We start from the raw sequence: 43717 nt of genomic DNA, 5'->3' as shown, positions 1-43717 counted from the left end.
TGAGCGCGTTGCGCTATTTTGCGGCGAAGGGAGACACCCAGCGCCTCCAGGCGGAAATCGCACGCCTTCGCGCGCTTTATCCCAACTGGACGCCGCCTGCTGATCCTCTCGCCGTCCCCGAAAACGGCGATCCGAAACTCGATGCCATGTGGCAGCTTTATACGGATGGCCGCTATGCAGAGGTGAGGAAGGCCATTGCCGATCGCCAGCAGGCCGAGCCAGACTGGCAGCCGCCGGACAATCTGATGGGCATGCTTTCCCTCGCCGAGGCGCGTCAACGTCTCGTCAATGCCTCCGACCTCAAGCAATATGCCACGGTGGTGGACACGGCGGCGGGCAATCCTGGCCTCTTGACCTGCGGCGAGGTCGACGTCCTGTGGCGGGTGGCGGAGGCTTTCGCCAATACGGACCGGATGGGACGCGCGCGCGACGCCTATCTGTACATTCTCAATAATTGCACTGCCGCAAACGATAGGCTCGCCACGGTGCAGAAGGCATCGGCGCTCCTGCCGGCCAAGATGATGGACGAATTGCTGGCCAAAGAGAAACCCGGCGCGGATGGTCAGCTCGAGTTCGAACCCGTCAAGAACGATCTCGCCCGCCAGTTTGTGGCCAAAGCCGGAGAAAAGCCGAAAGATGGCGAGGAGCCGGTTGTGACCGTTCCCTCAGCCTATGTGTTGCGGCTTGAAAGGCTCGCAGAGACCGACAAACTTTCGAGCGATGCCCTCCTGCTGGGCTGGTATTACATTCGCCAGAAAAACATGACCGAGGCGGAAAAGTGGTTCCGCAAGGCGCGGGAAGAGGAAGACAGCGCATCGGCATCCCAGGGATTGGCGCTCGCCCTGATTGATCGCAACGAGCCGCGCGAGGCAGAAGATGTCATGTATAAGTGGCGGGGCGCTTCCGACGATGCGCGTGCCACCTATCTTGCCGCAACGGCCAATCTTCTTGCGCTGCAGCCACCGGTCGCATTGCCGCCTGATGTATTGCAACGCATCGCTGCCGAAACGGTAGCCCGTAAGGATGCGGCCACCGCCCAGCAGTTCGGGTGGTATTCGCTGGCTTTTCGGCAGACCCCGCTCGCCCTGCAATGGTTTAGTACAGCCCTTGGCTGGAAGCCGGACGATGAACCATCTGCCTATGGAATAGCAGTCAGCTATCACGATCTGCGTAATCTCGCCGGTCTACGCGGGATCCAGCAGCAGTGGGGCGGTCGCTCGCAACGCATTGCCGATGTCGGAACCGCGCGCATGGTGGACCAGACCGGCCAGCCGGTTGCGCCCATAACCGCGGCGGCCCAGGCGACAACGCCGGTCCCCGCATATGCACCCCAGAGCGAGACGGCGGTGACCTATGCCCCTGCTGTCACACAGCAGCCGGAACCGGTCCGCAAGCAGGCACGCAGGCCCGCGCAAGCACAAAGGGACACGAGCGCGGCCTCACGACCACGGTCCTGTACGGCTTATCCTGACCCGCAGCGTCTGCCGCCGCAGCAGGCCCTCGATCTCGGCTGGTGCCTGATGGAAACGAACCGGCCGGCGGAGGCACTGAAAGCCTTTGAATCAGCAATTGAGAGCGGTCATTCGACGGTGAAAAGCGACGCGGCGTACGGCCAGAGCCTTGCTTATCTGCGCATGGGTCTCACGGATCACGCGGCCGTCTCGGCGACGAAGTCCAGCTTGGACCGCCCTCGCGCGACCGAGTTGCAGGTCTCCATCCTTGCGGATCGCGCGGTTTCCGCCTTCCAGTCGAAACGCTATGCCGAGACGCTGCTCCTGCTCGACCAGCGGGCACGGCTTGCGGATGAGCGCACGGATCTGATGGTGCTGCGTGGTTATTCCTATCTTGCGATGAAGCGATATGGTGAGGCCGCCCAGATTTTCGAGAGCCTGACCGCGATCGGTAACAAGGATGGTATCAGGGGGCTCGCCGCGGTCCGTGCTGCCCGGCCGAGCAACGGCCCCCAGGGCGGCTGATCGCTATTTCGCTTTTGTAAGGTTGCGGATCAGGCGCATGAAGATGCGTGCACCGATGCCGATCAACGCGTCTGGAAAATCGTAATCCGGATTGTGCAGGTTGGGGTAGTCTCTGCCTGCACCCAGGAAGAACATGGCGGAGGAGGAAACGGCACGAAATCGGCCGAAGTCCTCCGAGGCCCGCATCGGCAGGCCTTCGGAACCGTGGGCGATATTCTCGTCGTCCAGCGCTCGACGGATATGGTCGACCGCATCAGAAGCATTTTCGCAATGCAGGAAAACATCGTCATAAGCCATCTCAAGCGTTAGCTTTTGATCGCTTGCAATCTGTCTCGCGAGTGATTCCACTGCCTCGCACAGCTTTTCCATCCGGTCGTCCGTCAGCGTTCGCAGGGTCGCCCAGATTTCAGCGTCCGCCGGCGAAATACCGAAAGCAGCTTCTCCCATGACCGCGTGGGTGATGGTGACCATCGAAAAATCAGGCTCGGGCGGAAAGCCTGAACCGAGTTGAGCCAAGGCTGGCATCAACTGCGAGATTGCCCGCATTGGCGAGATGCCGTGCTCGGGTGAAGAGGCATGAGCGGTTTTACCGGAGAGCCGAATCTTGATGCCACGCGATGCGCAATTGACCGGCCCTGCCGTCACGCTGACAAAGCCAAGTGCGAGGCCGGGCAGATTGTGCAGTGAAAAGGAAAAATCGGGCTTGATCTGTTCGAAGCGAGGATCGGCAAGGACGGCCGCTGCGCCCGCGCCGTTCTCTTCTGCGGGCTGGTAGAGAAGGATCACCCGGCCGGTCGCCGGCCGCTCGCGGGAAAGACCCAACGCCAATGCCGTCAGAATGGTAGAATGTCCGTCATGACCGCAAAGATGGCCTTTGCCATCGGTAACCGATCGGTGATCCGCCTCACTTTTCTCGTGAATGGGCAAAGCGTCGAGTTCGGAACGGATGAGGATTGCCGGGCCGGCTTTGCCGCTATCATAGATGGCCGCGACGCCGTGGCCGCCGAAATCGGTCAAGAGATGGTCGGGTTGCGCGTGCTCAAGGAAAGCACAAATGCGCCGTGCGGTTTCTTTCTCCTCGCCGGAAACTTCCGGGTGACGATGAAGATCATGACGAAGCTCGATTAGTTCGAGCATCTCCTTGTTGGTCAGAAACATTTGACGTCCTCGCAAGCTTTCGGGCGGGTTATCCCGCCGCAACTTACAGGGCGTCATCGCCAATGCAAAACCTTTGGCGGGTGCGACCACTTACCCCCTTGTCTTTCGGGCTGGCGGAGATTTTGCGAAATCGGAAACCTGCGCGGATTGAGCGTGGGGGGCTCGCATGGGATGAGCTCATGGCCGATCCAGAGATTGCCGCAGTGCGACAGAAAAGACCTTGCCAGCCGCTTGCAGCCCTTTAACATGCGATGCTGAATGTGTCCGGCTCAACGGATCGCATGGCACAGGAGTTCTCACATGGCTGTTCCCTTCATGCTTCTCACCGGCGCGAGCCGCGGGATCGGGCATGCCACCGTCAAGCTTTTTCAGGAAAAAGGCTGGAGGATCCTCACCGTATCGCGGCAGCCTTTTTCCGAGGAATGCCGCTGGCCCTCTGCCAGGGAAAGCCATATTCAGGCTGATCTCGAGGATTTGTCGCGTATCGATGAGCTGGCGGACGAGGTGCGCTCGCGCCTGCCCGAGGGCAAGCTTGCAGCTCTTGTCAACAATGCCGGGATTTCGCCCAAGGGTGAAGGCGGCAGTCGGCTAGGGGTGGCGGATACAACGGCGGAAATCTGGACGCGGGTCATGAACGTCAACCTCGTTTCGACGGCGCTTCTTGCGCGCGCCCTTCTGCCGGAACTGGAAGCGGCAAAGGGCTCAATCGTCAATGTCACTTCCATCGTCGGCTCGCGGGTTCATCCCTTCGCCGGCGTTGCTTATGCCGCCTCCAAGGCTGGGCTGGCGGCGCTCACGCGCGAACTGGCTCATGAATTCGGCCCGCGTGGCGTGCGCGCCAACGCCATAGCGCCAGGCGAGATCAATACGGCCATTCTTTCCCCCGGCACCGCCGAACTGGTGGATGCGCAGGTGCCGCTGGGGCGTCTCGGGACGACGGCCGAGGTGGCGCAAACCATCTATTTCCTCTGCTCGGATCAATCGAGCTATATCAACGGCGCAGAAATCCACATCAATGGCGGACAGCACGTCTGACGCCTTGGACATCAACCGAAACGGAGCCCTCATCGATGACCATCCTGCCGAATTCCGTCGAGGCACGCGATATCGCCTATCAGATGCACCCGAACGTCAATCTGCGCAAATTCGAAAAGACCGGCGGTCTGGTGATCGAAAGCGGCGAAGGCATCTACGTGACCGACAGCAGCGGCAAGCGTTACATCGAGGCGATGGCGGGGTTGTGGTCCGTGGCGCTCGGTTTCGGCGAGCAGCGTCTGGTGGACGCCGCAACGAAGCAGATGCAGAAGCTGCCCTATTACCACACCTTCTCCTACAAGACCCACGGCCCGTCCGTCGATCTGGCGGAACTGCTGATCGAGCTTGCGCCTGTGCCCATGTCGAAGGTGCATTTCACCTCCTCCGGCTCGGAGGCCAACGACCTTGTCGCCAAAATGGTCTGGTATCGCTCGAATGCGCTTGGCAAAAAGGACAAGAAAAAGATCATCGGCCGCATCAAGGGCTATCATGGGGTAACTATCGCGTCGGCCTCTATCACCGGCCTGCCGCGCAATCATGAGAGCTTCGACCTGCCGCTGGACCGCATGCTCCATACGGCCTGCCCCTCCTATGTCCACTTTGGAAAGGACGGGGAAAGCGAGGCAGATTTCACCGCGCGTATTCTTGGGGAACTGGAAGACCTGATCCTCCGCGAAGGTCCCGAGACCATCGCCGCCTTCTGGGGTGAGCCTGTCATGGGCGCGGGTGGCGTTCTCTTGCCGCCCGATGGATATTGGGAAGGCGTGCAGGCGATCCTGAAAAGGTACGACATCCTGCTGGTGGTTGACGAGGTCATCTGTGGTTTTGGCCGTACCGGCAAGATGTTTGCCTGCGAGACCTACGACATCAAACCCGACGTGCTTGTCGTCTCAAAGCAGATTTCGTCATCCTATATGCCGCTCTCGGCCATCATCATGAACGATGATTTCTATCAGCCGATCGCCGATGAATCAGACCGGATCGGCTCTTTCGGCCACGGTTACACCGCCTCCGGCCATCCGGTCGCGACCGCGGTGGGTCTTGAGAACCTGAAGATCATTCAGGAGCGCGATCTGGTCGGCAATGTCGCGCGCCTGGAAGGAAAGTTTCTCGATCATCTGAAAGCTCTTGCCGATCATCCGCTCATCCATTCCTCTCGGGGCATAGGCCTTATCGGTGCGCTGGAAGTGAAGCCGTGGGAGGGCATGAAGCCGGGCGACACAACGCTTGCGCTGGCCGCCGCTATCGAAAGCGAAGGCGTCATTACCCGGCCTATTGGCGAATCCATCTGCTTCTGCCCGCCGCTGATCATCACGGCCGAGCAGCTGGATGAGCTGTTTTCCGGGGTGAGGCGCGGTCTTGATAAGGCATTGCAGGCCCGGGGCTGATACTTACCGTATAGTGTCGGTCGCTTCATTAGGGCCGACACTAGCCGCGGTACGCGACAAGAACCGCGCCGCAGGCGATCAGCACCACGCCGAGCCAATTCGGCAGCGAGAGCTTTTCGCCCAGAAACAGCACTGCAAAAACCGCGACGAAGACGACGCTCAGCTTATCTATGGGCGCGACGCGGGCGGCATCGCCGATTTTCAGCGCCCGGAAATAGCATATCCAGGATGCGCCCGTCGCCAAGCCTGACAGGACAAGGAAAATCCAGGTTTTGCCGGAGATCGTGGAGGGCTGTTGCCAGTTGCCGGTGACGTAGACCATCAAGCCGGCGGCAGCGAGTATGACCATGGTGCGGATAAACGTGGCGAAATCAGAATTGACATTCTCGATGCCAATTTTGGCGAAAATGGCAGTGAGGGCCGCGAACGCCGCTGATAACAAGGCCCAGAATTGCCATGCCAGAAAAATGTTTCTCATAAGCGCTACTCTCGTCAAAACGGTTTTATGCCGATGTGGCCAATCTCACTGTGTGTCCGATAAAACCATTTTTAGGTCGTTGCGCAAACGACAAAGGCCGACGCATCGAGGCGATGCGTCGGCCTTCATGCAATGCCTGCCCGGACGAGCCGGCACAGGCAGGACCTTGGGAGGTCGTATTACTCTGCCGGCTGCACAGAAGCCGGGAGCTGATCCACATCGGCTATGCCGGTGAATTCTTCCTTGCCGCTCAGAACGCGGGCAAGCTGGTCCTGATCCAGTTCGCCTTCCCAGCGGGCGACGACGATGGTGGCGACCGCATTGCCGACGAAGTTGGTCAGCGCGCGGCACTCGGACATGAAGCGGTCGATGCCGAGGATCAGCGCCATGCCGGCAACCGGAACGGAAGGCACGACGGAGAGCGTTGCCGCAAGCGTGATGAAGCCCGCACCGGTGATGCCGGCCGCACCCTTGGAAGAAAGCATGGCGACCAGAAGCAGCAGGATCTGTTCACCGAAGGAGAGATGAATGCCGGTTGCCTGCGCGATGAAGAGGGCTGCCAGCGTCATGTAGATGTTGGTGCCGTCAAGGTTGAAAGAGTAACCGGTGGGGATGACGAGACCGACGACGGAGCGCTTGCAGCCGGCCTTTTCCATCTTGCTCATCAGGCCGGGCAGGGCAGCCTCGGAAGACGAGGTACCGAGAACCAGCAGCAGTTCTTCCTTGATATAGCGGATGAGCGCAACGATGGAGAACCCGTTGTAACGGCAGACAGCGCCGAGGACCACGAACACGAACAGGAAAGACGTGACGTAGAAGGTGCCGATCAGCATCGCAAGGTTGGTGACGGACGAGATGCCGTATTTACCGATGGTGAAGGCCATCGCGCCGAAAGCGCCGATGGGGGCGGCCTTCATCAGGATCGCAACCAGCTTGAAGATCGGATACATCAGGGCATGCATGAAATCGGTGACGGGCTTACCCTTCTCGCCGACGACGCCGAGCGCGATGCCGAAGAGCACCGAGAAGAACAGCACCTGCAGGATATCGCCGCTGGCGAAAGCACCCACGATGGTCGTCGGTATGATGTTCATCAGGAAGCCGGTAATCGTCTGCTCATGGGCCTTGTCGGCGTAGGTCGCGACGGCCTTGGCGTCCAGCGTGGCCGGATCGATGTTCATGCCGGCGCCGGGCTGCACGGTGTTGGCGACGATGAGGCCAACGATGAGCGCAAGGGTGGAGAAGACCAGAAAGTAGATCATGGCCTTGCCGGCCACACGTCCGACCTTCTTCATGTCGTTCATGCCGGCAATACCGGTTGCGACGGTGAGGAAGATCACCGGTGCGATGATCATCTTGACGAGGCGGATGAAGCCGTCGCCGAGCGGCTTCAGCTCTTCACCGAAGGCCGGATAGAAATGGCCGAGCGCGATACCGGCGATGATGGCCACGAGAACCTGGAAATACAGATGCTTGTAAAATGGCAATTTGGCGTGGCCCGCGGCCACGGCTGTCGTATCGATCATGTTTTTTCCTCCTCGGCCTCACCCTGCCTTGATTGGCCTCCCGGGATCGCCGTGTCGTTGACGGCTTCGCGCCGATTGAGGAGTCATGTGCAATACGCATGCCAGACTTGATTATTTGCCGCAACTGACTGATTTAAAAAGTAGTTTTTATTCAGGCTTTAGGAGTGCTTGACCGTTTGTGCGGAATTCCGGACAAAAATGCTTGCGGCCTGTGTGTGAATCCGCACAATAAGGCGATGACCGAGAACCGCACCCTGAATTCCCGCGCCAGGCGGCAGGCACAGTGGCTGGCGCTGGCCGGCCTCTGGTTGCTCGTCGGTCTCGGTGTGCTGCTTGTCGCCGATGATATCGCCCGCAATCAGGCCCTTCGCAAGGCGGGTTCCGAAGCGGCGACCGATGCGGAGCTGAAGATCGCGCTTTTGAATGTTGCACTGGAGCGGCCGCGCGCCATTCCGCTGGTCTTATCGGGTGATCCTGATATTGCTGCGGCACTTGATGGCGGTGGTCCGCCCGCACTCGATCGGCTGAATAAAAAGCTGGAGGGGCTGATCGAAGGCACGCAAGCATCGGTCATCTATGTCACCGGACCGACGGGCTTGACCATAGCCTCGAGCAACTGGCGGGAGGCGGATAGTTTCGTCGGCTCAAACTATGCCTTCCGCGAGTACTTCCGGCAGGCAATGAAGGATGGCATTTCCGAACATTACGCGCTCGGAAATGTCAGCCGCCGGCCCGGGCTCTATATTTCCCGCCGCATCGATGCTGCGGATGGTCGCGCGCTTGGTGTCGTCATCGCCAAGGTCGAGTTCAATCGGCTTGAAACGGACTGGAACATCGGCGGCAAGCCGGTCTATGTCGTTGACAGGAACGGCGTCGTGCTGATGACCAGCGTGCCGGAATGGCGGTTCAGGACCGTGTCGCCAATCGATGAGGCGCGGCGAAAAATCATCTCCGATAGCCTTCAATTCGGCAATGAGACGCTCTCCACCCTTCCTTTTCGGGCGGCGCGACGCTCTGGCGAGGCAATTCCTCTCATCCACGTTGATGCGCCCGTGAAAGAGCGCGGCGATTACCTGCGCCTGGAAGTTCCCGTTCCAACGACGTCGTGGACGCTGCATTATCTTCAGCCAGTCGCACCGGCGCTCAATGCGTCCATACGGGAGGGCAGGGTGGTGGCGCTGGCGACGTTGATGCCGCTCGTGGCGATCTCCGCTTTGTGGCTATGGCGCAGGCATAAGGCGCTAAGGGAAAAGGAAGAGGAGCAACGAGCCCGTCTGGAACTCGAAATGAAGGTGCAGGAGCGGACCCGCGATCTGACGAAGACACGCGACCACTTGCAGGCGGAAATCGCCCTTCACCAGAAAACCACCGGCGAGCTGCGCAATGTGCAGCATGAGCTGGTGCAGGCCAACCGCCTTTCCATCCTCGGACAGGTGGCAGCGGGTGTGGCGCATGAGATCAACCAGCCGGTCGCCACGATCCGCGCCTTTGCCGACAATGCCCGGACCCTGCTTAAGCGTGATCGTCTCGCGGAGGTTACCGAAAACCTTGAGGATATTGCCGCCCTGACCGAGCGTATTGGCACCATAACCACCGATCTGAAAATCCTTGCGCGCAAGGGGCGTACTGCTGCCGAGCCCGTGAGTGTCAGGTCAGTCATCGAAGGCGCTGTCGTGCTGTTGCGCAGCCGCTTTTCCGGTCAGATGGATGCTCTTGATATCGTGTCGCCGGATCAGGATTTGATGGTTTTGGGCAGCCGCATCCGGCTTGAACAGATCCTGATCAACCTGTTGCAGAACGCACTCGAAGCCACGGAAACAATTGAAAAATCGAGAGTTGAGGTGCGTGTACGTGAGGAAGGCGAGATGATCGTGATTTCCGTCAGCGACAATGGCACCGGCATTCCCGACGCCATCCGCGCCCAGCTGTTTTCCCCCTTCAATACATCCAAGGAAGGCGGCCTTGGCCTTGGTCTCGTCATCTCGAACGATATTGCGTCGGATTACGGCGGGCGGATTGAGGTGGCAAGCAGCGAGGCAGGCACCTGTTTTTCCGTATTTCTGAAGCGAGCATGACATGACGACGACTGGAACCATATTCCTGGTTGATGATGACTCCCAGCTGCGAAAAGCCATGGTACAGACGTTGGAGCTGGACGGACTGTCCGTCACGTCTTTTCCCCGTGCCGAGCAGGCGCTCGCGGCGTTGAACGACGATTTCGATGGCGTCATCATATCGGACGTGCGGATGCCGGGCATGACGGGGCTCGAGTTCTTCGATCATGTCCGCAAGATTGATGCGGATCTGCCCGTCATCCTCATCACCGGCCATGGGGACGTGCCAATGGCCGTCGATGCGCTTCATAACGGCGCTTACGACTTCATTGCAAAGCCCTTTCCCGCCGAACGTATGGTTGAAAGCGCACGCAGGGCTCTGGAAAAGCGCCGTCTCGTGCTGGAGAACCGAGCGCTTCGCCGGGCGGCGGGGCAGGCTGAGGACGACCTTCCGCTGATTGGCCAGACGCCGGCCATGGAACGCCTGCGCACGACGCTGCGCCACATTGCCGATACGGATGTGGATGTGCTGGTGGCGGGCGAAACGGGCAGCGGCAAGGAAGTGGTCGCGACGGCGCTTCACCGGTGGAGCAAGAAGCGCGCTAAGGGAAATTTCGTGGCGCTGAATTGTGGCGCATTGCCGGAAACGGTTATCGAAAGCGAGCTTTTTGGCCACGAGGCGGGCGCTTTTACCGGCGCTCAGAAAAAGCGGGTCGGGCGTATCGAACATTCGAGCGGCGGAACGCTCTTTCTGGACGAGATTGAAAGCATGCCGCTCGCCGTGCAGGTGAAGATGCTGCGCGTGCTTGAAATGCGGGAAGTTTCGCCGCTGGGGTCGAATGACGAACGGCCGGTTGATATTCGTGTCGTGGCAGCCGCGAAGGTCGATCTTGGCGATCCTGCTGAGCGGGGCACCTTCCGTGAAGACCTCTATTACCGTTTGAACGTCGTCACGCTTTCGATCCCGCCACTGCGCGAACGAAAGCCGGATATCCCTTTGCTCTTCTCGCATTTTGTTGCCAAAGCTGCGAACCGCTTCAACATGCCGGTGCCGCAGATCGGCGCTGCTATCTCGCGTCACCTGAATGACCATGATTGGCCGGGCAATGTGCGCGAACTCGGCCACTTTGCCGAAAGGGTGGTGCTGGGGCTGGAGACGGGTCCAGTCGGAGCTCCTGCATCACAAGCTGCTCTGCCTTCCTCCGGCACCCTGCCGGAGCGCATGGACGAGATCGAAGCGCGGATCATTCGTGAAACGCTGGAACAGGCCAATGGCGACGTGGCGGAAACCATCGCGACGCTCGGCATCGCCCGAAAGACCTTCTACGACAAGCTGCAACGTCACGGCATCAACCGCGGCGATTATGTGAGGAGCGGTGCAGTGTAGGCAGTATGCTGTGCTCATGAAAAAGCCGCGGAGGTTTCCGCCCGCGGCTTTAAAAAAGAAGACACTGAAGGCGTCGAAATGTCTTTGATCAGCCCGCTACGCAGAAATGACGCTGACCGTCATTGCCGACATAGGTGCCGGAGCGGGAATTGAAGCTGCGATACCGCTGCGAGCAGTAGTCGTACCAGGCATTTGTCCACGGCTCGATGGTACGGTACGTGCGGCGCGGCTGGTAGTAACCGGGATTGGTGTCGTAGACCGGCTGCGCACGGTAAACCGGTGCCGGGCGATAGACCGGAGCGGGGCGGTAAACCGGCTGCGGTTGCGGCCGGTAATAACGATAATCCGGCTCTTCATAGACATAGCTCGGCTCGTAGCGACGCGGCGGGTCGATATAGACGCGTTCGTCATCGACGGGTGCGGGGCGGGACAATGCGGAACCGACGGCGACACCAGCGGCAAGGCCGAGCACGCCGCCGAGAAGGGCAGCATCGCGGCGATCATGGCGGTCCCAGTCTCCGGCGGAAGCGCTGCTCAGGGGAACGATCGTGGCGGCGGCGACGGCAATTGTCAGAATTGTTTTAGCTGCAAAGGACGACATGGTTTGTTCTTCCATCCAAGTGGCAGGACGCTGCCAGTTGCTAATTCGATGGTTAAGGAATTACAGGCTGGCTGCTGAACGGATGCTGAATGAATTGTGGCGGAGCGGCGGCGCTCCGCAATTCCTGTTTGCGCGCGCCGAACTTCGCGCTAGAACTCAAGGTGCAACAGGACGCAGAGATGAGCCTTTCCCACATATCATTCAATCCGGACAGTTCGCATGAGGATCGCGCGCAGGCCATCCGCGACACGCTTCGGGACGCCATTGTCGACCGGCGCCTGTCTCCCGGAACGAAGTTGTCGGAAGCCGAGGTTGGAACGCTCTTCGATGTCAGCCGCACGGTCGTGCGCGCAGCGCTTCAGATGCTGGCTTACGAAGGGCTGGTGAAGACGGAGCGTAATCGCGGCGCCTTCGTTTCCAATCCCACCCCAGATGAGGCGCGGCAGGTTTTTGCCTCGCGCCGGCTGATCGAGCCCGGCGTCGTGGACGCGGCAATCGAAAAGATCACACCTGCGGCGGCGAAGCGTCTGAGGGAACACCTTGTCGAGGAAAGCCGCCATCAGCATGAGCGCGGGCCAAGCGCAAGGCGTGCGGAAATCAAGGCATCCGGTGATTTTCATCTGATGCTCGCCTCGCTTGCCGGCAACGCCATCCTCGAAAAATTCATGGATGAGTTGGTCGCCCGTTCGTCGCTGGTCATCGCGCTTTACGGTCGGTCTGGTGTTTCGAGCTGCGGCCATAATGACCACGCCGACCTACTGGATGCGCTGGAGGCGAAGGATGCGGCAAAAGCCCGTGCGCTGATGCTGCGGCACCTCGACCACATCGAAGCCGATCTCGACCTTCGCATGAAGGAAGGGCTGGCGCTCAGGGACGCATTGGCTCTTTGATCGCTGTCCAGCCCGCCTTGCCGGCGGGATGGGGCTTTTGCATTGCGCTCAGGCAGCGTAACGGCTGATGGCAAGGTCGTGGGTGTCGATTGCCGGCTTTTCACCACTGATGAGGTCAGCCAGAACACGGCCCGAGCCACAGGACATTGTCCAGCCGAGCGTGCCGTGACCGGTATTGAGATAAAGATTACTGTAGCGGGTGGCGCCGATGACCGGCGTACCGTCGGGTGTCATCGGGCGCAGGCCGCACCAGAACTTCGCCTGGCTCTGATCACCCGCACCGCCGAACAGGTCTTCGACGGAATGGGCCAGCGTTTCCTGGCGTGCTGCCGGCAAATCCTTGCTGAAACCCGCGATTTCCGCCATGCCGCCGGCGCGGATCCGAGAGCCGAGACGGGTAATCGCGACCTTGAACGTTTCGTCCATGACCGTCGAGACGGGAGCCCGCGCTTCATTGACGATCGGAACAGTGATGGAATAGCCCTTCACCGGATAGACCGGCAAAGTGATGCCGAGCTGCTTCACGAACTGCGGAGAGTAGCTGCCGAGTGCCGCGACGAAGATATCGGCCTCCATCAGGCCGCGTGTGGTCTCTACGGCCTTGATGCGGCCGCCTTCAACGATCGGCCGCATGATGCCAGTGTCGTAAAGGAAGGTGACGCCCGCTTCTTCGGCCATGCGGGCAAGTTCCGTCGTGAACATGAAGCAATCGCCTGTCTCGTCGCCGGGCAGTCGCAGGCCGCCGACGATCTTCTCCTTGGCGGGTGCGAGGCCGGGCTCTATGGCGGCGCAGCCATCGCGGTCGAGAATCTCGAACGGCACGCCGCCCGCCGTCAGTACGTCTACATCCTTGCCGATGGCATCAAACTGCTTCTGGGTGCGGAATACTTCGAGGGTCCCTTGCATGCGCTGGTCATAGTCGATGCCAGTTTCTTCGCGAAGCGCCATCAGGCAATCACGGCTATATTCGGCAACGCGCACCATGCGGCTCTTGTTGATGGCATAACGCGCCGAGGTGCAGTTGCGCAGCATCTGGCTCATCCAGCGCCAGGCGGCGGGATCCGCCGTCGGCCGGATGATGAGCGGCGCGTGTTTCATGAACAGCCACTTCATGGCCTTAACCGGAATGCCAGGCGCCGCCCATGGTGAGGAATAACCGGGCGACACTTCGCCCGCATTGGCGAAACTGGTTTCCAGCGCCGCAGCCGGCTGGCGGTCGATCACCGTTACCTTGTGTCCGGCTTTGGCCAGGTACCAGGCAGAGGTCACGCCGACAACGCCGGCTCCGAGGATAGTGACGTTCATGATCGTCTCACTTGTCAAAGGCTGATATGGAATCGGTTGTTGGGCTCATGCCCGGCTGAATGTAGCTGCGGCGGTAACGGCGACCGAGGCCGGTCAGAATTTCATAGGCAATCGTGCCCGCATCCTCGGCGATGTCTTCCAGTGTCTGATCAGGCCCGATCATCTGCACGAGGCTGCCCTGCGTCAATGTTCCCTCGGGCAGGGCGGATATATCGAGAATGATGCTGTCCATGGAAACGCGCCCGGCAATTGGCAGGCGCACGCCATTGTACCACGCGGCGCCGCGATTGCTGAGCGAACGCGGCAAGCCATCGGCATAACCGGCAGCGATGGTCGCAAGCCGTGTCGGACCGCTCGCCGTAAAAGATCCGCCGTAACCGACCAGCGAGCCGGCGGGAACAGTACGGGTCTGGATGACGGCGAGATCGAGACGGACGACCGGCTTCATCGGGTTGGGGCCGGCAGCGGAAGGCGCACCGCCATAAAGCGCGATGCCGGGGCGCAGCAAAGCATTATGATAGTCATTGCCGAGAAAAATGCCGCCCGAATTGGAAAAACACACCAGTGTATCAGGAAAGGCGGTGGCGGCCTTGCGCATCACGGCGAGCTGCGCGGCATTCGAAGCATGATCCGGCTCGTCGGCACAGGCGAGATGGCTCATGACGAAGGCTGTATCAATTCCATCAAGTAGCTGCGGCTTGGCCGAGAGGATTTCTAGCTCTTCGGGGGAGAGCCCAAGGCGGCACATGCCGGTATCGATCTGCACGGCGGCGCTGAGCGTCTTACCGAGCTTTCTGGCATGGTCCGACCATTGGGCGATCTGTTCCAGCGAATTCAAAATCGGGGTGATGGCCATGGCGGCGCAGCAGGTTTCGTTGCCGGGCTGCAAACCATTGAGGACGAAAATCCGTGCTTCGGCCGAAAGCCGGAGCCTGAGGGCCAGCGCCTCGTTGATATGGGCGACGAAGAAATCGCGGCAACCCGCCTCGAACAAGGTCTGCGAGACGATATCCGCGCCGAGGCCATAGGCGTCGGCCTTCACGACGGCGGCCGTCCGCGATGCCGGTGCCATCGCCGCAAGGGTCAGATAGTTATCGCGCAATGCGCCCAGATCGATGGTTAGATGGCCGCTTGCACCACCGACGGCCTGCTGGCGGCTGATCTGCATGTCCATGGTCGTTCACCCTCGTTTTTATCCTCTGAAGGTATTGCAACGATTATCGAATTTCTTGGCGATTGTTCGAAGAAAATGCGATAAAGTATGAAATCACGCACTTTCCGTTGATCAATTGGAATTTTCTATGTCGTCCCTCGATGCGACCGACCGCCACATCATCCGCCTGCTTCGGCTGAATGCCCGCATCAGCAACGCAAAGCTTGCCGCCGAGGTCGGGCTTTCGCCGTCGGCGTGTTTACGCCGCGTCGATATTCTCGAGCGGGAAGGAATTATTCGCGGCTATACCGCCCTGACCAGCGGTCTTGCCGGCGGCGAGGTGATTTCGGTTATCGTGCAGATCACGCTCGACCGTCAGACGGAGGATTTCCTCAACCGTTTCGAGAATGCGGTACGACGTTATCCGGAAATCCGCGAATGTTATCTGATGACCGGCGGTTCGGATTATTTCCTGCGTTGCGAGGCGGAAAGCGCGGGGGATTTCGAGCGGATTCACAAGGAGATCCTGTCGAAACTGCCGGGGGTTTCGCGCATTCATTCGAGTTTTGCGATCCGGAATGTGCTGGCGACGCCGAAGGCGCGGTGATCAGGCGGAGTGTGCGGCTCCCCCCCCCTCCGTCCTGCCAGACATCTCCCCCTCAAGGGGGAGATCGACAAGCGGCTTGCTCACGGTGTCAATACCCCACAGTCAACGAATCGATGTCACCCCCACCACCGATAAAAATGATGCACCGGCCCCCGCCCATGTCCAACGGCAAGCCCCCTGCCGGCATGGAGCGCGCCGTTCAGATAATCCTTCGCAAGCCCGACCGCCTCCCGCAATTCATGTCCCATCGCAAGATGCGCCGTAATCGCCGCTGCCAGCGTACAGCCGGTGCCGTGGTCGTTTTTCGTGTCCACCCTTGGTGCAGAAAGCGCCCGCATGGTACCATCCGCGAACAGATAATCCGTGCTCTCAGGTCCATCGCCATGCCCGCCCTTAATAAGCACCGCCGTCGCGCCGGTTTTCAGGATCAGCTCGGCCTGGCGGGTAATCTCCTGCTCCGTTTTCGCAATCGGGGTTCCCGCCAGCAGCGCCGCTTCGGGTAGGTTCGGTGTGACGATCGTAGCGAGCGGTAAAAGCTCGCGCTGCAACGTCTCGATGGCATCTTCCTGCAGCAGCCGGTCGCCCGAAGTTGCCACCATGACGGGATCAAGCACCACCGGCTGTGACTGCTGCCGAAGCCGTTCAGCAATGGCCGCGATGGTTTCGATCCGCGAGACCATGCCGATTTTTACAGCGTTGACGTCGAGATCGGAAAAAACAGCATCCATCTGCGCGACGATGGTGACGACGGAGATATCCTCAACAGCCGTCACACCGCGTGTATTCTGGGCGGTAATGGCCGTGATGACACTTGCGGCGTAGGCGCCCAAGGCGGAGAAGGTCTTGATGTCGGCCTGGATGCCCGCGCCGCCGCCGCTATCGGAACCGGCGATGGTCAATGCGATGGATGTCATGGCTGTCTCGCTTTCAGCGCGGCGTCAATTGTTGAACGGAAGTCGCGCGCTGCACTCGCAATATCGGCCGCGCGAAAAATGGCGGAAATGACTGCAACACCGTCCGCCCCCGCGTCAACGACGGCCGGTACACGCGCAAGATCGATGCCGGCGATCGCACCGACAGGCATTTCAGGCCGCGACTCCCTCAAAAACGCGCGCAGCGTCGAAAAACCATCGACGCCCACCGGCTTGTCCGGATTGACTTTGGAGACTGTTTCAAACACGCCACCAATGCACGCGTAATCGACTGGCATGGAAGCCGCCCGTTCGGCGTCCGCGCGGTTCTTGACGGTAAGGCCAATGATCGCCTTTTCCCCCAGGATGCGTCGTGCAGTCTGCGCATCCATATCGTCTGCACCGAGATGAACCCCATCCGCGCCGGAGGCGAGCGCGACATCCACCCGATCGTTGATGACCAGAGGCACACCTGTACCGGCAATCGCCGCCTGAATGGCGCGGGCATTGTCGATCATGTCCCGGGTCGAACCATGCTTGTCGCGATATTGCAAAATCGTTGCCCCGTTGAGTGCTGCCGCCAGAGCAAGCTCCGGCAAAGGCGCAACATCGCCGAGGCTTGCGTCGACCAGCGCGTTTAGACGGTAATCAACCTTGTTCATTCTCTATCCTCGCGTGGTTGATGATGGCGTCACCGGAAATCTCGGAAAGCGCATCCAGAAAAGCCGGTTCGAAAGTGCCCGGGCCGCGCGCCTGTTTGGCGGCGAGTTCGGCGCAGACGCCTGTCACGGCAAGGGCAGAAGCCGCCGCCGCCAGCGCGTCTTTCTCCACCGCCATGAAGGCGGCGATGACACCGCCCGAGAGGCAACCCGTACCGGTGACCTTTGCCATCCAGGGGTGGCCGTTAACGATCCTCACGCTGCGCGTTGCATCGCCAAGATGATCCACAGGACCGGTCTCGATCCTGACGACGTTGGGGACGTCGCCGATCAGGGTCATTTCGGCGTGATTACCGCGTACAACGGTAGGGGAAAGCGCAATGAGTTCGCGCGCGAACGCCAGCCGCGAGGGCGAATAGTCGACATGCACGGGGTCGACGATCCACGGCTTGCCAGATGCATTTGCGATTTCGATCGCGATGCGAATGACCTTACGTCGCTCCGAATCCAGCGTGCCGAGGTTGACGGTCAACGCATCCGCCCTGGCAACGAAGCTTTCGATTTCCTCGAGTGAGGTCGTCATGGAGGGAATGCCGCCGACGACGGTGATGCCGTCGGCGGTGAATTTTTGCACCACGGTATTCATCAGGCAATGGACGCGTGGGCGCGTTTGCCGCACGCGGTCCAGAATTTCGGCGGCCTTTGCCGCTGTCGGGAAATCGCCGCTCATGGCTGTTGCAACTCCACGGCAATATCCTCCGCTGCGGGGGCCTGCTTGATCAGCTGCATCTGCTGCATGAAGGCGCCGAAACGGGTGTATCGGGTGCGGTCGAGTGCTGCCGGGCGCTTCGCAAAACGCGGCAGCGTGTCGAAAAAGGCCTGCTTGTTCAGCGCGTCATCAAGGTTCGGATAGGCCTTGATGAAGAGTTGCCAGGCCTCCTGCGGATGGTTGGTAATGTAGATCGCGGCCTGTTCGACAGCAGAAAGAAAACGCGGCAGGCGGCTGTCTTTGGTGAGGTCGCGATGAGTGACGAAGATCAGCTCGTCATAGGCAGGCACCCCGTTTTCTTCGGGAAAGAAAGATCGTCCTTCATGGCCCTCTAGCTTCATCTGAGTCAGTTCGAAATTGCGGAAACCGCCAAGCGTGGCGTCCACCTTGCCGGCGATCAGCGATGGCGAGAGTGAGAAATTGACATTGACGAGTTCGACATCGTCCTTCGTCAGCCCGTCTTTCTCCAGCATGCGCTTCAGCATCGCATCCTCGAACCCGGAAACGGAAAAACCGACCTTTTTGCCTTTCAGGTCCTTCAGGCTCTTGATCGGCCCATCGGCGAGAACCGTAACGGTGTTGAGCGGTGTTTCCACCAGCGTGCCGAAACGGACGAGCGGCAGGCCGGCTTCGTGGTCGAGATAAAGGTTCGGCTGGTAATGTACGCCGATATCGGCCTGTTTCGCCGAGACGAGGCGCGGCACTGCGGAGGGATCGGCTGGCGGCACCAGTTCCACTTCCAGCCCGGCCTCGGTGAACAGGCCGCGCTCCCTGGCTATCACCATCGGGGCATGATCAGGGTTAACGAACCATTCAAGCAACACAGTCAGCTTCTCGGCGGCCTCAGATTGCATGGGCGCAAGCACGCTTGCCGCGGCGATGGCGATGGAAAGAAGCGTTCGTTTCATGGTGCCGACAGTCTCCGGAAATATCTGAATGGAATGGTGTGTTCTGTTTCCTTGGCCCAGGGGGCCAGATTGGCTGTCGCCCGGTCGACGATCAGCCTGAGCAGCACGGCCATGACGGCCAGAATGAGCATGGCGGCGAACATGGTATCTGTCTGCATACGGGCATTGGACTGGATCATGACGAAACCAAGTCCCGCCGATGCGCCCACCCATTCGCCGATGACGGCGCCGAGCGGGGCGAGTGGTGCGGCGACCCTCAAGCCCGAAATCAGCGAGGGCACTGCCAGTGGCACGCGCAGCCGTGTGAGGATCTGCCAATGGCTCGCCTGTGTCAGCGAGGCGGCGTCGAGGATGGCGCGGTCCGTGCGGTTGAGGCCATCGGTGAAAGCCGAAGCGACGGGGAAGAAGATGATAACCGCGGTCATCACGACTTTCGAGGCCATGCCGAAGCCGAACCAAAGGACAAGGATGGGAGCGAGCACGAAGACCGGAAAGGCCTGTAAGACCAGAACCATGGGCCAGACAAGCCGCCCAAAGCGCGGGGTGGCCGCAATCGTGAAGGCAACGAGAATACCAGCGGCAACGCCTGCCGCGAGACCGAGCGCCATTTCGCCTGATGTCACCATGGCCTGGCCGAACAGGAAACCGGGCTGTCGCCAAAAGGCGGCGGCGACATCGGCGGGCGGTGGCAGAATATAACGCGGCGGCGCAAGCAGCCATGTTCCCGCCTGCCAGAGAAGCAGCAGAAGACCGACACCATTCAGCGCATGGGTGGCACGCATGAGCCGGTCCTCAGACGCAAACGCACCACGTGCGAAGGGAGGAAGTGTTCAGCGTCATCGTCGTCTCCAGATGTGACGATCACATAGATCAAGCATAGCGGAGAAGAGAATGGGCAGCCCCTTGAAGGCGCGACAGTTCCGTTCCTACGCCGGCATGACCCGGATCAGGTTCAAGGGTCCGGCTCGTCGCCATCTCAGCACCGTCAGGTGCTCCCCTCGGAAGAGCTTGTTTTGTAAGACATGATCTAAAAATGTCAACGGCTCCGCCGACAGATCATGGGTCTTCTATATATTACTTAAATATAGTTATTAGTAATATCGGATTTATTGGTAATTAGTTATATAGATAAACTATATCGCAACGACACTGAAATAAACCTCATCCGAATTCTGATAATTCGGAGCTGATCTTGAAAAACATCTGGCGGGACAAGTCTGGAAACTTTGCGATTCTGAGTGCTCTGCTGATCATACCGATCATCGGATCCGCCGGCGTTGCGCTGGATGTCGTTCGAGCCATGAGCGTGAAATCCGATCTTCAGATGGCAGCGGATTCTGCGGCTCTGGCCGTGGTTGCGGAAAGTTCAGCCAGTGCCGAGGCTGCACGGCGAATGGCCAGCAACGGCGTCGTTTCGGTTGGAAAGGAAGAGGCTGAAGCTTTTTTTCACAGCAATCAGCGGGGGAACCCGGAATATCGCCTATTGGAGCTCGATATACAGGTGAAGAAGAATAACACCGTGATCGAATCGTCATTGAGTTTTAAGGCTTCGCTTAATACAACGCTCTCCAGAGTCCTGGGAAAGGATTTCCTGACTGTCTCCGGCAACGCAACTGCCAAATATGAGACGGAAACCTATACCGACTTCTATCTGCTGCTCGACAACTCGCCTTCCATGGGCGTCGGCGCAACGCCCGCCGATGTGGCAACGATGAAAGCCGCCCTCGGTTGTCAGTTCGCCTGCCATGTCACGTTGGCGGACGGATCTTCCGATCCCAACAGCAGCTATTTCCGGCTCAAAAACAAGGATCCGCAGGCGAAGGGATACATCAACGCGACGACGCGCATCGACGTGGTTGCAAAGGCGACTGCGAGTTTGATGGACACAGCTCAGGACACGCGCAAAAAACCTGATCAGTATCGCATTGCTGTCTACACTTTCGGAAAGACAGCAGAGGATGCCTTTTTTAACAAGGACCTTCCGGAGATTGTCTCGCGTACCTCGGATTTGCAGGCGGCCAAAAAAAAGATCAGAGGAATTGAGTTGATGTCAGTTCCAGGCCACAATTATAAAAGCGACCAGCATACGAATTTCGACCGTGCACTGACGAGGATAATACCGAAGATGGGAACGTCGGGAAATGGCGCGAGTTCCGCTACACCTGAAAAAATCCTTTTCTTCGTGTCGGATGGCGTGGCCGATGCTGCAAAAGCCGCATGTACCAAGAAAAAGATTTGGAATGGACGCTGCCAGGAACCCATAGACACCAAGCTGTGCGACAACCTCAAAAAACAAGGCTTCCGTATTGCCGTGCTTTACACAACGTATCTGCCGCTTCCTGGTAATCAGCACTACGATAATTGGATCGCACCATTCGAAACGGAGATCGGCCCACGCATGCAAGCCTGCGCCTCCCCTGGCCTGTTTTTCGAAGTCAGCCCCTCGCAGGGTATCAGCGAGGCCATGTCGGCGCTTTTTAAGAAGGCGATCAGCTCGCCACGCCTGACCGGGTGATGACCAGCATAGCGGAAGGCTTATCGGATCGACATTTAGTTATTTAGGAAATTAGATTTATCGAAAATTAGTTATCCTTCGAAACTGCCTTTCAACGGTCTTTTTCTAAGTTCTGTCTCCAAACGCTTTGGGGGCAAACTTGAAAAATATCTGGCAGGACAGATCGGGTAATTTCGGAATTCTAACTGCTTTGCTTTTGGTGCCGCTCATCGGTACTGCTGGCGTTGCGCTGGATGTAACGCACAGCATGACCGTAAAATCCGACCTGCAGAGGGCGGCGGATGCGGCGGCTCTGGCGGTGGTCTCCGATAGCTCGTCAAGCGTTCACAAGGCAAAGGAGATGTCCGCAGATGGCGTCATTACGCTTGGCGGCGACGAAGGCGCCGCATTTTTCAGAAGCAATGAGCGAGCCAATCCCGACTATTCGCTTTTGTCTCTCGATATAGAGGTGACAAAAAACGGCAATGCGATTGTGTCTTCCGTCAACTTCAGGGCCTCTGTCGATACCACGCTTTCCAAGATACTGGGAAAAGATCTCTTCACGGTTTCTGGCTCTGCCACCGCCAAATATGAAACGGAAACCTACAGCGATTTTTACGTGCTTCTGGACAACACGCCGTCCATGGGTGTGGGCGCGACCCCGACCGATGTCGCCACCATGGTCGCAAATACGAGCGATAAATGCGCTTTCGCCTGTCACATCGTGAAGGACGGTGTGGTGGATACCAACAGCTATTACTACAAGGCAAAACGTCTCGGCGTGACCACGCGCATCAATGTGGTCGCAAAGGCGACAGCGAGCCTTATGGATACGGCGAAGTCCATGCGCAAAAGCAGCAATCAATATCGTATGGCGGTCTATTCCTTTGGAGAAAAAGCCGAAGATACGAAGCTACTTGAAGTCGTGCCACTGACATCGGATCTGGCGACGGCGAAGAAGAAAGCCGCCGAAGTTGACCTGATGTCTATCCCCAAGCAGGGATTCAACAACGACCAGCAGACGGATTTCGACCGGGCGCTGACCCAGATCGGGGACAAGATCGGTAACTCCGGCACAGGCGCGAGTTCGGCGAGTCCGGAGAAGATCGTCTTCTTCGTGACCGATGGCGTCGGCGATAGTTACAAGCCCTCGACCTGCACCAAAAAAACGACGGGCGGTCGCTGTCAGGAACCGATCGACCTCAAATATTGCACGAAGCTGAAAGAAAAGGGTTTTCGCATCGCCGTGCTCTACACCACCTATCTCCCGCTGCCGACCAACGACTGGTATAATAGCTGGATTAAGCCGTTTCAGTCGGAAATCGGCACACGCATGCAGCAATGCGCTTCGCCTGGCCTGTTCTTCGAGGTCAGCCCGTCGCAGGGTATCAGCGACGCGATGACCGCGCTTTTCAAGAAGGCCATCACGTCACCCCGCCTGACGGGGTGACGCAAGGGGCAAAGCCTTTTTTAGTCGATGGTGCGAAGCCGTTCGAATAGCTGACGGTGATTGCTATCGGCGCGATAAAATACCGCGGGCTCGCCGAGTGGCGCTTCGACGGATATCTCCCGTCCGCCCAGATAATGCGCGCCGCTCCAGAGATGAACCCATTCGCCGTCACCCGGAAGGTAGAGCGAGCGTTGCGTTTCGCCCGCCTTCCAGACCGGTGCGACCAGCATGTCCTCGCCATAGAGATAGCAGTCCTGAATGGCATAGGTCTGCAACTCGTTCTCGTAATGCAGGAAAAGCGGCCGCTGCACCGGCAGGCCCGTCTTTGCCGCTTCGGCGGAAAGCGATTTCAGATAGGGAGCGAGCGCGACATAGATCGCGCTCATGCGGGCGAAATGGGAAAGAACCGCTTCATCCTGATCGATCTGCAGGTTGTCGCGCGGTCTGTTGCCCTCGTGGGTGCGCATAACCGGGGTGAAGGCGGCCATCTCCGTCCAGCGCATGATGAGTTCCGCCGTCCGCACATTGCCGAAAAGGCTGGTGTAGCCGCCAATATCGGAGTGGTGGTAGGCGTTGCCCATGAGCCCGGATGAGAGCGCGCCGCAGATGACGGTGACAAGGCCGTCGTGACGGGAGAAATCGACCGACTGGTCGCCGCCCCAGATGAGGGGGCAATGGGCCTGCACGCCGGTGAAGCCCGCGCGCATGAAGAACAGGGCTTCGCCGGTCTTGCCGCGGCTTTCCACGGCTTTCGCATTGACCTCGGCCCAGAGCGTGGGCCAGGCATTGTGCATCAGCTTGGCGTCGACGCCGTTCGCAAGCTTGATATCGATCGGCAGATATTCGCCGAAATCGGCCATCCAGCCCGAGAGGCCAAAATCCAGCATATTCTTGCCGATGATCGCCTCTGCAAACCAGTCAGCGGCAGCCGGGTTGGTGAAGTCGACCACGCCGCAATCGAACTCGCCAAAATCCACCAGCGCCGTTTTGCCCTCGGCGTCGGTGGCGAAATAACCGGCCGCTTCAGCGACAGGAAAGAGCGGGCCGTCGACGCAAAGATAGGGGTTCACATAGCCGAGGAACCGGACGCCCTGATCCGCAAGCTCGGCGATTTTCTGGCGCAGATGCGGGTAACGGGTTTCGTTTGCCTGCCAGTCCCAGAACAACCGCGCGCCGAAGGATGTCTGGCGAAGTCCCACCCAGTCCTCGCACCAGAGGCCTGAAACCTTCGTTCCGGCAGCGCGGATTTTTTCCAGTCTGGCGAAAGAGTTGACGCCATCCTTTAAACCGATGATCGCGCCATTATAGACCCAATCAGGTAATTCGGGTTGCCGCCCGAACCGCAGCGACAGGGCTGAAACAATGTCTGTAAACCGGTCACCGGCGAAAAGCTCGATTTTTTCGGGGATGGCCCAAATCTCGATCTCGTGGAAATCGCCATTGCGGAAATCGAAAACGGAATAGGCGCTCGTTTCTACGTGCAGGGCATATTTGCGCGAAGAGAGGTAGGTGGGCTGCGGATAGTTGGTGTTGTAATAATCGCCGCCGGCCCTGCCGCTGACGTCGGATTTGAAGGTGATTTCGGTCGTCTTGTCCCGGCCGACGCCCGGTTCTGAGGTCCAGAGCGGGAAACGGCGGCCGCGCATGTCGAAATAGGACATCTGTTCGCCTCCGCCCCAGACGTGCTCATCCGATTCAGCAACGACACGCAGCCAGAGGCGGTTGATAGTGTCGTCCAGCGCTGTCATGCGAATTGCATGACCGTCCAGTGTCAGGCGCAGGCGTGGCACCTGACCCTTCTCAGATGAGAGCGTTACTGCGCCGTCGCTGACTTCGGCATACCGCAGGGCAGTCCTTTCGATGACGTAGTCTTCGATATCGAAATTTCCGCGGTACATCTCCATTCGCTCCTTGCCCAAACCGGCAAAGAAGGCGGGCTTATCGGGCGAATGGGACAGGATGGCGCGGTTGCCGATTGAGAGCGTAAATCCATCGTGGGTCTTTTCGAAATGCATGACTTAACCTTTTAGCCCTTGAGACCGCCGGCGGTGAGGCCAGAGACAACCCGTTCCTGGAAGATGACGATGAGGATCGCGACCGGCACAATGCCGACCACCAACGCTGCCGAAATGACCGGCCAGGGGAAAGCGAACTCCCCCTGATAAAGCTGGATGCCAACGGGCAGTGTGCGCAGCGCAGGGTTGGAATTGAAGGAGAGCGCCAGCAGGAACTCGTCCCAGGCATTCACGAAAGCAAGGATGCCTGCGGTGAAGACACCCGGCGCGCAGAGCGGCACGACGACCTTGAACAGCGCGCCGATGCGGGTGCAGCCATCGATCATGGCAGCGTTTTCGAGATCGCGCGGAATACTTTCGAAGAAGGAAACCAGCATCAGCGTGCACACCGGCAGTGAAAGCACCGTGTAGGGTAGGATCAGCGCCGTCCAGCTGTTGAGCAGATTGAGCGCCCGCATGATTTCGAACAGCGGCACAAGCAGCGTCACCAGCGGAAAGGTGGAAACGGCGATGATGAGCGACAGGATAAGCGCCCGGTATTTAAGGTTCAGCCGAGCCAACGCGTAAGCCGCCAACACCGAAATCAGGATGGTCAGTGCCGTGGAAAGCAGCGCCACGATGAAGCTGTTGAACAGGAAGAGGTGCAGCGGCTGATCCGAAAAGGCCTGCATGTAGTTGGCGAGCGTCGGCGCGTGCGGAAACCAGGTGATCGGCTTGACAGTCAGCTCCGCCTCGGTTTTCAGCGAGGTGAAGAGGATCCAGATAGCCGGGAAAAGGCCGTTTATCAGAAGAATGGAGGCCGCGATGAACCGCAGCGGCTTGCCAGAGAAGAAGGAGGACAGACCGGAAGAGGTGGCAACGGTGCTCATGGGATCAGTCCTTCGTCCTGATGATACGGAGGTAAACGGCCGTGACGCACATGGAAAGCGCAAACATCATGACCGCCAGCGCTGAACCGTAACCGAGATCGAGGAAGGAGACGGTGTTCTGGTGGATATACATGGCAAGCGTCGTGGTGGATGTGCCGGGGCCGCCGCCGGTCATCATGTAGGGAATATCAAATGTCTGTAGCGCCGTGATCGTGCGGAAGATGAGGGCGACGATAATAGATGGCTTCAGAAGCGGCAGGGTGATTTCGCAGAACTGCCTGATCTTGCCGGCGCCATCCACATCCGCTGCCTCGTAAAGCGAGCGCGGGATGGTCTGCAACCCCGCGAGGATCATGAGCGCCATGAAGGAGGAGGTCTTCCAGATAATCGTCAGACAGATGGCGGCAAAGGCCCAGTTCGGTGAGTTGAACCAGATGATGCCTTCAAAGCCCAGCTGGTTCAGCACGTCGTTGACCACACCATATTCATAATGGAAGAACCACGCGAAGATGAGACCTGCAAAGGAGAGCGGCAGCGCCCAGGGGATGAGAAGCGAAAGCCGCATTGGCCACTGCATGGAGAAAGGCAGGTTGGCGAGCAATGCGAGGCCAAGGCCCATGAATAGTGCGCCGGGCACGGTGATCAGCGTTATTAGCACCGTATTCCAGGTCGTTTCCCAGAAAATCGGATCGTCGAACATCGCCGTGTAATTTTCAAAGCCGATGAATTCCGCCGGCAGGCCAGAGGTCAGCGATAGGCTGAAGAAGCTCGTATAGACGAGCCGCGCCACCGGGTAAACGATGATGAGCGAAAGCAGGATCGCCGCCGGCGCGAGCAGCAGTACGGCCAGCGACCGGTCGCCGAGATCGAGCCACCGCGTCCAGCCCGGCAATTTCTGCTCATCCACCCTGACCATCGTTCTTTCCGGCATTGTCACGTCTGCCACTCCCGCAACTGGATTCACGTCATCGTCTCCCGATCGGGCCGGTTCATGTCCGGCCCGTTTATCGCGCCGTTCAGGCGGCTTTATTCCTGTCAGTCGAAACGGCCGGAAAGGGCATGGCGCGCATGCCGCCTTCCGGCCTCAAAGCTTAGCGCAGAACGCGCCGCAGACGGCTTTCCATCTGCTTTGCACCATCTTCCGGTGTCATCACGCCGGCAAGCACCCCGTTGACGGTGGTGCGGATTGTTTCGCTGACCTCGTTATAACGCGGGGTAACCGGACGGGCCTTTGCCGTTTCGACGACGGGCAGGGCGTCCGCGAACCACGGGATCGTCTTGGTCACGTCCGCATCCTTGTAGAGCGCGGCATAGGTGGGCAGAAGTGCTGCGTTGATCGCCATGAACTTCGACACATCCTGACTGGAGAGATATTCCACCAGCTTCTTGGCTTCATCCTGCTGCTTGGAATAGGCGGAGACGCCGAATTCCCAGCCGCCGAGGCAGGTCGTCTGCTCGCCGCCCTTGACGGCCGGCAGGCGGGCGACGCCGACCTTGTCGTTCACCTGCGATTCCTTGCCCTGGAAATGGGTCCAGGCGTAGGACCAGTTGACGGCGAAGAGGACCTTGCCGGCCTGGAACTCCTTGCGGGTGTCGTCGGTCGCGACTTCCGAAATATTCTTCTTGGAAATGCCTTCATCGACAAAGGTCTTCCAGAGCTTGAGCGAATCCACCGCCGCCTGATTGTCGAAGTTCAGCTTGCCGTTTTCAACCAGAGACTTGCCCTCGCTCCAATAGGGCAGGAGGAAGGTGCAAACCGCGCCTTCGATCGCCTTGCCCTGGAAGGACAGGCCTTGAAGCTCGGGGTTCTTTTCGCCTTCCATCACCTTCTTGGAGGCTTCCTTCAGCTCGTCCCAGGTGGTCGGCGGCTTGATGCCGTATTTGTCGAGCAGGTCCTTGCGGTAATAGAGGAACATGGAGTCTGCGAAGGCAGGCAGCGCCACGATCTTGCCGCCCACGGTGTTGGCTTCGGCATAGGTCGGCAGATAGGCGGACAAGTCCTTGCCGGAGAAATCGCTGGTCCAGCCGGCGGTGGCGAATTGCGCGGGGCGGATGACGTCAAGCATTAGCACGTCAAGGCTCGAATCCTTGGCCGACATGACGGTGTTGAGATATTGCGCCTGCATCTCCGAGGTATTGCCGCCGGTCTCGATCACCACCTTCACGCCCGGCGTCTTTGCCTCATATTGGTCCAGCGCCTTGCGCCAGACATCCGGCTGATGCTGGCTGGAAACGAAGATTTTCAGTTCGGCGTCGGCAAAGGCCTGTCCCGAAAAAGCGAGCATTGTTGCGCAGAGCGCTGCGCCCATGAGGGCTTTGCCCCTGATAGTTTTAAGTGTCATGTGTTCCTCCCGTTATTAATCCTTGGCCGCTGCAATTTTCGCCCGGCAATCAGTGGATCGAGCGCTCCGTTTTTGCGTCGAAAAGATGGACCTTGGACGGATCGACCCCGATCCGCAGTTCCTCGTTCGGCGCTGGCCGAAGCTGCGGTGGCATCCGTGCGGTCAGCGCCGCGTCGCCGAGGCTGAAATGGACGAGGGTGTCCGAACCCAGTGGTTCCACCACCTGCACCCGGACGGCGAGCTGGCTGTCGAAGCCCTCGGCGGGGCCGAAATGTTCCGGGCGAATGCCGACGATGACGTCTCGGCCTTCGAGCCCTGTTTCGCGCGATGGCCGGATGGCCGCCATCGGCAGGGAGTTGCCGTCGGAAAATGCCAGCCGGTCGCCATTGACCCTGGCGCGGGCGAAATTCATGGCGGGCGCACCGACGAAACCACCCACAAAGACGCTTTCCGGGCGGTTATAAACCTCATCCGGCGTACCAACCTGTTCGATATCGCCGCCACGCAGGATGACGATGCGGTCGGCGAGCGTCATGGCCTCCACCTGATCATGGGTGACGTAAATGATCGTCGTGCCGAGCTGCTGATGCAGGCGTTTGATTTCGGTGCGCACCTGTCCGCGCAGCTTGGCGTCCAGGTTGGAAAGCGGCTCATCGAACAGGAAGACCTGCGGGCGGCGTACTATGGCGCGTCCCATGGCTACTCGCTGACGCTGGCCGCCGGAAAGCTGGCCAGGCCGCCGGTCGAGAAGGTGCTCGATGCCCAGCATCTTCGCCGCTTCATCGATGCTGGCATTGGCCTGGGAAGCGCTGACGCCGCGCAACTTCAGGCTGAAACCCATGTTTTCGCGCACCGTCTTGTGCGGATAAAGCGCATAGTCCTGAAACACCATGGCAATGTCGCGTTCGCGCGGCGGTAGCCGGTTGACGACACGGTCGTCGATCCTCACCTCGCCGCCGGTAATGCTTTCCAACCCTGCGACCATACGCAGCGTCGTCGATTTGCCGCAGCCGGAGGGGCCGACGAACACGACGAATTCGCCATCGTTAATTTCAAGGTCGATGCCCTTGACGATGCGAAGCGCACCGTAACTCTTGTCCAGCTTGCGCAGGCTGACCGAAGCCATAATTCCTCCTCACGACCGGCGCGTCCAAAATTTGAGTGGACGCAATAGCCGGTACCAACCTTCAAGTTCCCCGTATCGCATCTTCGAAAATCAATCCCGATTGTCCGGCGATATCGTGGGATGGCGAAAACGCCTGTCTCCCTGAGGTCGTGATATTACCTTTCATAAAAATGAAATCAATAGTGTATCAATTTTATTTCTGACAAAAATCAAAAACCATTAAGTCGTTGATTCAAAGAAATATAACCGCAAAATCACCCGCGCGACAGGCCGCAGCGTTCTTGCATGCCGTCAAATTCCTTCATTCGCGTGGATCACGCGAAATTTGCGCAATCTCAACGTATGCGAGAAACGTACCGGGCGACGGTATGGTCAAACCAGGTCCAGGAAACTTCCGCCACTGCACCGTCCTGCGCCTGGCTAAGACGGAGGACGCGGGGCACGGAGGCGCCTGCTTTCTGGCCGAACGCTTCGGGCGTCCATTCGGGCACGTCACCGAGATCGATGCGATCCTCCGCCTTCGATATCCAAAGGTTGAGGCGAGTTCGGTAATAGAGGTAGAGAGATTCCGACATATTTTCGATGGTGATCGTGTCAACGTAGGAACCATCAAGCCAGATTTCCTCGATGGCAGCCGGTTTGCCGGCGATGCGCCGCAGACGACGAATTCTGTGTCCTTCGGAGGAAGTGCCAAAAGCGGGCAAATCGGCGGGCTTCGCTAGCCGGGTCACATCAAGAACCTCCGCTGTCGGCAGGCCGCCGCCCTCGATCAGTTCAAGCCGGAAGAAAGCGTAAACGCTTTGCGGATCGCTGACCGCGCGGATGTAGTTGCCCGAACCCTGTACGCGCTCCAGAAGGCCGCGCTCCTGCAACTCGGCGAGCGCCTTTCGTAGCGTACCGACGGCGATGCCGAGATCGGCAGCCATATCGCGCTCCGGCGCAAGCTTCTCGCCGTCGATCAGCCGCCCTGCCGCAACCTCGCGCACCAGCATTTCGGCGATCTGGAGATACATGGGCAAACTGCCACTAGTGTGTCTCATATGCCGCTTCCTCCACCCGAAACAAAAATTGATACATCATTGATTTACATATTTCTTGATGTTATGCAAGAACTACGAGAGCGGCCCTGAGGAGGAATTGCATGACCGTCGTACCCGTTACATCCGCTGATCTTGATGCTGCCGAGGTCTCCTGGTTTTCCGCTTTGTGTTCCGATGATTACGCCTATCTCGGAGTGCCGGATGGAAGCTTGCGTTCCAGCTTCGAACATTGCTCGGACATCGTAAAAAAAGCCGAGAAACTTGGTTTCCGCAACATTCTCTGCCCGTCGTCCTATCAGGTGGGGCAGGATACGCTGAGCTTTGTGGCCGGCTGTGCGCCGATCAGCGACCGTATCAATTTCCTTGCCGCGATCCGCTGCGGTGAAATGCAGCCGATCATGCTCGCGCGCACCGTTGCAACGCTCGACCACATGCTGAAGGGCCGCCTGACGCTGAATGTCATCAGCTCGGATTTTCCGGGAGAGGTCGCCGACAGCGCCTTCCGCTACAAGCGCAGCCACGAAGTCGTCGAGATTTTACGGCAGGCCTGGACCCGCGATACCATCGACCACGATGGCGAGATTTACCAGTTCAAGGGCGTATCGACCGAACCGGCGAAACCCTACCAGCAGAACGGCGGCCCACTTCTTTATTTCGGTGGTTACTCTCCGGACGCGCTTGAACTTTGTGGCGCGCAGTGCGACGTCTATCTGATGTGGCCTGAAACAAAGGGCCAGCTGGCGGACCGCATGCGCGCCGTCAATGAGCGCGCTGCCGCCCATGGTCGTACGCTGGATTATGGTCTGCGTGTGCACATGATCGTGCGGGATACCGAACAGGAAGCCCGCGAATACGCAGAACATCTGGTCTCCAAGCTCGATGATGAATACGGCCAGCTAATCCGCAACCGCGCCCACGACAGCGGTTCACTCGGCGTTTCGCATCAGGCGCGGGCCCGTGAACTCGCTGACAAGTTCGGTTATGTCGAACCCAATCTGTGGACCGGCATCGGCCGGGCGCGCTCGGGCTGCGGCGCAGCGCTGGTCGGCTCGACGGATCAGGTTCTTTCGGCGCTGGAGGACTACCAGAAGATGGGTATCCGCGCCTTCATCCTGTCCGGTTATCCGCATCTCGACGAGGCGGAACATTTCGGCACCAAGGTGTTGCCGCAGATGAAAACCTGCTCCCTGCCGCATGCCTATGGCCGGGTGCCTTCTGAAACGCCAGCGACGCCGCTCGGCAACGGGGAACGCCACTGATGGAACGTATCGCTCTTTCTGACACACTCGAACTCAGCCGCGTCGTTTACGGCATGTGGCGCATTGGTGACGATGCAGACACCTCGCCGGCGCATGTACAGGCAAAGATCGAGGCTTGCCTCGCACAGGGCATCACAACCATGGATCAGGCCGATATCTATGGCGGATACACGGCAGAGGCCATTCTTGGCGCCGGATTGAAAGCCGCGCCAGGACTGCGCGACAAAATCGAAATCGTCACCAAATGCGGCATCGTCGCGCCGGCCGGCCGCCACGCCGCCGCCCGCGTCAAGCATTACGACACGACCGCGGTCCACATCAACGCTTCGGTGGAAGCGTCGCTGCGCGACATGGGAACGGATCACGTCGATCTGCTGCTCATTCACCGCCCCGACCCGCTGATCGACGCGGAAGAAACCGGCAAGGCACTTGATGCTTTGGTGGCGTCGGGCAAGGTCAAGGCGGTTGGCGTCTCCAATTTCCGCCCGTGGGATTTTTCGCTGCTGCAATCGGCCACGAGCAACCCGTTGGTGACGAACCAGATCGAAATGAGCCTGCTTGCCACCGATTCCTTCACGAATGGCGATCTCGCCTACCTGCAGGAAAAGCGCATTTCGCCTATGGCCTGGTCGCCGCTCGGTGGCGGATCGCTATTCTCCGGCGCGCATGGCAGCACCATGGCTGCCTTGCAGCGTATCGGCAAGGAGCAGGGTGTCGACGCGACCGCTGTCGCAATTGCCTGGCTGCTGCGCCATCCGGCAAAGATCGTGCCTGTTCTCGGCACAAATAATCTCGAACGCATCAAAACCGCTGCCGATGCGCTTCGCGTGACGATGGACCGCCAGACATGGTTCGAACTCTACTCCCTTGCGATTGGAAAAGAGGTGGCGTGATGACAGTTGCAGAGCCAATCAAGATGCCCAATGAACATGTATTCGTTCCCGGCGGCGAAAACAGCCGCAGCTTTCGCAATGCGCTCGGCGCTTTCACCACCGGTGTTACGGTGGTAACAGCCACGACCCCGGAAGGCCCGATCGGCATGACGGTCAACAGCTTTGCGTCCGTATCGCTCGATCCGCCTCTGGTGCTCTGGTCGCCGGCTAAAAGTTCGTCGCGTTATGCAGCCTTCAATGGCGCGACGCATTTCGCGATCCATGTGCTGAGCGCTGATCAGGATGTGCTGAGCGCCCGCTTTACCCGCAACGGACGCGCCTTTGACGATCTGGACTGGGAACTGAACGACGAAGGCGTGCCGGTCATCCCCGGAACGCTTGCGCGTTTCGAATGCTGCAAGGCTGCTGCCCATGATGCGGGCGACCACACGATCATCGTCGGCGAAGTGCTTCGCGCGGCCCATCGCGATGGCGATCCGCTGTGCTTTTCGGGTGGGGCCTTCGGGAGATTTGCCCGTCAGTAAACCTGCGATGTCGCCAGCGTTTCACGCAAGATATCAGCTGCAGTCGCCCGCATTTCCCGGCACTGATCCGGGCGTTCAAAGTAAAACCCTGTCGTCGTGACGTTATAGCTGGCGCTCACTTTCCAAAATGGCTTAATGCACTGGGTTCGGTGAAGAAATGATTCGCCGAATCATGGATGTCGTTCGGCGCTCATTAGGGAAGATTGAATGTCCGGTTGTTTCTGCCTCTTTTTGGAAAGGGAAACCTCTCCGGAAAGTCTTGCACGCAGAAAAGCTGCCGGCCGCCATTCGGCGTTCGGTACAGGCTGGTTTTTGTCGATCCTGCTTTCCGTTAGCCCTGGTCAGAGTGCTTGGGCGGAAACCCTGAACTGGAACGGCGTTCCGGGCGGCGATTGGTCTACCTCGACGAACTGGGCGCCCTCAGCCCGGGTGCCCGATGCCGGCGATGACGTGTTGATCAACGGCGATGGCCCGGTCCTCGCGACCAGCACATCTGCCATGGCCAATTCCGTCACGGTCGGACAAGTTTCGTCCGGTACTTTGGTTATCAATGGGAGCCTTTTTTCAAATTCGCTCAGCGTTGGGGTCGGCGCGGGAATTGGCGGTACCGTCACGTTCTCGGGCGCGACCCTTCAAAACCACGGTCTCTTATCGGTCGGAGGTAACGGCGTCGGTACCCTCTCCCTTTTACACGGTAGCGCGACCTCGACCGGCACCGTCTACATCGGCGAAGGGGCAACAGGGAACGGCTCCCTGACACTCGACAACTCGTCCACTCTTGTTACAGCAGGCACGATCTTTGTGGGATACGGTGCCAGCGCCGCGCCATCCGGCAGCGGCGGCAGGGGCGACCTGAAAATTCTTGCCGGAAGCACGGTAAATAGCGACAGGGCCGTTCTGGGCGATGGGGCAGGAACGGAAGGTGACGCGCTTATATCGGGCGCCGGCAGCCGCTGGACGGTTGCGGCCGGCACCGTCATCGGCAATGCCGGTGTCAGCACACTGACGGTGACGGGAGGCGGAAAACTCCTCAGCGAAACCACGACCGTCATTGCCAATCTTTCCTCCGCGTCGGGAAGCCAAGTCACCCTTAGCAGGCTTGGCTCGGCACTGGAAACCGGTCAGTTGGTCATCGGAAACGAGGGCAGTGCGCACCTTACTGTTGAGGCAGCGGCGTCAGCGACCAGCGACAGCGCCATCATCGGACGCCATTCCACTTCCGTTGCGAGCGTGGCCGGCGACGGGTCTACATGGGTCACGGGCGATCTTCAGGTCGGTGGCGATGTCGCCGATCCCGGTGGGGCTTCCGGCAACGGAACCTTGAATGTGACCGCCGGTGGCAAGGTTAAGAGCACCGCCGCCCGGCTCGGCTCTGTTGCCGGGGCGACCGGGGCAGCCATTATCGATGGTGAGGGATCGGCCTTAACGGTCGGCAGTGGCGGACTTGCGATCGGCGATGCCGGCACCGGGTCCCTGACCGTAACGGGTGGCGGCATCGTCAGCAGTCAAGCCGTCGTACTCGGCAATAGTGTCGCCAGTACGGGCTCCGCCCGGATTTCCGGCGCTGGCAGTACGTTGCGCAGCGGGGGCGACATTATCGTCGGTCGCAGTGGCAACGCTGTGATGTCGGTTGAAGCCGGGGGCGCTGTCGAGAGTAGAAACGGTGTCGTCGCTGCGCTCAGCGGTTCGTCATCATCGGTCACCGTTACCGGCGGTGGCTCCAGCTGGACGATGACCGGCACCTTGATCGCCGGTTATCAGGGCACGGCTTCGGCCGAGGTTACAGCCAGCGCCGGCGGAAATATCCGGGCGGGGCAGGTGGTCCTGGGGGATCTCTCGGGCTCATCGGGAACGATGACCATCACAGGTGCCGGCTCGAATATAACGGCTTACATCGATAACGGCCTTGGGGCCTCCGGCCGCATGACGGTCGGACAATCCGGTTCCGGCAGTTTGATTGTGACGAATGGTGCGTCGCTCGATGCCCATCAGCTTTCCGTGGGATCTTCGGCGGGGTCTGATGGTGCCGTCCTCGTCAACGGCATCGGCTCGCGCGTCTCCGTTGGCGAAACCTTGGTCATCGGCTCTGCCGGGGACGGCAGCGTTGAAGTAACAGGCGGCGCAGCGCTCGCGGCGCCTACCATCCTCATTGCGTCCTCTGCCGGTTCGGCTGGCGTCTTGAATGTCGGCGCAGCTTCCGGGCAGACGGCCCGTTCGGCCGGTACCATCGATGCTCAGGCGATCAGCTTTGGAGCCGGCGCTGGCCGGATCGTTTTCAATCACTCGCAGACGGCCTACCTCGTCAAGGCCGATATTTCGGGAGCGGGCAGCGTTGTTGCGGAAAATGGCGTGACGACGCTTGCTGGAAACAACAGCTATTCCGGCGGCACCACGATATCCGGCGGTACCTTGAAGGGAACCGCGGGAAGCTTTGGCTCCGGCGAGATCGCCAATGACGCGGCGTTGGTCGTGGATGGCGCCGGGAGGCTTTCGAATGCGATTCACGGCACGGGCAGCTTCGAAAAGACCGGCGCAGGCGACCTCGAACTCTCGGCCGTCAGCACTTATCTGGGCCCGACGACGGTCTCAGGCGGAAAACTGACCGTCAATGGCTCGTTGGCAAGCGCGGTTTCAGTGGGCGACGGCGCGACGCTCGGCGGTACGGGTACTGTTGCCGGCCTTGCTATCGGTCCGGGCGGTACGCTGGCTCCGGGCAATCCGCTCGGTACGTTGACATCGACAGGCGACGCTACATTCGCTGCGGGCGCCAAATATGCGGTTGATATAGATACCGCCGGTAATTCCGACAGGCTTGCGGTGAACGGTACCGTAACAATCGCCAATGACGTAACCCTCGTCGTCACGCCGCTGACGAACCGATCTGCTTTCAGTCTGAACACGCGCTACCAGATCCTCACTGCGACGGGTGGCATAACCGGCGCTTTCGCCCGGATCGATGAGAATTTTGCCTATCTGACCGCGACTGTCGCAAAGAGCGACGACACTGGCACCGCTTATCTGTCGTTCAGCCCGACATCGTCGGCCCCCGGATCTCTTGCCGCGCAAACCACCACAGCCAATGCCCGAGCAGCGGCCAACGCCGTTCAGGCCCTCGGAGAAAATGCAGCCCTGTATCAGTCCGCCATTTTCCTTCAGGGCGGTGAAACGCAACTGGCATTTTCGCAGCTTGCCGGAGAAATCCATCCGTCGGTTGCCATGACCCTGGTCAATCGCAGCAGCCAGACCCGGGACGTTATTCTGGATCGGCTGCGCCGCGCCTTCGACAGCATCGATGCACGGCCAATCATGCCCGTCGCTTATGGGAAGGAAGACGGGGACCTCTTGTTCGAGGATGAAGGATCGCCGAGCTTCTGGACCAGCGGTTTCGGGTCGCGTGGACGTGTTGATGGCGATGGCAATGGCTCATCGGTTGATAGAAAGGGCGGCGGCACTCTCTTCGGACTTGATGGTGAGCTCGGTAAAAGTTGGCGCGCCGGTGTGGCGGGCGGTTACAGCCACGAGAGGATTGACCAGACGACATTTGCTGCTTCAGCAGAGGTCGACAGTTATTATGTGGCTGCTTATGCGGGCACAATGATCGGGCCTGCGTCTCTGCGGTTTGGGGCGATCCATGCGTTTCAGGATATGGATACGCGCCGATCGGTCTCTTTCTCGACACTCAGCGAAAACCTCTCCGCCAGCTATGGCGGCTCGACGTCGCAGGTCTTTGCCGAAGCAGCCTGGCGTTTCGATTTCGATCTGACCCATGTCGAGCCCTATGCCAACATCGCCTACGTAAACAGCCGTACCGACGCTTTTGGCGAAAAAGGCGGGATCGCCGCCGTGTCCTCAGCGTCGGCACGCTACGAACAGCTTTCCACGACGCTCGGTGCGCGCATCACAAGGGAGGTCGCGCTGGAAGGCATGCTTGGCCGCGCAATGTTCGATCTCGCCTGGCGTCACAATTACGGCGACACTGCCATGGGCAGCAGCCTTTTCTACGACGGCGGCGAGGAGTTTTCGATCGCGAGCACGACAGGTTCGCGAGACGCAGCAATACTTAATCTGGGGCTAAGCTACGATCTCACGCCGTCCGCCACGTTGACATTCCGTTATGGTGCAGTTTTTGGCGCTGGCCTGCTGGATCAGTCCGCTGCCGCCGAACTTGGGGTTCGTTTCTGATGCGGTGTAAAAATACGCGTTGCGCAAGTGCTATGGCTCTGTTCGTCGCATTTTCTCTCGACAGCGCAGCTGCACAGGAGACGTCGCAAGGCGCAGCATCCTTGCACGAGGCTCACGGAAGCTGGCAGCTCGCCTGTACTGCACCCGGAAATGACGATGGCCCCGAGAAAGCCTCTGGCGCGACCCAGGAGACGAAGCGGCCCTGCGCGATGGCCCAGGTGCAATTGGAGGAGAAGACCCGCAAGCTCGTCGTTTCCGTGGAGTTCCGGCTCGCCGGTGAAGAAGCACCGGGGAAGCTTGCTGGCACGATGGTTCTGCCCTTTGGTCTGGCCGTCACCAAGCTCTTTTCCGTCAAATCGGGAAATATGCGCTTGCAGGAGGTGCAGGTCAGCACTTGCTTACCGGTTGGCTGCGTTGTTTCCTTCTCGCCCTTTGTCGAGCTGGTCTCGGCGCTGAAGGCGGAACAGACACTCACAATCGAGGCGCCCGATCTGCAGGGTCGCATTGTCTCGTTTCAGCTGCAGGGAAAAGGGTTTCCCCAGGCGTTGAAACGCCTTGAGGAAATGCGCTAGGCCGCTACGGAATCCGGCTCAGGTTTCGCGCCCTGTTCCTGCTGTGGCGCATGGGGCTCGACATTTTTCTTGCGGGAAAACAACCCTGACAGGAACCGGCCAAATCGGTCCAATTCCACAAAAATGACGGGCGTGATGAAGAGCGTCAGCAATTGCGAGACGATAAGACCACCGACCACCGCGATGCCAAGTGGTTGGCGCAGTTCCGAACTTGCGCCGGAGCCGAGTGCGATGGGCAGGGCCCCGAGAAGGGCGCAGAAGGTCGTCATCATGATCGGCCGGAAACGCCGGACGCAGGCTTCGTGAATGGCGGTCGCCGGCGCCTCGCCCTTTTCGCGTATGAGCTCCACTGCCACGTCGATCATCATGATCGCATTTTTCTTGACGATGCCGATCAGCATCAAGAGGCCGATCAGCGCAATGATCGAGAAATCCATGCCCATCACCTTAAGCGCTACCAGTGCGCCAAAGGCAGCGGCCGGCAGGCCGGAGAGGATGGTCAGCGGGTGGATGAAGCTTTCATAGAGCACGCCCAGCACAACGTAGATCGTCAACACAGCTGCCAAAATGAGGATGCCGGTATTCCCTTGACTCTGCTGGAAGATCGCCGCCGTGCCGCCATAGCTGGTGAAGACATCCTGCGGCAGACCGATGGTCGTTTTGATCTGGTCGATCCGGCTTGTGGCATCGGAAAGCGCGACCCCATCCGGTAGGTTGAAGGAGATGGTAGTGGAGACAAGCTGGCCCGTCTGGTTGATGGTGACAGGCGCCTGCGTGCGCGTGAGCGAAGCAAAGTTGGACAGCGGAACGAGGACGCCTGACTTGGCGGAGAGGATATTGATGTCGCTGAGAAAATCAGCGCTCCAGGGTTTGGAGCTGTCAAATTCGACGATGACGTCGTAACTATCGCCAGTCGACTGGATTTGCGCTGCCGTATAACCGCCGAAAGACATTTCCAGCGTCTTGCGCAGCTGGTCATTGGTAATGCCGAAGGCGGCGGCTTTTTCTGAATCAACTGAAATCGTGGCTGCGATCGCGCCATTCTGGGCGTCGGATGTGACGGAAGTAAATGTGTGGTCGCGGCGCATCGCCTCCATCAGCTTGTTCGACCACTCGGTCGTCGTGTCGGCGTTCAGGCCCTGAACCACGAGCTGATATTGACTTGCGGAGCTGCGTCCGCCGAAACGCAGGCTTTGCTGCGGATTGATGTAGGTGCGGATGCCTGCGACCTTCGATGTTGCCTGCCCCAGTTCCGCCAGCACCTGGCTCAGCGGAGCACGCTCTTCCTTGGGTTTCAGTTCCACGAACATCGACCCGTTGTTCAGCGGGTTGCGGGAATTGCCGCCGACAATGGAAGTGACATGGACAACGGCCGGGTTTTTCCGAATCTGGTCGGCGACCTGCGCCTGAAGATCACGCATCGCCGCATAGGAAATATCCTCGCGCGCCTGTGTCGAAACGGAAAGGCGGCCAATATCTTCCTGCGGGAAAAAGCTCGACGGCAGCGTCTCAAAGAGGAAGGCAGAGGCAGCGATGGACGCGAGAAAAGACGCGAGCACGATACCCCGGTGGGAAAGGCACCAGCTGACCGTGCGGCCATAGCCACGCAGCGTGCGTTCGAACCCGGCATCGAACCAGCGAATGATCGCCGGCGGTCTGGAAGTGTGGCCGGAGAGGCGCGAGGCGAGCATGGGCGTCACCGTCAGTGAAACCAGCGCCGATGCCATGATCGCGAGCGTGACGACCATGCCGAATTCGTTGAAGAGCCTGCCAATCACACCGCCCATCAACAGGATGGGGATGAAAACGGCAACCAGCGAGACCGACATCGACAGGATAGTGCCGCTGACTTCCGCGGCACCCTGCAGCGCAGCCTCGCGCATCGGCAGGCCCTCCTCATGCAGGCGCAGAATGTTCTCCAGCATGACGATCGCGTCATCCACCACCAGCCCCACAGACAAAGTCAGGCCGAGCAGGGAGATGTTATCGATACTGTAGCCAAGCACATACATCATGCCGAAAGCCGTTATGAGCGACAGCGGCACCGCGAGGCCGGGAATAATGGTTGCGGTGAGGTGGCCGGTAAAGAGGTATATGACCGCAACTACAAGGCCAATGGTCAGAAACAGCGTGAACTGAACGTCGGAGATCGCATCCTTGATCGCTGTCGAAGCGTCGTTCATCACGTTGATATTCACAGAAGGCGGCAATTGCTGCCGCAGCGCGGGCAACTTCGCTTTGATGGCGTCGACAACCTCTACCGTATTGGCGTCGGGCTGACGCTGCACGGCGAGAATGATCGCCTGGTCGCCATCGAACCAACTGCCGGCATTGGTGTTGTCGATGCTGTCGGTGACATTGGCTATATCGCCGAGGTGGATCCTTGCGCCATTGGTGGTTGAAACGACCAGTGAGCGGAAGGCGTCTGCGTTGGTCCGCTGCGTATCAGCTTCGATCGTCAACCGTTGATTATCATCCTGGAGCGCGCCGACAGGCACCTGATTGTTGGCCTGGGCGATGGCCGTGGTGACAGTGTCGACACCAAGGCCTCTTGCCTGAAGCTGCGCTGGATCGAGACCGATACGGACCGCATAGGTCTGCGCGCCATAAATACTGACCTGGGCAACGCCCGAGATGGTGGAGAGAAGCGGTGAGATGATGTTTTCGGCGATCTCATCCACCTTGCTGGTGGGCATTTCCTTGCTGTTGACGGCAAGCAGCAACACTGGCGCATCGGCCGGGTTCGTCTTGCGATAGCTCGGCGTCGTCGTCATGTTGCTCGGCAACTGCCGTTGTGCGCGTGAGATTGCGGCCTGAACATCGGCCGCGGCGGCGTCGATATCACGATTGAGGTCGAACTGAAGCACGATCGAGCTGTTGCCGAGCGTGTTCGTGGCGCTGATTTCGCTCACGCCTGGAATGGTCTCGAATTGCTTGACCAACGGCGTCGTCACCGATGTCGCCATGGTTTGTGGCGAAGCGCCAGACAGGGATGAAGAAACGTTGATCGTTGGAAAATCCACCTTCGGCAGGGCGGCGACGGGGAGCAGGCGGAAGCCCGCAAGCCCGGCGAGCACGAGGCCGATGGCAAGAAGCGTGGTTGCGACAGGGCGGTTGATGCAGAAACTTGGGATCATTGGCCGCCCACCTTGTCCTGCTGGATGTTGGCGGCCAGGTTACCGGCTGTGCCGCCCTTATCGGAAAACTGCTCGACCACCGTCTGACCGTCGGCGAGTCCGGACTGTCCTTCGACGATCACGTGTTCGCCGCCATTGAGGCCGCTTGCTAAGGCGGTCGAATCTCCATTGGAGCGGGCGACCTCCACGGGGGTCATATGCGCATGATGATCATTATCGACGGTATAAACGAAGTTGCCCTTCGGTCCCGGCCGCACGGCAACGGTCGGCACGATGATCATCTCGTCGTCTGAAATGAAGTGAGCCGTCACATTAACGGACTGGCCGGGCCACAAAAGGCCGCGATCATTCTTGAATTCCGCCTTGGCCAAGACCGTACCGGATGCCTGGTCGACCGTATTGTCGTAAAAACGCAGCGCGCCGGACATGGCCTCACCGCCGGTTGCGGCGGGATCGACATCGACAGCGGTATCCTTCGCGATGCCTTCACGCAATTGCGGCAGGTACCGCTGGGAAAGCCGGAAGCTCACCGAAATGGGATCATATTTGGTGATCGTCACAATATTGATGCCGGCGCTGAGATAGGCACCGGGACTAACCGTGATATCGCCCAGCCGTCCATCGAAGGGTGCGCGGATTTCCATATGCTCGAGCGTCACCTGATCCGATGCAAGCGTTGCCTTATCCGCGTCGATCTTTGCGCTGGCGCTCTCGCGGGCCGCTCTTGCCTGGTCCAGCACCTGCTGGGACTCGGCGCTTTGCTTGACGAGGTTGGCGGCACGCTGGAAAGCTGCCTCCGTCTGCTCAAGCGTGGCCTGATCGGCGGCAATATTGGCCTTGTCCTTGTCCACTGCGGCGCGTGCGATGCGATCATCCATCTTGAGGATCAGATCGCCAGCCTTGATATGCTGGCCGTCCTTCGCCGCGATTTCGGTGACAAGGCCAGCTTGAAGAGGCGCAATATTGGTGATGTCGGCTGCGACTGCCCAACCGGTCGCTGTCGCATCCATCGGCAGTGTCGCCTTGCTGACGGCAATGGTGCTGACTGTCGGCGGTGCTCCGTTGCGCCGCCCACCTTGTCTTTGCCCCTGCTGCCGGGCAGGCGGGCCGTTCTGAGTCGATTGCGCTGCGGTTTCCGCGCCGGTTGGCTGCGGCGAGACGGCAAACTGTTTGAAATACGGGATTTGGTCGAGTGGCAGGCGATCCCTGAAATACCAGCCGCCGGCGGCTGCGATGGCAAGAACGCTAAGGGCGGTCCAGAAACGTTTCATCTGACGATTCCGCGAATGAAATTACATGTTTCCCGAACATGTGCGGCAAGCCTTGGGAGCAGCTTTCCTCCACAAGACACCCAATGCGCTGCAAAATCACCTTAAACTTTTGTAATGGCGAATATGGCGCCGGGCAGCGAACGCCTTGCTTCATAGGCAATGCAACGGTTGGTCGCTCAGGACAGACCCCGCGAGTATCACCCGGATCTCCGCGTCTGGAGGCTCCAAAGCCATCCTAACCTTACAAGCCCGCTGCGGACCGTTTCCTCTCCCGCGACCCCAATCCCGATCTTCGAGTGCTTCGTCGCACGCATTGTGATTGACAAGGCGTCTTATCGATATATTCTGTTATAAAGATGCATATAACATAATAATGGAACACGTAAGAGCTGGGAGCTTAACCATGAGACGTAAACTTGCATTTCTCGCCACTGCCGCTTTGCTGCTTGCGCCGGGTGTGTTGATGGCCCAAGAGAAGGGCGGCGTGATCAATGTCGCGACGATCGGCGAGCCGCCGACCCTCGATCCGATGGCGTCAACGGCCGATCTTGTCGGCATCGTCACGCAGCATATCTTCGAAACGCTCTACACCTTCGACAAGAGCTGGAAGGTGACGCCGCTTCTGGCGGAGGCGCTGCCGGAGATTAGCGCCGATGGCAAGACCTATACGATCAAGCTGCGCCAGGGCATTAAATTCCATGACGGCAGCGACATGACATCGGAAGACGTCGTCGCCTCGCTCGGACGCTGGATGAAGATTGCCTCTCGTGGCAAACAGGCAGCCGGATTTATCGAGAACATCTCCGCACCCGACGCCGGAACGGTCGCGATCACCCTGAAGCAGCCCTATGCGCCGCTGACGTCGCTCCTCGCTTTCAACAATTCCGCCGCCATCATTCTCCCGGCTGAAAAGCAGGCGGAGCCGATGGCCGAATTCATCGGCACCGGCCCCTATATGTTGAAGGAGCGTAAGGCCGACCAATATATCCAGCTCGTTCGCTTCGATGGCTACAAATCCCGCGACGGCGAAAGCGACGGTTACGGTGGAGCCCGCCACCAATATCTCGATGAAATCCGCTTTGTGCCGGTGCCCGATCCGAACACACGCGTTGAGGCTGCCGTCTCGGGACAATATGACTACGTCGATTCCATTCCCGTTGAATCCTTCGACAAGGTGAAGTCGTCTTCGGCGTCGCAGCCGCTCATGCTGAAGCCCTTCGGGTTCCCGGTCTTTGTCTTCAACACCAAGGAAGGGCTTTCATCCAAGCTTGAGGTCCGCAAGGCTGTCGCCGAGGCGCTGAATACGGAAGACATGTTGGCTGCTGCTTTCGGCAATACGGAGTTCTACGCCCTCGATGGCGCCTATTATCCGGATAACTTTTCCTGGCACACGGAAGAGGGCGTGGAGGGCAATTACAATGTCGGCAATCCCGAAGCTGCAGCCGAAAAGCTGAAGGCTGCGGGCTATAATGGCGAGCCGCTTCGCATTCTCACCAGCCGCCAATATGAATTCCATTATAAAATGGCGCAGGTCGCAGCCGAATATCTGAAACTCGCCGGCTTCAAGGTCGACATGCAGGTGGTGGACTGGGCGACGCTGACACAGCGCCGGGCCGATCCCAAGCTTTGGGATATTTACATCAGCCACAGCCCCTTCCTCCCGGAGCCCGCATTGATGGGTGCGCTGTCCACGAGCTCGCCGGGCTGGTGGGATACGCCGGCACGCAAGGCAGCAGTC

Annotated in this window: 34 protein-coding genes and 1 riboswitch; of the genes, 15 read left to right on the top strand and 19 right to left on the bottom strand. The window is 59.3% G+C overall.

Going from position 1 to position 43717, the window contains the following annotated elements; translation table 11 throughout:
• Positions 1-1976: tetratricopeptide repeat protein (locus tag ACUTJJ_RS12225; RefSeq protein WP_445542346.1), on the top strand; the 1976-nt coding region annotated here is incomplete at its 5' end.
• A 3-nt stretch (positions 1977-1979) separates the two neighbouring features.
• Here the strand turns inward: ACUTJJ_RS12225 and ACUTJJ_RS12220 are convergent.
• Positions 1980-3134 carry an amidohydrolase gene (locus ACUTJJ_RS12220; protein WP_445542345.1) on the bottom strand — a complete coding sequence of 385 codons (1155 nt, stop codon included), beginning with the start codon at positions 3132-3134 and terminating at the stop codon, positions 1980-1982.
• Positions 3135-3434: 300 nt separating this feature from the next.
• Here ACUTJJ_RS12220 and ACUTJJ_RS12215 point away from each other — a divergent pair, with 300 nt between their 5' ends.
• Positions 3435-4169: an SDR family NAD(P)-dependent oxidoreductase gene (locus ACUTJJ_RS12215; protein ID WP_063950033.1), complete on the top strand. Its 735-nt coding sequence runs from the start codon at positions 3435-3437 to the stop codon at positions 4167-4169.
• Positions 4170-4204: 35 nt separating this feature from the next.
• The gene (locus tag ACUTJJ_RS12210) at positions 4205-5557 is read left to right on the top strand and encodes an aspartate aminotransferase family protein (RefSeq protein ID WP_445542344.1); all 1353 of its coding nucleotides are present in this window, start codon (positions 4205-4207) and stop codon (positions 5555-5557) included.
• A gap of 40 nt (positions 5558-5597) precedes the next feature.
• On the opposite strand, the gene ACUTJJ_RS12205 is transcribed toward ACUTJJ_RS12210, so the two are convergent.
• Complete coding sequence (locus ACUTJJ_RS12205) at positions 5598-6035, bottom strand: EamA family transporter (RefSeq protein ID WP_063950031.1); 438 nt, start codon at positions 6033-6035, stop codon at positions 5598-5600.
• 179 nt (positions 6036-6214) lie between these two features.
• Complete coding sequence (locus ACUTJJ_RS12200) at positions 6215-7561, bottom strand: dicarboxylate/amino acid:cation symporter (protein WP_004438672.1); 1347 nt, start codon at positions 7559-7561, stop codon at positions 6215-6217.
• Between the two features lie 236 nt (positions 7562-7797).
• On the opposite strand from ACUTJJ_RS12200, the gene ACUTJJ_RS12195 reads away from it, so the two are divergent.
• Together ACUTJJ_RS12195 and ACUTJJ_RS12190 are read left to right on the top strand one after the other, a co-directional pair.
• The gene (locus ACUTJJ_RS12195) at positions 7798-9636 is read left to right on the top strand and encodes a sensor histidine kinase (protein ID WP_445542343.1); all 1839 of its coding nucleotides are present in this window, start codon (positions 7798-7800) and stop codon (positions 9634-9636) included.
• 1 nt (position 9637) lies between these two features.
• Positions 9638-11002 carry a sigma-54-dependent transcriptional regulator gene (locus ACUTJJ_RS12190; RefSeq protein WP_445542342.1) on the top strand — a complete coding sequence of 455 codons (1365 nt, stop codon included), beginning with the start codon at positions 9638-9640 and terminating at the stop codon, positions 11000-11002.
• A gap of 88 nt (positions 11003-11090) precedes the next feature.
• Here the strand turns inward: ACUTJJ_RS12190 and ACUTJJ_RS12185 are convergent, their stop codons facing one another.
• Entirely contained in the window at positions 11091-11603 is a 513-nt protein-coding gene (locus tag ACUTJJ_RS12185) for a BA14K family protein (RefSeq protein WP_209090119.1), read from the bottom strand.
• Between the two features lie 179 nt (positions 11604-11782).
• Here ACUTJJ_RS12185 and ACUTJJ_RS12180 point away from each other — a divergent pair, with 179 nt between their 5' ends.
• A complete protein-coding gene (locus ACUTJJ_RS12180) occupies positions 11783-12493 on the top strand; it encodes a GntR family transcriptional regulator (RefSeq protein ID WP_144577738.1) in 711 nt (236 codons plus the stop codon).
• A gap of 48 nt (positions 12494-12541) precedes the next feature.
• Here the strand turns inward: ACUTJJ_RS12180 and ACUTJJ_RS12175 are convergent, their stop codons facing one another.
• Together ACUTJJ_RS12175 and alr are read right to left on the bottom strand one after the other, a co-directional pair.
• Complete coding sequence (locus ACUTJJ_RS12175; protein ID WP_445542341.1) at positions 12542-13798, bottom strand: D-amino acid dehydrogenase; 1257 nt, start codon at positions 13796-13798, stop codon at positions 12542-12544.
• A 7-nt stretch (positions 13799-13805) separates the two neighbouring features.
• On the bottom strand, positions 13806-14972 hold the full coding sequence (alr, locus tag ACUTJJ_RS12170) for an alanine racemase (protein ID WP_445542340.1): 1167 nt from the start codon (positions 14970-14972) through the stop codon (positions 13806-13808).
• Positions 14973-15099: 127 nt separating this feature from the next.
• Between alr and ACUTJJ_RS12165 the strand changes: the two genes are divergently transcribed.
• Positions 15100-15558, top strand: coding sequence for an Lrp/AsnC family transcriptional regulator (locus tag ACUTJJ_RS12165; protein WP_004438693.1), 459 nt, complete (start codon positions 15100-15102; stop codon positions 15556-15558).
• A gap of 116 nt (positions 15559-15674) precedes the next feature.
• Here the strand turns inward: ACUTJJ_RS12165 and thiD are convergent, their stop codons facing one another.
• The 5 genes from thiD to ACUTJJ_RS12140 are packed head-to-tail and all read right to left on the bottom strand — an operon-like array spanning position 15675 to position 19587.
• Positions 15675-16472, bottom strand: coding sequence for a bifunctional hydroxymethylpyrimidine kinase/phosphomethylpyrimidine kinase (thiD, locus tag ACUTJJ_RS12160; RefSeq protein WP_445542339.1), 798 nt, complete (start codon positions 16470-16472; stop codon positions 15675-15677).
• Positions 16469-17131, bottom strand: coding sequence for a thiamine phosphate synthase (thiE, locus tag ACUTJJ_RS12155; protein ID WP_445542338.1), 663 nt, complete (start codon positions 17129-17131; stop codon positions 16469-16471). The genes thiD and thiE overlap by 4 nt, the downstream gene beginning before the upstream one ends.
• Positions 17118-17858, bottom strand: a complete 741-nt coding sequence (locus ACUTJJ_RS12150) for a hydroxyethylthiazole kinase (RefSeq protein WP_445542337.1) — start codon at positions 17856-17858, stop codon at positions 17118-17120. The genes thiE and ACUTJJ_RS12150 overlap by 14 nt, the downstream gene beginning before the upstream one ends.
• Entirely contained in the window at positions 17855-18805 is a 951-nt protein-coding gene (locus ACUTJJ_RS12145) for an ABC transporter substrate-binding protein (protein WP_445542336.1), read from the bottom strand. Before ACUTJJ_RS12145 ends, ACUTJJ_RS12150 begins: the two co-directional genes overlap by 4 nt.
• On the bottom strand, positions 18802-19587 hold the full coding sequence (locus ACUTJJ_RS12140; protein WP_445542335.1) for an ABC transporter permease: 786 nt from the start codon (positions 19585-19587) through the stop codon (positions 18802-18804). Before ACUTJJ_RS12140 ends, ACUTJJ_RS12145 begins: the two co-directional genes overlap by 4 nt.
• A 124-nt stretch (positions 19588-19711) precedes the next feature.
• Positions 19712-19814: riboswitch (TPP riboswitch) on the bottom strand.
• A gap of 183 nt (positions 19815-19997) precedes the next feature.
• On the opposite strand from ACUTJJ_RS12140, the gene ACUTJJ_RS12135 reads away from it, so the two are divergent.
• Together ACUTJJ_RS12135 and ACUTJJ_RS12130 are read left to right on the top strand one after the other, a co-directional pair.
• The gene (locus tag ACUTJJ_RS12135; RefSeq protein WP_445542334.1) at positions 19998-21320 is read left to right on the top strand and encodes a TadE/TadG family type IV pilus assembly protein; all 1323 of its coding nucleotides are present in this window, start codon (positions 19998-20000) and stop codon (positions 21318-21320) included.
• Between the two features lie 139 nt (positions 21321-21459).
• Positions 21460-22749, top strand: coding sequence for a pilus assembly protein (locus tag ACUTJJ_RS12130; protein WP_445542333.1), 1290 nt, complete (start codon positions 21460-21462; stop codon positions 22747-22749).
• A 20-nt stretch (positions 22750-22769) separates the two neighbouring features.
• On the opposite strand, the gene ACUTJJ_RS12125 is transcribed toward ACUTJJ_RS12130, so the two are convergent.
• The 6 genes from ACUTJJ_RS12125 to ACUTJJ_RS12100 all read right to left on the bottom strand — a co-directional run bounded on the left by ACUTJJ_RS12125 (position 22770) and on the right by ACUTJJ_RS12100 (position 30141).
• A complete protein-coding gene (locus ACUTJJ_RS12125) occupies positions 22770-24764 on the bottom strand; it encodes an alpha-glucosidase (RefSeq protein ID WP_445542332.1) in 1995 nt (664 codons plus the stop codon).
• A gap of 11 nt (positions 24765-24775) precedes the next feature.
• Positions 24776-25633 (bottom strand): carbohydrate ABC transporter permease, encoded by an 858-nt coding sequence (locus ACUTJJ_RS12120; protein ID WP_144577755.1) that lies wholly within the window; start codon positions 25631-25633, stop codon positions 24776-24778.
• 4 nt (positions 25634-25637) lie between these two features.
• Positions 25638-26549: a carbohydrate ABC transporter permease gene (locus ACUTJJ_RS12115; protein ID WP_186376864.1), complete on the bottom strand. Its 912-nt coding sequence runs from the start codon at positions 26547-26549 to the stop codon at positions 25638-25640.
• 175 nt (positions 26550-26724) lie between these two features.
• Positions 26725-27975, bottom strand: coding sequence for an ABC transporter substrate-binding protein (locus ACUTJJ_RS12110; protein WP_144577759.1), 1251 nt, complete (start codon positions 27973-27975; stop codon positions 26725-26727).
• A 49-nt stretch (positions 27976-28024) separates the two neighbouring features.
• A complete protein-coding gene (locus ACUTJJ_RS12105; protein ID WP_445542331.1) occupies positions 28025-29101 on the bottom strand; it encodes an ABC transporter ATP-binding protein in 1077 nt (358 codons plus the stop codon).
• 335 nt (positions 29102-29436) lie between these two features.
• Positions 29437-30141 (bottom strand): GntR family transcriptional regulator, encoded by a 705-nt coding sequence (locus ACUTJJ_RS12100; RefSeq protein ID WP_445542330.1) that lies wholly within the window; start codon positions 30139-30141, stop codon positions 29437-29439.
• 101 nt (positions 30142-30242) lie between these two features.
• Here ACUTJJ_RS12100 and ACUTJJ_RS12095 point away from each other — a divergent pair, with 101 nt between their 5' ends.
• The 5 genes from ACUTJJ_RS12095 (at position 30243) to ACUTJJ_RS12075 (ending at position 37571) form a co-directional block, all read left to right on the top strand.
• A complete protein-coding gene (locus tag ACUTJJ_RS12095; protein WP_445542329.1) occupies positions 30243-31400 on the top strand; it encodes an LLM class flavin-dependent oxidoreductase in 1158 nt (385 codons plus the stop codon).
• Positions 31400-32293 carry an aldo/keto reductase gene (locus ACUTJJ_RS12090; RefSeq protein ID WP_445542328.1) on the top strand — a complete coding sequence of 298 codons (894 nt, stop codon included), beginning with the start codon at positions 31400-31402 and terminating at the stop codon, positions 32291-32293. The genes ACUTJJ_RS12095 and ACUTJJ_RS12090 overlap by 1 nt, the downstream gene beginning before the upstream one ends.
• Positions 32293-32817 carry a flavin reductase family protein gene (locus ACUTJJ_RS12085; RefSeq protein ID WP_063950015.1) on the top strand — a complete coding sequence of 175 codons (525 nt, stop codon included), beginning with the start codon at positions 32293-32295 and terminating at the stop codon, positions 32815-32817. Before ACUTJJ_RS12090 ends, ACUTJJ_RS12085 begins: the two co-directional genes overlap by 1 nt.
• Positions 32818-33024: 207 nt before the next feature.
• The gene (locus tag ACUTJJ_RS12080; protein ID WP_445542327.1) at positions 33025-36999 is read left to right on the top strand and encodes an autotransporter domain-containing protein; all 3975 of its coding nucleotides are present in this window, start codon (positions 33025-33027) and stop codon (positions 36997-36999) included.
• Positions 37000-37031: 32 nt separating this feature from the next.
• Positions 37032-37571 carry an invasion associated locus B family protein gene (locus tag ACUTJJ_RS12075; RefSeq protein ID WP_445542326.1) on the top strand — a complete coding sequence of 180 codons (540 nt, stop codon included), beginning with the start codon at positions 37032-37034 and terminating at the stop codon, positions 37569-37571.
• On the opposite strand, the gene ACUTJJ_RS12070 is transcribed toward ACUTJJ_RS12075, so the two are convergent.
• Both ACUTJJ_RS12070 and ACUTJJ_RS12065 read right to left on the bottom strand, forming a co-directional pair.
• Positions 37568-40708, bottom strand: coding sequence for an efflux RND transporter permease subunit (locus ACUTJJ_RS12070; RefSeq protein WP_445542325.1), 3141 nt, complete (start codon positions 40706-40708; stop codon positions 37568-37570). The genes ACUTJJ_RS12075 and ACUTJJ_RS12070 overlap by 4 nt on opposite strands.
• Positions 40705-41979 (bottom strand): efflux RND transporter periplasmic adaptor subunit, encoded by a 1275-nt coding sequence (locus ACUTJJ_RS12065; RefSeq protein ID WP_445542324.1) that lies wholly within the window; start codon positions 41977-41979, stop codon positions 40705-40707. The genes ACUTJJ_RS12070 and ACUTJJ_RS12065 overlap by 4 nt, the downstream gene beginning before the upstream one ends.
• 403 nt (positions 41980-42382) lie before the next feature.
• Between ACUTJJ_RS12065 and ACUTJJ_RS12060 the strand changes: the two genes are divergently transcribed.
• Positions 42383-43717: ABC transporter substrate-binding protein (locus ACUTJJ_RS12060; RefSeq protein WP_445542323.1), on the top strand; the 1335-nt coding region annotated here is incomplete at its 3' end.

This window comes from Agrobacterium sp. DKPNP3, from assembly GCF_052686535.1.
Note: the sequence above shows the minus strand (reverse complement) of the source record. Positions and strands in the feature narration are given on the sequence as shown.

Bases quoted from the DNA above. Each gene is read 5' to 3' on its own strand.
- ACUTJJ_RS12185 (WP_209090119.1), bottom strand. From the start codon at position 11,603: ATGTCGTCCTTTGCAGCTAAAACAATTCTGACAATTGCCGTCGCCGCC.
- ACUTJJ_RS12110 (WP_144577759.1), bottom strand. From the start codon at position 27,975: ATGACACTTAAAACTATCAGGGGCAAAGCCCTCATGGGCGCAGCGCTC.
- ACUTJJ_RS12165 (WP_004438693.1), top strand. From the start codon at position 15,100: ATGTCGTCCCTCGATGCGACCGACCGCCACATCATCCGCCTGCTTCGG.
- ACUTJJ_RS12195 (WP_445542343.1), top strand. From the start codon at position 7,798: ATGACCGAGAACCGCACCCTGAATTCCCGCGCCAGGCGGCAGGCACAG.
- ACUTJJ_RS12080 (WP_445542327.1), top strand. From the start codon at position 33,025: ATGTCCGGTTGTTTCTGCCTCTTTTTGGAAAGGGAAACCTCTCCGGAA.
- ACUTJJ_RS12125 (WP_445542332.1), bottom strand. From the start codon at position 24,764: ATGCATTTCGAAAAGACCCACGATGGATTTACGCTCTCAATCGGCAAC.
- ACUTJJ_RS12140 (WP_445542335.1), bottom strand. From the start codon at position 19,587: ATGCGTGCCACCCATGCGCTGAATGGTGTCGGTCTTCTGCTGCTTCTC.
- ACUTJJ_RS12065 (WP_445542324.1), bottom strand. From the start codon at position 41,979: ATGAAACGTTTCTGGACCGCCCTTAGCGTTCTTGCCATCGCAGCCGCC.
- ACUTJJ_RS12220 (WP_445542345.1), bottom strand. From the start codon at position 3,134: ATGTTTCTGACCAACAAGGAGATGCTCGAACTAATCGAGCTTCGTCAT.
- ACUTJJ_RS12075 (WP_445542326.1), top strand. From the start codon at position 37,032: ATGGCTCTGTTCGTCGCATTTTCTCTCGACAGCGCAGCTGCACAGGAG.
- ACUTJJ_RS12105 (WP_445542331.1), bottom strand. From the start codon at position 29,101: ATGGCTTCGGTCAGCCTGCGCAAGCTGGACAAGAGTTACGGTGCGCTT.
- ACUTJJ_RS12085 (WP_063950015.1), top strand. From the start codon at position 32,293: ATGACAGTTGCAGAGCCAATCAAGATGCCCAATGAACATGTATTCGTT.
- thiE (WP_445542338.1), bottom strand. From the start codon at position 17,131: ATGAACAAGGTTGATTACCGTCTAAACGCGCTGGTCGACGCAAGCCTC.
- ACUTJJ_RS12095 (WP_445542329.1), top strand. From the start codon at position 30,243: ATGACCGTCGTACCCGTTACATCCGCTGATCTTGATGCTGCCGAGGTC.
- ACUTJJ_RS12180 (WP_144577738.1), top strand. From the start codon at position 11,783: ATGAGCCTTTCCCACATATCATTCAATCCGGACAGTTCGCATGAGGAT.
- ACUTJJ_RS12090 (WP_445542328.1), top strand. From the start codon at position 31,400: ATGGAACGTATCGCTCTTTCTGACACACTCGAACTCAGCCGCGTCGTT.
- ACUTJJ_RS12215 (WP_063950033.1), top strand. From the start codon at position 3,435: ATGGCTGTTCCCTTCATGCTTCTCACCGGCGCGAGCCGCGGGATCGGG.
- ACUTJJ_RS12210 (WP_445542344.1), top strand. From the start codon at position 4,205: ATGACCATCCTGCCGAATTCCGTCGAGGCACGCGATATCGCCTATCAG.
- ACUTJJ_RS12200 (WP_004438672.1), bottom strand. From the start codon at position 7,561: ATGATCGATACGACAGCCGTGGCCGCGGGCCACGCCAAATTGCCATTT.
- ACUTJJ_RS12120 (WP_144577755.1), bottom strand. From the start codon at position 25,633: ATGAGCACCGTTGCCACCTCTTCCGGTCTGTCCTCCTTCTTCTCTGGC.
- ACUTJJ_RS12070 (WP_445542325.1), bottom strand. From the start codon at position 40,708: ATGATCCCAAGTTTCTGCATCAACCGCCCTGTCGCAACCACGCTTCTT.
- ACUTJJ_RS12205 (WP_063950031.1), bottom strand. From the start codon at position 6,035: ATGAGAAACATTTTTCTGGCATGGCAATTCTGGGCCTTGTTATCAGCG.
- ACUTJJ_RS12115 (WP_186376864.1), bottom strand. From the start codon at position 26,549: ATGGTCAGGGTGGATGAGCAGAAATTGCCGGGCTGGACGCGGTGGCTC.
- alr (WP_445542340.1), bottom strand. From the start codon at position 14,972: ATGGACATGCAGATCAGCCGCCAGCAGGCCGTCGGTGGTGCAAGCGGC.
- ACUTJJ_RS12100 (WP_445542330.1), bottom strand. From the start codon at position 30,141: ATGAGACACACTAGTGGCAGTTTGCCCATGTATCTCCAGATCGCCGAA.
- ACUTJJ_RS12175 (WP_445542341.1), bottom strand. From the start codon at position 13,798: ATGAACGTCACTATCCTCGGAGCCGGCGTTGTCGGCGTGACCTCTGCC.
- ACUTJJ_RS12145 (WP_445542336.1), bottom strand. From the start codon at position 18,805: ATGAAACGAACGCTTCTTTCCATCGCCATCGCCGCGGCAAGCGTGCTT.
- ACUTJJ_RS12150 (WP_445542337.1), bottom strand. From the start codon at position 17,858: ATGAGCGGCGATTTCCCGACAGCGGCAAAGGCCGCCGAAATTCTGGAC.
- ACUTJJ_RS12190 (WP_445542342.1), top strand. From the start codon at position 9,638: ATGACGACGACTGGAACCATATTCCTGGTTGATGATGACTCCCAGCTG.
- thiD (WP_445542339.1), bottom strand. From the start codon at position 16,472: ATGACATCCATCGCATTGACCATCGCCGGTTCCGATAGCGGCGGCGGC.